The following is a 57671-nucleotide window of genomic DNA, read 5'->3' as shown; positions in this document are numbered from 1 at the left end:
AAACCTTTATCAAGCGCAGATACACGCATTAAAGTAAATACATCAGCCATTAAACTATCGAGATTGACATCGGCACAGGTTAATTCAAGCTTATCAGCAGCAATCTTAGAGAGATCCAATACATCATTCAATAAGCTTAGTAAGTGCTTACCATTGCGGTAAATAACACCAAGTTCATGGCCTGCGTTATCATTACACTCGCTTTGCATGAGTAACTCTGTGTAGCCCAAAATTGAAGATAATGGTGTACGGAGTTCATGGCTCAAATGAGCTAAAAACCGGTCTTTTGACCGGTTTTCAGCCTCGGCTTTGAGACGTTCGATTCGCTCATCTTCTATATCACGCCTAGCAAGCGCATAACGTATAGAGCGAGCAAATCGACTATTACTCATTTCATTTTTTACTAAATAATCCACAGCACCCGCATCAAGTGCTGCAGAATCAAGAGCCTCATTAGACTGACCTGTGAGCATTATGATTGGGCCTGTAAAACCGTTTTCAATAGCTTGCTTGAGCACCACAAGGCCGTCAGAGGCACCTAGTCGGTAGTCAAGTAAACATATATCATGCTGATTTGTACTTAGCACTTCAACTGCCTTTGCAGGCTCACTGATCCAATCTATGTCAAAGGTATGCGAACTAAGCTGTTCTAAGTAATCACATGTAAGAATATAGTCATCTTCATCATCTTCAACTAGTAACAATTTAGTCGCTTTATCTAACATTTCTTCTCCACTTTAATCGTTAAACGTACTTGGCAGTTCTACAAATTCTACCCAATATCTACCTAATGTTTTCATAAGATCCACCAAACCATCAAATGTAACGGGTTTGGTAATATATGAAGCTGCGCCCAAGTCATAGCCTTTAACCATATCTTCTTCTTGTTTTGATGTGGTTAAAATAACAACAGGAATACCTTTTAAGTTTGGATTAGCCTTAATCGCCTGTAGAGCCTCTCGCCCATCCATTCTTGGCATATTTAAATCTAACAAAATCAAACCAGGTCGTGGCGAGGCATCTTTATCCTCGTATTTTCCTTTTCGTTCAAGATACTCCAATAACTCAACGCCATCTTCAACGAAGTGTAAGTCATTTATGACACGGCTTTCAGCTAGTGCATCTTGTGCTAATAAACGATCATCTTCATCATCATCAGCCATCAAAATGGTGATAGGTTTTACTTTATTGAATGGCATTAAAGCCTCTCCTTACAATGTGAAAAGCTCAGCTTCCACAGGTAGTTTAATGATGAAGGTTGCACCCTCACCGTCTTGGCTTTGTGCCGTTATTGTGCCGCCGTGACGTTCAACAATGCGTCGGCAAACAGATAAACCTATCCCTGTGCCTTTGTATTGTGAGCGCCCGTGCAATCGCTGAAACGGTACAAAAATTTTATCCGCATATTCCTCAGAAAAGCCAATACCATTATCTTTAATAGTAATTATTTGCCACTCTACTTCAGTGTTTAGTTCATCACTAAACTCTTTTTTGTGCTCATAATCTACATTAATAATGGGCGCTACATTTTCTCTTCTAAATTTTATCGCATTTGAAAGAAGATTTAAAAACAGCTGCTGCATTTGACTAATATCGGCCTGAATCACAGGCATTTCACTGACATGAACTTGTGTATTTGACTCTTGAATAGCAATTTCTAAATCACTGATAATTTCATCTAATACAACTTTTAAATCAGTATCGCTAAAGTCTTTACCTCTTGTTGTCACACGTGAGAATTCAAGTAAATCATTGATCAAATTCGACATACGTTGCGCCGCATTTTTCATTCGAGCAATGTAGTCAATGCCTTTTTCGCCTAGTTCATCTTTGAACATGGTTTCTAATCGGTCACTAAACGCTTGTATTTTACGTAGCGGTTCTTGTAAATCATGGCTTGCAACAAATGCAAACTCTTCAAGTTCCCTGTTGCTTCGGCTAAGCTCATCAGAATATAAGGTTAACTCTTGTGTACGCTCAGTTACTTTTGAAGCAAGTGTTTCGTTTTGTCGCTCAAGCTCTAATCTATATTTAGCTGACTCTCGTAGATTAATTCGTGTCAGAACAAACATGCCAATAATTAATAAAGCACTCGTCACTGCAGTGATAGCAAACGTAATTTTTGCTTCTTTTTTAATTTGTCCTAGCTTTCTAAATTGCTCAAACTTAAAAGCCGACTCCGCACCTTGAATTTCATCGGTTAATACCCGAATCTCTCTATAGAGGTTTCGTCCTTGATGAGTTTCAAGTAAATAATGTGCTCGACGCTCTTTGTCAGCTAATGCAAGTTCCGCTGTACGCGTTAATACAGCAACTTTGTCATCCACTAAATGTAGTAAAGTTGCCACTTTTTCTGCCTGACCATCTATTTCAGAGCGTAGCCCTTTTACCAGTGCCGCTTGTGAATTTAATTGCTCAATTGCATCATAGTATGGTGCTAAGTAGTCATCTTCGCCAGTAAGTAAATAACCTCGTTGACCCGACTCAGCTTGAACAACCGACAAGTGTAATTTTTCGATCGCAGTGCTGAGCATGCCAGTATCATCCAAACGTTGCTGTGTTTGGGTTAAGCTTTGAATCGTATTTATAGCTAAAACAGCGTTACCAACTACAATACACAGCACCACAGCGATAAAACTTGCCCAAATAATATTCGTTTTACCCTGTTGCTTTTGCAGCTTCATTTAACTTCCTTTATCATCATATTTATTCAGTCGAGTCTAAATCTGAAATATTCTGTAAACTTTCACTACATTGCTGACAGTTAGTAATTATTTTGTCCAAAGCTGCTAATGCCTTATCTTTTGGCATATCATTTTCAAGTACTAATTTTATCAACTCTGCATTCATTGAAATTCGATTCAAAGGTGCTCGTGCATCATGAACCAGCGTTCTTAATGTGTCGTTATTACTCATGAATCTCCTTAATTTTACTAGCTATATTCACCTATGCCACCGTAGGCATTTAAGCGGTTGTACAATGTTTTTGTACTAATCCCAAGCATTTGTGCTGCCAAGGTCTTATTACCCTGTACTTTGTCTAACGTCGCGTGGATCAACTCTTTCTCGACTTCTTCTATAGTCTGACCAGCACTGACTTGATTAGCTTGCGTTTGCTTATTTACTCGTGAAAAAGGCGACTCTAAATTCTGCGGTAAAGTAATACTTTTACCTTTAGGGTCGCTCATGATAAAGGCGCGGTGTATCGCATGGCGAAGCTCACGTACATTGCCAGGCCAATCATAGCTTTCAAGCTCTTTTAATTGGTTTGCTTGCCATTTAAAATCGGTTCCATTCTCTTCGTTAAGCTGCTCTAAAAATGCTTTGGCTAACAGCGGAATATCTTCTTTTCGATCACGTAATGCAGGTATATCAATAGGGAAAACGGCTAAACGAAAATATATATCCTCACGGATAATGTTATTTTGGGCTAAATCGGTCAAAGAACGATTTGTTGCAGATATTACCCTACAGTTGACCGGTAACTCTTTATTACCACCCACACGGGTTACTTTTTTGCTCTCTAACACGCGTAATAAATTAGGTTGCATGTCGATAGGCATCTCAGTTACTTCATCTAAAAATAAAGTCCCTGTGGCTGCTTGCTCAAACACACCTTCTTTACGGGCAATAGCGCCTGTAAAAGCACCTTTCTCATGGCCGAATAATTCACTGCCAATTAATTCTTTTGATAACGCACCGCAGTTAGTCGCGACCAATGGTCCTTGGCACTGGCTCGCATTATGAATCGCTTGCGCCACGACCTCTTTACCCGCACCACTTTCACCCATTAACATCACGTTTGCGTTGGTATTCGCGACGCGTTCAATCATGGTGTACAGTTGCTGCATTACGGCTGACTCGCCAATTAATGTACCAAAATGCTTATCGATACTTGGTTTTAACTTTTTCTTTTCAGTGTTTTTCTTAGGATTTAAAACACGTTCAATGTCTTCACGTTGCAATGGCTTAACTAAGTGACCGACATTAGGTGCACACATTTCAGCTAATTTGCCTTTTACTGATGGGTGCCCTGAAATTAACGTGATTTTAGGCGTTTGCCCAATACTTTCTAAATGCTCAACTAAATGCAAACCACTGCCATCAGGCAGCATAAAATCTAAAAACACATGATCAAAAGTATTATTCACAAACCACTCTTGAGCTTCTGCAAGATTAGCTGCAGTGTCTATATTGTGGCCTAAGAATTCGACGATATGACATACAACATCACTAAACTCGCTGTCATCATCGACTAAAAGAATGTTTAACATGATAAATCCCTATGCTTTTTATTATCGACCAGCCTAACATATTAAATACATGCTTATTCTATGAAATCGATTATTAACTCAACATTTACGCAAGCAAAGTTAATTTAGATCATTTTTACGGTATAATTTTATAAATTTATTTTTGCTTGTAAAGATATGCGCCTTCTCAAAACCTATATTCACCCCAGTATTAACGCCGATAATCCGAGTCAATTTACACGAATTACGAGCCGCGCCATCGCTTTAAAAGGCGATAAACTGTTGCTTATGTATACACAGCGCTATGAAGACTATAGCCTCCCTGGTGGTGGGGTTGATGAAGGTGAAAGCATTGAGCAAGGTTTACTTCGTGAACTGCAAGAAGAAACCGGTGCGCAAAATATAAAAGTTACAGGTGAGTTTGGTCTTTATGAAGAATACCGCCCTTGGTATAAAGATGACTTTGCCGTTATTCACATCAAGTCATTCTGCTATTTTTGTGATATTGATGAACAGCTAGGTCAGGCACAATTAGAGCATTACGAACAGCAAAATGGTATGCAAGCCAAATGGGTAAACATACATGAAGCCATTGCTCATAATGAACGCACAATCGCTAATAGCGACAAACAAGGGCTATCCATCATTAGAGAAACTTACCTGCTAAAAGAAATAGCTAAGCAGCTTTAGTAAGGAATGGTTTATCACGATAAAATCGATATAAACCAACTATATTACTGGTTAAAAATAAGCATTCCATTACTACGGCTATCGGCGATACGACCATTATATTGTGCGCAATCCACATGCTCGTACCTACGAGCATCATGGAACGTAGTTTAAGATCTTGAGATTGAAATGACGCCACAGTTTGAATAAGTGTAGCGGCTAAAGCAATTCCACTTAACCAACTATGCCACGTTAACAGAACCGCAGTTACACTGAATAAAATAAAACACAACATCATCAAACGTTGTCTTGCAAAAACACAATATAAGTACCGTGTGGCTGCAATGAGCATTAGCCAACCAGCACTTTGTTGCCCCAATAAAAAAAAGTGCCAAGCAGTCAATAAAACCGAGCCAAACAAACACAGTAAAATTAATCGCCTAGATTTAAATTGAAATGACGCTAAATCTAGCAGCGTAGCGACACCGACCAAACATTGTGATAGTAAAAACATACTGACTCCTGAAAAACAGCAGTCTAATTTACTGAATCAAGTGTTGCCTTAACTTAAGTTAAGACGTTTACGAATTCGCGATAAAGAAATAGGTGAAACACCGATATACATCGCTACTTCAGTTAGGGTTAGCTGCGCCAGCCAATGTGGCTTTTGTGCCAACAAATAACGATAGCGCTGCTCAGGTGTATTTAATAGCAAAAATGCTTCTTTCGCTTCTTTAAATAATAATTGCTGTGATACCAATTGCAGCTTTAGCTCATACCAGTCAGGTTGTTCAATTTTAGTTAATGGCACAGCTATAAGCCGCGCAGACTTTATCACTTTAATTTGATATAGCGCAGGCGTTTTAGTGAGCCAGTTACCAAATAACAGTACGAATTCATCTTTAAAATAGAACTCTTTGCACTTTTTTTCGCCGTTATCTGAGTTATGAAATGCAGCTAACACCCCATCTAAGACTAAATAGCCAAACTGCTGTTTTTGACCTTGCTGAAGTAAAACCTCACCTCGTTCAAATGTGGTAACCGCAAACTGCTTGTTACACTGTGCAAGAATAGCCTTTGCCAAGGTGGTATAGCTATCGCCTAACTGAAGTTTAGATAAATCATGCATCGATTGCCATTAACTCCTTAGTAATGTTTTTTGCGCTAATTCCATCTCTTGCAATGTATTTTTGCCCGCACCATAACGGTGAAAAATCACTTTTCCCTAGCGCTTCAGAGCGTGTTCGTAAGGCCCCTAATGCAATACTCGCAAATGGAAATGCTGGGGCTTGAAGTGGTAAAGTACCCAGTTCACGCATAATACGGTTTTCAAATCCCCTCGCCGCTCGCCCTGAAAAAATAGTTGTGAGCGCGGTACTATTTACATTTTGATTTAAAATAGCCTGTCGATGCAGCGCTGAAGTTGTCGCCTCTTGGCATAATAAATACGCACTTCCCACTTGCACCGTTGCAGCGCCAAGAGCAAGTATTTGCTTAACATCTTCTGCCGTGGCAATTCCGCCCGCGGCGATCACCGGGATATCAAGCTTACCAACACATTGCTCAACAAGTAACGCTGTTGGCTGTTGCAACTTTAAATCCATTGATAAAAAGTGACCTCTATGGCCGCCCGCCTCAAGGCCTTGGGCAATAACTGCATCAGCACCGTTAGCTTCAAGCCATTTAGCCTCATTCACAGTGGTTGCACTGGAAATAACCTTACCACCCCAGCTTTTAATTTTTTCTACAATGTCAGCCGCTGGCAGACCAAAATGAAAACTTACCACTGGCGGCTTAAATGGTGCAATAAGCTCTACTATCTCAGTATTAATTGGCTGGCGTGTTGCCGTCATACCCAAGCTAGATTCGTCGATCCCTAGCTCTGTAAAATAAGGGGCGAGCAATGTATGCCATTGGCGCTTTTGTTGTTGAGTATAAGATGTTGGTTTATGGCAAAAAAAGTTTAAGTTGTAAGGTCTATCTGTGGCCTTAGATAGTTTTGTAATCTCACTTAGTAACTGCTCTTTTGCCAACATAGCGCAAGGTAATGAACCTAAACCCCCACTATTACTTACAGCCGCAGCTAAGCGATAGTCTTGTACTCCCGCCATGGGAGCTTGGATAAGTGATAACTCAGTATTAAAAAGTGTTTGCATGTGGGAGTCCTTGTAACTTTTTCATCCATTTGCATTAATTACTTGCACTAACCTAAAACCACAACGAGATTAACGCTATTTATTTTATATAAAATTCATATAAAGCAATATGTTAAAACCTAATTCATTGCTTAACTAAGAATTGGTGTTAGCCTTGCACACTCCTTACTTAATATTATTTGTAAGGAGATAAAGATGACAAACACAGTAACGACAATCAACCCTGCGACAGAGCAAGCTATCGAAGACTATACCTTGCTTGACTTAGAACAGGCAAAAAATGAGATAGATAAAAGCCATGAGGCTTTTTTGCAATGGCGTCACGTTTCATTGACTGAGCGAGCAAAACACTTGAACCAACTCGCTCATGTTTTTGAGCAACAAAAAAAATCCCTTGCTACTTTAATGACCCAAGAGATGGGTAAACTGTATGAACAAGGCCTGCAAGAAGTCGAACTGTGTGCTGCAATATGCCGTTACAGTGCCGAACATGGGCAGACACAACTCGCTGATGAAGAGCGTCCAATGCAAAATGGTCGAGCACTCATTAGTTATCAGCCTACGGGTGTACTACTGGGTATTCAACCTTGGAACTTTCCGCTTTATCAAGTTATACGTTATGCAGTGACCAATGTAATGGCAGGCAATACAGCTGTACTCAAACATGCCGGCAATGTATTTGGTATGGCTGAAAAAATAGAAGCAATGTTTATTGAAGCTGGCTTCCCAAGCCATGTGTTTAAAAACTTACTTATTGACGGCAAAACCGCCAGCGAGCTTATCAGCCATAAGGCAATTCGCGGTGTAACATTTACAGGTAGCGATGGCACAGGTAAAAAAGTGGCTGAAGCAGCTGGTAAGCATGTGAAAAAAACAGTACTTGAACTGGGTAGTAATGATGCTTACTTAGTACTCGATGATGCAGATTTAGAGCTTGCGATTAAAACATGTGTGCAAGGTCGTATGATTAATAACGGTCAAACATGTGTATCAGCAAAACGTTATGTTGTAGTCGACTCGCTATATGATGACTTTAAAGCAGGTATTGCCGAGCAGTTTAAAGGCTTAAAACTTGGTGATCCGATGGATGAAAACTCTGACCTAGGCCCAATGGCTCGAGAAGATTTAAGAGACAAAATACATCAGCAAGTTCAAGAGTCTGTTGATGCTGGCGCTAAAATAGTTCTTGGTGGCGAAATCCCTGATCAAACTGGTTTTTATTACCCTGCGACACTGCTTGAAAACTTATCACCAGGCATGCCTGCTTATGATGATGAGTTATTTGGCCCTGTGGCCTCATTGATAAAAGCGAAAGACAATGAAGATGCGATGCGCATCGCTAATGACTCTCGCTATGGCTTAGGTGGTGGTATTTTCTCAAAAGATGAGAAGAAAGCCATAGAGCTGGCAAAAAAACACTTTGATACCGGTATGGTAAATATCAATGGTTATGGCTTAGCGCAACCAAACTTACCTTTTGGTGGTGTAAAAGACAGTGGTTATGGACGTGAGCACGGTGGATTTGGTATTCGTGAATTTGTGAATATCAAAACAATTATGATCAACAGCTAATTTCATATCTTTTTAATAACCAAAGGGCCTTTATGGGCCCTTTTTGTTTTTGAAGGTCGGTACTTGTTGTTTATCGACTTCATCCATTTTTAGCTTTTCAGCAACCTCTAAAGTATTTTCATCTTTATCTAATTGCGATTCTTGCTCAGCATTTTGATATACCAACTCAGTTAATAGCGCAAAATGATCTGACCCATATTTAGCTAAGCGCTTAATGCGCTTCACGGTAAAGCCAGTACTGTGAAACAAATGATCCAGCGGCCAGCGCATAAAGAAATAATCAGCATGAAAAGTATTAAAAAAGCCCCTTCCTTTACGTGGGTCTAAAAAGCCGCTGAGCTTCATAAATAATTGTGTCGTGCGCGACCACGCAACATCATTTAAATCACCTGCCACAATCACCGGTCTTATGGGATCTTTAACGGCTTTAGCCACCATAATTAACTCACTATCGCGCGTGCGAGAAGTTTCTTTTTCCGTGGGGCTTGGCGGCTCAGGGTGAATAAAGTGACCCTGTATGATCAGGCCATCTGCATTTTCAAATAAAAGATGGATTGACGGAATATCAGGCGACACTAATTCACAGATTTTATGTTGAATGATCTTATATTTACTAAATATATGCATGCCATAACGATTGTCTTTTGGGCATGCAATACGGTAAGGGTAATCATCATGCAGCTCAGTTAATTGTTCTTGCCACCAGCTATCACTTTCTAACGTAACGAGTAAGTCAGGTTCGTGCTGTTTAACCAAAGCAACTAAATCTTCACTATTGTGGTTAGACATCAAAACATTTGCACTCATTATTCGCACACTATGAGCTACATCCTCATCACTACTTTTAACTTCTTTTTTAGCGAGCCAAGTATATGGAAATATCCACCATCCCTGCATTATTATGACGAGCGAACTCACCCCAACGACGGTAAAAAAAGTCGTTGGCATTTCGTTATAAATTATTGCAGTAATGCATGCGCACACAAGGCTAATGACAGCCCCGTAAAATACCTGCAATCGAATGAAATCAGCGCCTCTGACTGCAAAGTGCTGGCTATATGAAAGCGGCAAAATACTCGCAATGAATAACACAACCGTAATGACCGTTAATAATATGAACACACATCAATCCTTGTAGTTTTGTAAATTAAAAACAAACGCTTTTAGCATAGCAACTACAGATGAATCAGCAATGAAATCTTTTGATTGAAAATATTAACGCATTATTATTGCAAGTATTTCACGACTATCGTGCATTAGGTGATAGATTCGCTTGTCTATCTCAAGTACCACAATCCCATTGCGTTTATCGCGCTTTAACACCCTACCACGGCGGTACATTTCTTTGTTTAACTTATCACCTTTACGATACTTCTTCGGCTTTGCAGCTGGAGAGTGATGAGAGTACGTAACTTTTTTATATAAGCCCGAAGGTAACTTATAAAAGACATCAGTAGACTTATCATATTTTTTCGCTTTTTTATGCTTTATAAATTGATGCTTCTTGTCGTACTTGTGTTCATATTTGTCTCTGTCATGTTTATTACTTGCTTTAGTTTCAAGAGGTAGCAATACCAGCCCGAATGCCATCACGCAAAGTACAATTGTTTTTTTCATAATTTTAATCTCAGTGTTTTACTTTCTTTTAAGTTTAGTGAGTTAAGCTGAATAAAAAATTAACTCAAATGTAAAGAATGTAAGCACAGTGAGAGTAGTAAACACTCACATATTAAATCATTTGGCACTTTTTACTGGTTTTAGGGTCATATGAAATCATCTTATAAGGAACATTTATTGTGGCAAAATGGTGTTGGCCTCTCATAATTTCAGTGATTATCCATGCGGTTATCTTCACAGTATTAATAAACCGTAAAACAGCCACTATGCCTAGTGCCCAAAAGGCAGCAATGAAAGTCTATGTAGTCAGCATGCCCAGTCAGGTAGAACCAACTTCTAAACTGGCTGAAACCACAGTAAAAAAACAAAGCAGTCCGGCTATTGCAGCCTCAATACCAGCAAATAAACAACCTTTAAAAAATAAAGTAAAAGCAAAGGTTACCGCTACCAAGCACAAAACAATAACTCCTGCTAAAGAGTTCAAAAAAATAGACCTCAATAAAGGTTTAAAAAATATAAAAATGCAGTATCAAAGTTCGTATTCATCATCACATTTAACATCGCTAAACCCAGAAAACCCCGATAGAATCAGCGTTCCTGAAGATCACACTAAGCCTGGGCAACCTATTTTAAAAATTGAGCAACAAAACATGCAATTCATCACGTATCGTATTGGTGATAAGTGCTTTAAAAAAGTATTTATTGGTGGTGGCTCGATGCCAAAAAATGATTTGCCCGATAGTTACATCACGGGTAGCAAAGATTGCCCTAAAACTAAAATAACCCAAGCATATGATATCGCCATGGACAAATGGCTAAATAAAAAATAAGTGACAAACACTTTAAGGTTTGTTTAAAATAGCAGCACTTACTTAATGGAGTTTGCGCATTAATGAATAACTAACACCTGTTGAAATTCGTTTTTTTATTTGAATTTACAGGGTTAGTGGGCGCAAAATTCGTCATATTTCGACCTATCACAATATAATTATTATTGCTTTGCGCACCATGCCCTGCACACTCCAGAGGCATTATGCAGTCATTACACATTCATAATTTAAGCTATCAACACGCTGATGGCCATGTACAATTTGAACAGCTCAATTTTGCTGTCAGTGAAAAACTCACTGCAATTATCGGTGCTAACGGCACAGGTAAATCGTTGCTAGCACAAATACTCGCCAAACGACTTACAGCCACCACTGGCAATGTCGAATTTAACGGCTCTGTTCTACTCGTTTCGCAGCAACAATTAACTACACAACACCTTGAAGCATCGTCAGATTCTATAGCCCACCAGCTCGGGATTGCACAAAAACTCGCAGCACTTGCGCGCATAGAGCAAGGTAGTTGTCTTGAGGCTGATTTTAACCTTGTAAACGATGATTGGCTTTGCGCGCAATACTATCAACAACAACTATTAACCTTGGCTATTGATGTGCCATTGACTCAACGCGTGGGAAGCTTAAGTGGCGGTCAGCAACGGCGCTTAACACTTTACTGCGCTTTGCAAGCAGCGCCTGATTTGCTAATTCTAGATGAGCCCACAAATCATTTAGATCATGCAGCAAAGCAGTGGTTAATAGCACAGCTGCACGCATTTCAAGGGCATATTATTGTTGTTAGCCACGACCTCAAACTACTCAACCAGTGCAATGCAATCATTGAGCTAAACAACCAAGGTGTGACTTACGAAACCGGTAATTATCAGCATTACTGTGAGCAAAAAGCGTTACAACAAAATGCCCTAGCCAAAAGAATTAATCACCTAGCAAAGGAACAAAAAAAGCAGCAACTACAAATGCAACAAAACCGCGAAAAAGCTCAGCAACGGGCGGCACAAGGTAATAAAAACCGCAAAACCTGTAGCCAAGCCAAAGTGCTATTAGATTTTAACAAAAACAGTGCCCAAGTCAGCAAAGGCGCTAGCGAACGTTTAGCCTCAGCTAAGTTAGAGTCTTTAGCCAAAAAGCAACAAACCCTAAAACAGCAACTGCCAGATAATGTTGAACCCAAGTTAAAGTTCAGCCAACCCACCAGCAATAAACGCTTACTGTTTATTGATAAACTTTGCCTACCGTATGGTAGTAGTGAAAACCCCGTGACCTTACAAATTAACAGTGGCGATAAATTACATATTGCAGGGCCAAATGGCTCAGGTAAATCAACTCTACTAGGGATGATTAGTGAATCTACAAAATCACCTGTATCTGCGGCCATTCAATTAAATAGTAAGGTGCTCTATGTTGACCAACATTGCTCTTTTTTAACCGCCACTGACAGCTTAGTTAAGGCGCTAGAAGTGCACTGCGAGCTTAAACTGCAAACAATACGACACCTATTGGCGAATATTGGCTTTAAGGACGATGATATATATCGGCGAATCAACCAACTTAGCGGTGGACAAAAAATGCAATTAGCCATGCTTATTGCCGGGCATAATGCGGGGCAATACTTATTACTGCTGGACGAACCCGATAACCATTTAGATCTCGATAACAAGCAATTACTGGCACAAAGCTTCGCGCATTTTTCTGGCAGCTTTATATTAGTAAGCCACGATGAAGAATTTATCAAGCAAAGCCAAATTACTGATACATTCATCTTATCGTAATTGCTAGTTACTACTTAAGTTGTTATTTTATATTTGAATTAACAACTAAATCTTTAAGGAAAACAATGCGTTTATTTATTGTCACCACGGCCTTATTTACCTCAACTATAAGTATTGCTGCCGAGCAGAACGACATTGAACGCATTACCACAACAGCTTCTCGAGCAGAAGTAAGCGCCGATCCGCTACCTTTAGTAATAAGCAGTATTACCCAAGCACAGTTAGATTTAATCGCCCCAACCCATATTGAACAAGTTTTAAAGCAAATTGCGGGGGCTAATATCCAACACGGTAATGGCCAAGAGTACTTACCCGCACTGCGATCGCCTGTACTTTCAGGTGCGGGCGCATGCGGCGGTATTTTAACCGCAGAAGATGGTATACCACTACGCGCGGCCGGCTTTTGTAATATCAATGAGCTATTTGAAGCGCATACAGAAATGGCTCAGCGTGTTGAGGTGTTAAAAGGCCCAGGTTCAGCCCTATACGGCTCCAATGCCGTGCACGGGGTTATTAATGTGATCACCCCTGATACCACTTATGATGAGGGTTTACTTGGTGTTGATTTGGGCTCATTTGGCTATAGTCGATTTAAATTACGCAGCGGGAAAGACTTGGGCAATCAAGGCATTGGAATTAATGCCAGCGTGACGCGTGATACGGGTTATCGTGATGATGAAAGTGTCGACCAAGAAAAGTTAAACTTGCGTCACCGCTACACCAACGACGAACTATCAATTACAACAGGGCTAAGCTATACCAATCTTGATCAAAAAACCGCAGGGTTTATCGAAGGCTTTGAAAGCTATAAAGATGATGAAATAGCTCAACAAAACTTTGACCCAGATGCCTTTAGAGAAGCACGCTCATTTAGGTTGTGGTCAAAAGCTCAGTGGCAAAGCGAGCAAGACACTCTTACTATTACGCCTTATGTGCGCAACCAGAGTATGACCTTTTTTAAACACTTTTTACCCGGCACACCACTTGAAGAAAACAGCCAAAATGGTGTTGGTATACAATCACTTTGGCAACATGCTTACTCTAACACTTTTACCTTAAACCTAGGCTTTGACAGTGAATACACACGTGCTGACTTTTTGCAGTATCAAGATCAGCCAACACAAGGATCTGACTTTTTAATCGCCACAGTGCCGCAAGGTAAGCATTACGATTACGATGTTAGCAGCACTTTACTTGCACCATTTGTAAGCCTAGAGTGGCAATGGCAAGCCCTTAGTGTCAACCTTGGCGCTCGGTTTGAGCGACTCAATTACGACTATACCAATAATATGTTAGCTGGTCGCACTGACGAAAATGGTAATGAATGTGGATTTGGTGGCTGTCGTTATTCGCGCCCGCCAAGTGGCGAGAATACCTTTACCAACACCTCACCAAAGCTTGGCCTTAGTTATAAATTAAGTACTAATAATTATTTATATGCAAACTTATCCAAAGGTTACCGTGCACCGCAAGCAGCCGAGCTGTATCAGTTGCAACGCGAGCAGCAAGTGGCAGAACTGGAGTCAGAAACCGCCGATAACCTAGAGTTTGGCTTTAAAGGTCAATACCAACAACTACATTATGTGTTCTCGGCTTACGCGATGAACAAAGAAAATGTCATCTTTCGCGACAGTGACTTTTTTACCATTAATGACGGGCAAACTCAGCACAGAGGTATTGAACTGGAGCTGGATTATCAGCTTACTGAAGCACTACAACTCGCTTTTGCTGCAAGCCATGCCGAGCACACCTACGACTATGACCAAGTTTTATCTGGGGTAAACATTAACGGCAAGGATATAGACACTGCACCGCGTAATATCGCCAACTTCCAAGCTAACTGGCAAGTTACTAATAACACCTTAGTTGCCATTGAGTGGCATCATGTCAGTGATTATTTTACCGACCCTGAAAACCTGCACAGCTACGACGGTCATGATCTAATTAATTTACGTGGGGCTTGGCAGCTAACTGAGCAGCTAAAGCTAACCGCGCGAATTAACAATCTAACCGATGCCGCTTATGCCGAGCGCGCCGACTACACCAGCTTTACCGGCGACCGCTATTTTCCAGGGCGACCACGTAATATAATGTTCTCAGCAAGTTACGCTTGGTAGCAACCACGCTTAAGTAGGTTCGCCAAATAGCGAACATAAGTCGGTTATCTTTTACTGTAATAGCTGCGTATATTGCTCAGTTAAGTGCACCTTGAGTTCGGGGTGCGCTGCTAATAATTCACTAAGCAGTGCTTTAGCGGCTGTGGTATTGCCATCAGCAATGAGTGTATCTATGCGCTTAAATGTATTTGCCACCTCTGCAGTGATGATTTCAAGCTCAAGTAACAACGCACTTTTCGCTGCCATGCTTGGTACTGCAAATTGCTTTCCAGCCATTTCTTCACTGCGTTGGCGCTGTTGGTTTTGTTTTAATTGCATCATTTTAGCTTGCTCTTGCGCTTCGCTTTGCATCATTTCCAATGAGGCTACCGGTGCTGCAGTAGGTTGTTCATCAGCTAAAATTTGCAGCTCATTCACTGTCTCTGACGGCCTAAGATGCTGTGCGGTATTTTGCACATATAAAACCGCAACTAACACCAGTGATGCCGCAGTGGATAATTGCCCATACCAAGTTTGATAAAAGCGCTTAGGTTTGTGAATTGGGGTAACTTTATTAGCTGCAACCTCATCAGCTGCGCGTTTTAGTATTTGCTCATCAAGTTGTGAGCTTGGTTGCTCCGTTGCACCACGTTTATAAAGTGAAGCAATATCATGACGGGTTAACTTATCGCTCATTGTTACTCTCCACTTTATGCTTAATGCAATGCTTTAACTTGGCTTGCGCGTAACGGATACGGCTTTTAATGTTTTCACTGGTCTGGGTAACTAATTCAGCAATTTCTTTAAGGGTAAAATCAGCTTCGTGTTTAAGTAAAAACGCTTCTTTTTGCTCACGTGATAATTGCGCTAAGCAGGCTTTTAATTGCGCGGCTTGCTGATCTTGCAGCAGCTTTTCAGCATCCAAATGAGTGTTATGATCTGCAAAGTAGTCAATGTCGAGATCTTGATTATCAGTATCTAGCCACTTACTTTGCGTGCCAGTGCGGCGGTAATGATCAATCAATTCATTATACGCAATGCGATACAACCAAGTAGTAAACTTGGCGCTCACTTGGTACTGGGAGCGCGCTTTTATTAGTTTGTTCCATACTTCTTGATAGAGCTCTTCAGCCATTTGTGGATTGGCGCACTGGCGTAAAAAATAACGATATAGGCTATTTTTATGACGCAGGTACAGCTGCGTAAAAGCCTGTACATCGCCTTGCCCGTAGTTCAGCATCAATTGCTCATCAGCGATATCTGTCATAATGTCCTTTACTCAAATCACCGTGCCGCTACTTAAATCACAATGCCGCAGCATTATTCACCAATTGCACAAATTCACTACGATAGCCAAACGTGTCTGCGCCTTTGTTAGCACTTGCCAGTTTAGCGCAATCTTCATACTGCCAGTCTCCCGTGTATTTTGCACCTTTTAATAACTGGGCAAACCCAGCAACCGCTGCAGCAAATTTAAAGTCTTGGCTGGCCTGTGATAAAGGCTGAATTTTATCACTGCTAATGGCTTGCGTAAGCAACTGGCTTTGCTCAGCATCTGGCTGTTTATAGCGTACTTTTACAAAGGCAAGTTCATTACTAGTTGCTAGGTTTTTGTGTTCTTTAGACTGGTAACGCAACTCATCAATTTGTTTATGCTCGGCGTTCGATAACGTTATTTCATACAGTGCAGTGACTGTATGCCCTGCCCCCAACTCAGCTGCATCGACTTTATCGTTATTAAAATCATCAGCCGCAAGCATGCGGTTTTGATAGCCAATTAAACGATACTCTGCGACCTGTTGAGGGTTAAACTCCACTTGAATTTTTACGTCTTTGGCAATAATTTGCATGGTGCTGCTAATTTCATCAACCAGTACTTTACGTGCTTCGTTAATGTTATCAATATAAGCATGTTGGCCATTGCCAATATTAGCGAGTTGCTCCATTAAGCCATCATTATAATTACCTTGGCCAAAACCAAGCGTGGTAAGTGCAACACCGGTTTTGCGTTTTGCAGCCACCAGCTCTTTTAGTTTATCAACTGATTGCATGCCTACATTAAAATCACCATCAGTGGCTAAAATCACTCGATTGATGCCGCCCTTTTTAAAGTTTTGCTGTGCTATTTGATACGCAAGCTCTATACCTTGCTCGCCATTAGTTGAACCGCCCGCTGCCAGTTTATCTAACGCGCCACTGATTGCGTGTTGATCATTGCCTTTAGTTGCAGGCAATACCACGCCTGCCGCACCGGCATACACCACGATAGCGACTGAATCATTTTCATCTAATTGTTTAGTTAACATGGTTAAACTGGTTTTTAATAAGGGGAGTTTATTTGCTGCGTTCATCGACCCCGATACATCTAACAAAAACACTAAATTCGCCGCTTTTAAATCTGCCTTTTCTATCTCAAAACCTTTAATGCCAATCTTTACTAGTTGCCGGTGTTCACTCCAAGGAGCTGTTGCAACTTCAGTGTGGACCTTAAATGGCGAGGTCATACTCGCAGGCGCACTGTAGTCATAATCAAAATAGTTAATAAAGGCTTCCTCGCGCACCGCATCATTAGGCGGTAACTTACCCATATTCAACATCCTACGGGTATTACTGTAACTGCCCGTGTCTACATCAATCGAGAACGTCGATACCGGCTCAGTGGCTGTTTGTTTAACTGGGTTTTGTTGGGATTTTAAATAATTTTCACGATCGTGTTCCGCAATTAGTACAGCATCATCTGCAGTTGGGTGAGGCATCGGCGGCATTAAGCTAATGCTGGCGTTTGTGTGCATCATCCCTTGCGGCATTGCTTCGTAACTTACAGCATGTAGCCGCTGTGTTTTTTGCATCTGCTCTTGTGCAACTAACACCTGTTCACTGCGGGCTTTACTTTGCGTAACTTCAACTTCATCTGCTTGCTCTTTTACTGAGCTTTGTGGTGCTGGCTTACAACCAGTTAAAACAACTAAAACGGCAAGACTTAGCACCGTAAGACTCATTTTTTTGTTATTGCCATAATCATGTAAAACGTTATTCATAAGTCACCTTTTTAAATCAAATTTGGATTACTACAGCTATAAACGGATGACTTTAAAAAGTGGGGTTAATTATTTTTTAATGCGCTAGTTTCTATTTAAATTGTTAAGAATAAGTTATTCAAAATTAAAGGCTAATGAGTAGTCAATTTAATATCAACACTATTACCCTTCGGGTATAATTAAATCACTTTCCATCAATTTGGTGATTTAGTTTTGTATTCTACCCCAACTAAGCGGACTGCTTTTTCTTCTATTATTCTCATTCTCGGCGTTTTCTTTATTGCTGTTAATTTACGTGCGCCAGTGACTGGTATCGCTCCTGTACTCGAGGAGATTATTGCCTCTTTTAGCTTGTCACCTTCTCAGGCTGGAATGTTGACTACCTTACCTTTAATAGCTTTTGCATTAGCTTCACCGCTGGCTAATTTACTTGCTAAAAAGCTCGGACTTGAAGTCGCCCTTTTTATTGCCCTAATACTTATTGGTGCGGGGCTGGCTTCTCGACTCATCACCAGCGTGCCTTTGTTGTATTTAGGCACCGCTATTATTGGTGTGGGTATCGCTATAGGTAACGTCCTACTTCCGAGCTTAATAAAGCGCGACTTCCCGCATAAAATCGCTGTGATGACCTCTGCCTATGTATTGGCGATGGCTATTTTTGGCGGTGCTTACTCTGCTATCGTACTACCACTCAGTGAGTGGCATAATTTGGGCTGGCAGCTAGCACTTGCAAGTTATGGTTTATTTACTTTACTCAGTATTACTCTTTGGTTGCCACAACTTAAATACCACACAATGCCAGTGAAAGACTTAACCCCACCTCCCGTACAAGCTAATGTATGGAAACAATCTCTCGCATGGCAAATTACTCTGCTATTGGGGCTTAATTCATTTTTCACTTATATTATGGTCGCATGGCTACCCAGTATTTTAATTGAAGGTGGCGTATCGCCCGTTAAAGCAGGCGCTATGCAAGGGGCATTTCAGGCGGCCTCAGCAATCCCTGGCATTGTATTGATCCCGTTATTAGCGAGATTAAAAGATCAACGAGTTTTAACCAGCTCACTCGCCCTAATTGGCGCACTGTGTTCATTTGGTTTGCTATTTATGCCTGAGTTAGCTTTGTTTTGGTCAATTACCTTAGGTTTTTGCTCAGGTGCCTGTTTTATTTTAGGTTTGTCGTTTGTCAGTTTACGTACGCATAATAGCCGCCAAGCAGCATCGCTTTCAGCCATGGCGCAGTGTATTGGTTATTTAATTGCAGCAACAGGACCGATGCTAGCAGGTGCTTTGCATGCTTACTTTAATAGCTGGGCATCTACTTTATGGTTATGTGCCATAGCAAGTTTAGGTTGTGCGCTATTCGGCTATCTAGGCGGTCGCAATATTACTTTAAAAAAAGGTGCTTAAGCCGACTTAGTAAAGTCTGCTTTTGAGATTGTTGAGGCTGTTGCTTAGCAGCCCACCTCTTTTTAGCCTCCTCCCTCTCTTCAAGACGTGCCTGCGCTAAATTTGCTTTAGCAGCAAAACGTAAGCGCTGTTCTGCACTTAATTCATTATCGAATGTAAATTGTGACTTCTTAACAATGCGGTTTGACTTTACTGAGCTACACATTAGCTGCCTCCCAAAATATCTCTTTTAAGTAGACAGCAAAACGACTAATTTTCTTTCAATTATTTACTCGGTGGAACTGTATCAAAACCCGTAATTGTATCTAGCTCCTTTAACCAAGCGGGACTTGAACGACACCATATTTGCGCTTTAGGTATTAGCTGTTCACGCTGCTCAACTGCCCCCATACGTAGGCCATACACTTTATCCCCTTCACCTACTGAAGTTGCGTATAACGACGTACCACAGTTGCCACAAAAACCCTGCGCACGTTTATTGCCGCTCTGTGCAATTTTTATATATTCTTTAGGTGCAGCAGCGGTAAAAGTTACTCCATTAGGCTGCGACATCACGACTGTACGAAAAGGCGCACTAGCCATGACTTGGCAATCTGTACAATGACAGTTTATTACTTTATTTTCATCTACCTCTGCAGTGTAAGTGACTTCCCCACAATGACAACGCCCGGTGATCTGCATAATAATCCTTAAAATAATTTATTTTTCAATGTTTAAAACTCTACGTTAAAAATTGCCAAAAACACAGTAATACTGAGTTTTTGCAACAAATAAATTAGACCGGATTAACGATTTTTATATTGCGTCTTACAGTGACTCCGCGAAACGGCGGGATCACGTAATTTAAGATGCTTAGTTACTCGACCAACATGGCGTTTGCGCCAAACCTTAAATGAGCCAGCCGATACATTATCACGCATAAAATTAACTAACTGAGAGTAGTTTAAACCATAAAGTTGTTCAATGGCCTCAAAAGGAGTACGGTCTTCCCATGCCATTTCAATAATTCTTGATGTATCACCACTATTAAATTGCATAATTCACCCAAAATATTGCTATACGTAATGGTTGTTTATTTAGGTCATTGCACATCAAAGTTAATATCAACGCGCCATGGCGGGGTTAATCGATTTTCACCCGCCCAATACAACTTAATTTGATTTCCTGATGGGTCTGTCAGTTTAGCTTCATGCCATAAATAGCGCTGCTCATTAATCTCAGTATCAAATTCAATACCTTTGGCTTTTAGTGATTCAACCCACCGTTTTAAATCATCGCTTTCAAAATATATAACGGCACCATTAATAAACTCATCATCTGTAAGTAGCAATGAAAACGTAGCTTTATTTGCACACTCGAAACGTGAATAGTGAGGACTTTTAACAATTTGTGTAAAGCCTAAAGTCAGATAAAACTGATTGGCTTTTTCGATGTCAGTGACAGGAAGAGTGATTTGATTAAGGTTCATAGTCGCTACCTAAATAGTAAATTAGATAACGACTTTAAAACCTTAACCAAACTTGAGGTCAATTAATAATTTCACATAAATATTAAGAGGCTTGATAGCGGTTTGCTTGTTTAATGCTAGCAAAATCATTAAAGCGAACACCGTGCTTTTTCATCACCTCAAGTGCCTTTTTACTGATCATCTGGCGTAAATAAAATGGCTGGTTCGGCACAAAGTGATGAATTGTATGGGTATGACCAAAGTTAAAGCAAAACAAATTAAACGGCGCAAATAAACGACTGGTTATTACGTGGGTTTGCTCCAGCATATTATTCACGCCGCCGTAGTAATGCATTGATGAAGTAACAAAGTTCAGCGAGCTTGAGCGCACAATATTAGGCACAATTAACACCACCATTAAAAACTCAAACACTGCCATCACATCTAACAGTAAAACAGGTGAGTTAGCTTCAAGTGGCATAAATAAATTCACTAAATGAAATACAATAACGCTGTATAGAACGGCAAAATACGCAGTAGTTACTGGGAACCCAGCATTAAATACTTTAAAAAAGCTAAAGCCTTTAATTTCTTTACTAAAACGCTTTGTGTTAATAAGTAAACCAAGCAAACCATCAATAATCACTAATGCGCGTAAAAATGGATTTTTAATGCCGTTACCGACTAAACGCTCCTCAAGATCTTGTTCAGTGCCCGAGGTTTTATGATGATGTAAATGCATCTTGCGGCGATACCATGGGCTAATAGTGTTTGGTCGCATCAACCATACTGTGAGCATCATAAAGTTATGTAAAAAAGGCTGATTACTAAAATATTGTTTATGAATAAGGTCATGCTCTAGTTCATGAGAAATTGACGCAGCTATGGCCGCTAAAATAATACATAACCAAGCGGGAATAACAGCAAAGTAATAAAGCGCACCAACGCCAATTAACGCTGCAAGAGAAAGTAAAAGAATCGCCATTCCTAACGTATTTTGATGGGCTAACAGCGGATGTTTTTGACGAAGCCTCGCCTCTTCGGCTTTAATCGCCTTCACAATAGCTTGAATATTTTCTTTGGCACTTAACGTGTTCATAAATAGCAACTGATAATCAAAGTTGCGCAGATCATACCCGAATAAATAAAAAGCTGCTATAGCGAGATTAGCGGTCAGCGGTCAGCGGTCAGCGGAAAAATCTAAATAGTTATTTATTGTAGGTCAGGTCTTATTTTGGCTTTTATGGTAAAAGGCAAGGTGCAAGACCAGACTCTGTAGAGTTTCACAAACTAATTTAAGCCTTCGAGTTCATCCTCATTTACTTCTCATTCCCTTCTCTTTGTGCAAAAGATCTTTAATTGAATTAATCACAAAGAGGTTAAGAGAAGTAACTATAAAAGTAATGGCTAGGTGTTTAGGTCTATTCGCAGCTCGCAGCCCGTGGCGTTGATAATCAATACAATGGTAAAGGCAGTTTTTCTGTGGGTGATAACACCTATCAGTGCCATGTAAGTCTAATCGATTAACCAAGCCTATAAATATCGGTACTGCCCTTCCCTAGTACCGATAACCTCCATTAATAGCCTCTATATCTGACCCCTTCAAGCAGTAAGTTATTTGCGTTAGTTTTCGTTAACGTTTAAAACTAACAAGTGACAAAAGTGACTTCTAGTGGTCTCTATGTGTATTATAGTGAAAAATTCATTAACTCGAGTTTGCAAATAACCATAATAATTATGAATAGATTGCAAAGGATCCTGCCTACAAAATGAAAACCAGTAAGCTAAGTATCAGATTATTATGGTATATCACTCCTCTGGTGATTTTACCGCTATTATTTTTAGGTGGTTTTACGCTTACCAATGTAACAAGCTCTACTCAAAAACAGGCTGAATTAATTGTTAGCCGCTTTGTAGAACAACAACAACAAAAAGTATTTAATTACATTGATTCATTTCACTCTACTACCAAGCTTTTATCCACCTCGCCGGTATTAAGTGACTTTTTAGCAGACGATCTTCGTGATAGTGGAAATTATACTCGTCGACTTGGTGCTTTAATGGATGTATTTGCCAGTTACTCCGAAGCTTACCCAGATATTATTAGTGTCAACTTAGTCTCTCCAAGCGGCAGAAGCAATGCTTACTACTCGAGTAACTTAAACACTGCACCGACCGAATACCCTTTTTTTTCACGGGTATTGCAGAGTAACTTACGTCAGCAACAGTTTATGGTGCAAAAGAGTGACGGCACCACCAGCCTTTACTTTATACAACGAATTTATAGTGCTGATTATTATTTAAAGCGCCCACAGCAGCTTGGCTTTATTATATTGCATGTTGAGCCATCAATTTTAAACAGCAGTATTTTAGAGTCACCCTATAACAATACACTGAACCTCTTGTTAACCGAAGACGGTAAGATCTTATTTAGCTCAGATTACGATAAACGAGGCCAGTACATCAGCGAGTATGAGCTCAAGCAAATTCACAACTTAGCCGATTTAGGCAAACTATCAACCATTGAGCTATCTAGCATAGATAAGATAGAGCGGATGATTTATGCCATACAAATGAGTGGCGGTTATTATTATGTTTCAACTATTCCTAAAGCGTTATTGTATCAGTCAGGAAAAGCTATCAGTTTGATTACTGCGTTGATAGTTATCATTTCTGTGATCACCCTGCCGATGCTGATTTTTATTGTTGTGCGTAACTTATTATTGAACCCAATTGAACTTTTAGGTGCAGCGAGTCATCGCGTTGGCGATGGTGATTTATCGGTCTATTTACCGGCCCATAATAATGATGAAGTGGGCGTTTTATTTAATGACTTTAATCACATGGTGAACCAAATACGGCACTACCAAGATGAGTTAGAAGAATACAAGCATCACCTTGAAGATAAAGTAGAAAGCCGTACTAAAGCACTCGAAACCATGAATAGCCAGCTAGAGTCAGCTATTGCACAAGCTGAACAAGCAAATCAGTTAAAAAGCCGCTTTTTAGCGAATATGAGCCATGAAATTCGTACACCGCTTACTGCAATCATGGGATTTACTGAACAATTAATTCACAGTAAAAAAGCTGCTAGTGATGAGTTACACTTAACCACCATTTTACGTAACTCCAAGCACTTACTCGAGCTTATTAATAATATTTTAGATTTATCGAAAATCGAAGCTGAAAAGTTAGCCGTTGAAAAAGAGCCACTTGATATAGTGCAACTGGTGCATGATATTGATTCGATCATTCGCCCTTTATCACAAGAAAAAAATCTAAAATGCGATATTAACTTTCATTTACCGTTACCAAAAATAATCAACTCAGATGCGACTCGGTTAAAACAAATTCTCATTAATATTGCCAGTAATGCAGTTAAATTTACTGAGCGAGGTTTACTCTCGTTAGATATAACCTTTGATACTGAATCGCAACTCATGGAGTTTGCTATCCAAGATAGTGGCATTGGCATGTCTGAGCACGAGATTGAACGAGTCTTCAAACCATTTGAACAAGCCGATACAACAACCACCCGACGTTTTGGCGGTACAGGACTGGGGCTATGTATTTCAAAAAACTTGGCGCAATTACTTGGCGGTGATGTATACGTAAAAAGCGCCCCCGGTGAAGGTAGCTGCTTTAGGGTAAAAATAGCCTCTAACTTAGAGACTAAAAACAATGAACCCACTCTGATGCTTACCGAGTTAAGTCAGTTAACCCCAGTGAAAGACGAGCAACTTTCATTTGCAGCCAATAGTTTTGATGCCAATATCTTAGTTGCTGAAGATAACCCTGATAACCAAGTATTAATTACGTTACTACTACAAACATGGGGCCTTGAACCTGATATTGCCAATAACGGGGCTGAAGCGGTAGAAATGGCTTTAGTGAACGATTATCAGGTCATTATCATGGACATGCAAATGCCGGTTATGGGTGGCTTAGAGGCAACACAAATGCTGCGTCATGCTGCCTACGATGGCCCTATCATTGCACTTACTGCCAATGTTATGAAACATGATGTAGATACATACCTTAATGCAGGGTGTAACGAGGCCTTAGCTAAGCCTATAGATAAAGATGCCCTTGAAAACGTATTAGTAAGGTACCTACATATTGAAAAAGACAGCCAAAATAAGTGGGATACGCTGCTTAATAGTGAAAAGTTCCAGCAGATAAACGAAAACTATCGCTCCAAGTTACCTGAACACTTAACGCAAGTTAATGAGTTATTTCATGCTGGTGAGTGGGAAGAGTTAAGAGCACTGGCGCATAATTTAAAAGGTAGCGCAGGATGCTTTGGTTTTACTAACATTCATCTAGCAGCGGCGGCACTTGAAGATAATTTACGTGGCCGCACAAACGATAAAAACCGTCGAGATTACTTAGCCTTGAGCTTAATTGAAGCAATAAAATACACCCAAAGCCAAGAGCCATTACCCAAATAATAAAGTCATCCCCATCAAAATGGCGTCTTCAAAGCCATTTTTATTAGGGCTGTCACTGGGGTAGTAGTTCTTGCGTACTGACATTTCGCTAAAGCCAGCAAGCTCATACAGTTTAATTGCACGTACGTTGGTTTCACGTACTTCTAAAAAGAGGTTTTCTGCATTATGTTGTTCACCAAAGGCAATAAACCGAGCGAGTAACTGCTTTGCGATACCTTGCCCCTGAAAATCTGGCGCAACGCAAATATCCATTAACGTAAAGTCAGGGCCTGCTTTTTCACCAATATAAAACCCCACCATTTGCTCATCGTTAAATGCAGCCAGATTAAAATACCGTCCTGCCAAACAAGATTGCATTGTGTTAACTGTCCACGGATGACTGTGACAGGCGCTCTCAATCCCCATTAACGCGTCAATTGAAGACTCAGTAACAGTTTTAAAGGTTATCACGTGTTTTACTCATCAGCGCCCACAGTGCGCGTTTATGCTCAGGTTTAAGTTGCGCTGAGGGTAAGCTCAACGTGTCGTTATGCCAGCTTATAGCATCAGCTTGAATCACATGATTAATTGTATGTGGCGCAACGGCTCGGTTTAAATCGGCTAACAACACAGCGTTAAGTTCAAGCGTGTTATTTTGCGACTCTACAACAGTTTTTTTTTCGGTTGACTGTTCAAGATGAATATCCGCACTAGCATGTTGAGCAGTATCACTGCGAAAGTGCTGGTTTAGTTCGAGGTTTTCTATACCAAATATAGCTGCGTAACGTGGATGCATAACAACTCAGTAGATTTAAACACTGGAACAATATAAGAAGTAATAAAAACGATGTAAAGAAGAAATGGCAGGGGCGGAGAGATTCGAACTCCCAACCGTCGGTTTTGGAGACCGCTGTTCTACCAATTGGAACTACGCCCCTGCAATGACGACGAATTATAGAGACCTTTCGCTAAAGGTAAAGAAAAAAATCACTTTTTTAGTTTGTTTGCTTTTTAAATGAGCAAAACGGCGAATTAGCATGCTAATCCGCCGTTTTAGAGTTCGTTAAGAAAATCTCTTACAGGGTTATTCGCTTTCCAAAAAAAGTGAAAATATAGATATATAACAATTTCTTACGTAAATTTAAGCTGATATTACTCCATACAATTAATTATCTGATTGATATCATCATTAATAAGTACCTCTAGACTTGCAGAAAATAAACCTCTGGGATATAGTTGCTACTAACAACATATAATGGTGACTTACAGATGAACTCAGAACTCAAACGTGCAGAGACACTTTATGAAGCTGTTAACCAGCTGATCCGCGTGCATCAGTTTCGTGATCGTGAAAGCATATGCTGTCACAACGTGTCGGTCGCCCAATGCTACGCACTGGAAACACTTGTGAAACTTGGCCCTTTAAGGCTTAAAAGCTTAGCAGATGAAATGTGTCTCGATAAAAGCACTGCAAGCCGCGTAGTTGATGCATTACTTCGCAAAGGCTATGCGCTCAAGACGTTAGATCCACTTGATCAGCGTGCAGTTCAGCTTTCACTGACTTCTGAAGGCCATGAGTTATACGCAACCATACGTAAAACCTTGATCGACGAAGAAGCATCAATGATAGCTGATATCTCTCCTGAGGTTGTTGATGCAGCTCTTGTGCTTTTAGGCAAACTGACCGTCGCAGCGCGAGCTCGACTAGGAACGTAAGATTTTTTTTAATTTAATTGTTGTTAGTACCAACATTATGGAGGTTTATTTATGACATACAACGTTGAAAACTTGCCCATTGCCGTCATTGGTGCCGGCCCTATTGGTTTAAGTGTAGCAGTAAATTTGATAGACAGAGGGTTCACGCCTATTGTTTTTGAAGCTGGTGATTGTGTCGCTTCAAACCTAAAAAAATGGGGCCATGTGCGTATGTTTTCCCCTTGGTCATACAATATGGACCCTGTTGCAGTTTCTCTTCTTAAAAAAAAGGGCTGGATCGAGCCTGTTCTAACCGAGTTTCCAACCGGAAACGAATTACTTGAGCACTATGTACTCCCTTTGGCGTCCCACGAAGCAATTGCTCCACACCTGCATTTAAATACTCGCGTTGAAAACGTCAGCCGTCAATATCACGATATTCTTCGAAATGAAGGCCGGAAAAACGCGCCTTTCATAGTACGTACCTCCAACTCTGAAGGTCAAAGCGATATTCTTGTTCAAGCTGTAATCGATGCGTCTGGCACATATCAAACACCCAACTGGCTTGGTGCTCACGGTATTCCCGCTCTTGGTGAACTTGCGGCTTCGCAATCTATTATCTACGGTGTGCCTGATATTTTAGGCCTTACCCGTAAACAATACGCCGGCCGGACTGTACTTGTCATCGGTGGCGGCCATTCAGCATTTAATGCATTGCAGGATTTAGTCAAACTTTCTGAACAATCTGATGGTATGCGTGTTTTATGGGGGATACGTGGTTCTTCCGTCAACAACATCGTTCGTTCACCTGAAAATGATGAGTTACAAGAACGCAGGCGACTTGAAATGCACATTCAAAAGCTACTAGATGAGGGGAAGATCGAAGTATTTACCAATATTGCCATTGAAAGCATTAATTATGAAAACGGTAAATTAATCTTACAAAACCGTTCAGGTCAATTGCCCCCTGTGGATCAGATAATTGCCGCAACAGGGTTTCGACCTGATCTGGGTTTAATATCTGAGCTGCGTACCTCTTTTGATCCTGCGACACAGAGTCCGGCAGCCCTTGGGCCACTTATTGATCCAAATATTCATACTTGCGGCTCGGTCCCAGAACATGGCTCAGATGAACTTTCACACCCCGAGAATGGCCTATATATAGTGGGAATCAAAAGCTACGGGCGTGCCCCGACATTTCTATTAAAAACTGGCTATAAACAGGTTAAATCTGTCACATCTGCTCTTGCGAGAAAAACAGAAAGTGACGCTCCTCCTACAGCAGATAGAGCCACTTGTGGTCTATTGGCGGCCAACCAAAACTGCTCTCAATAACAAGCCTCCCCTCTGATCTTAATACTTTACTAAGAGTCGCTTTAGTCAGAGGGTATTTAATCAATTACGTTGAGAAGGTGGAGTGAAGTGCAAAATTTAATTCAGCGTCACCCTCTATTTATTATTGTGCTTGCACAACTATGCGGCACTTCACTTTGGTTCTCTATAAATGGGGCTGGCTTGGCGCTTATACAAGATATTGGATTAAGCGAATCTGACCTTGGGTGGTTGACTCTAACCGTTCAGGTGGGTTTTATCACTGGCACGTTAATTATTGCCACAACAGGTCTAGCAGATAAATTACCTGCCAACCATATTTTTGCGATTTCCTGTCTAGTTGGCGCGATGGCTAATGCTAGTTTTGTTCTAGTAGCTGCTTATCAGCCATACGCTTTACTCTTAAGGTTTCTCACAGGTTTGTGTCTAGCTGGTATATACCCGTTAGGTATGAAGCTAGTAATTGGCTGGATACCTAACTATGTAGGATCAGCTCTAGCCTGGCTAGTAGGTATGTTAACGATGGGCACTGCTCTGCCTCATTTGTTGCGTGGCGCGACGCTGGGATTTCCTTGGGAGTGGACAATTCTGAGCGCGTCTGGGTTAGCATTGCTGGGCGGCACAGCTATATTCATTTTAGGTGATGGACCGCACCTGCCGCCTTCAAGCGGCAAAGCAAAGCTACGTGACGGTTTTGCAGCCATACGTGAACGGCGCCTACGCGCAGTTGCATTCGGCTATTTTGGGCACAGTTGGGAGCTTTATGCGCTTTGGACACTTATTCCATTTATGGTGACCCGCGAAATAATGCGCCTAGATGCTCAGAGTTATTCTGTTCCCTTAATGTCATTTGCCATCGTCGCGCTTGGCTTGTTGGGTTGTATCGGTGGAGGAGCGCTTAGTCGACGCATAGGCAGTCTAGCAGTAGCGCGTTTGGCTCTGGCGTCCTCCGGACTGATCTGCCTAATCTATCCGTTGGTTGCCTTTTGGCCGCCCGAAGTTATGCTTTTATTACTTGCAATCTGGGGGGTTACTGTAATCGCAGATTCCCCTCAGTTATCAGCTCTAATTGCCGAAACAGCTCCAAAAGAGCGAGTCGGTTCAATATTGGCCATTATAAATAGCATAGGTTTTGCTTTGACTATTCCGTCAATTGCATTGACAACAACTTTATGGCATTCGCAAGGAGTTTGGGTAGCATGGTGGCTGCTTCCTGGACCTGTGTTAGGACTTTGGGCAATGCACAAGTTACGTAGGCAAGAATAACATTCAAACTTTACCCTAGCTCACAAACAAAAGCCCAGCGAGAACGCTGGGCTTTAAGGTTTAGACTGTTATTGAAAATACTACTAGGTATTAGCTATCAGCACCTATCATTCCCACTCAATCGTTGCCGGTGGTTTACCTGAAATATCGTAAACAACACGAGAAATACCGTCGATTTCATTAATGATACGGTTTGAAACCACACCTAAGAACTCATACGGTAAATGCGACCAACGTGCAGTCATAAAGTCGATAGTTTCAACACAACGAAGTGAAACAACCCAATCGTACTTACGCGCATCGCCCATTACTCCAACCGATTTAACCGGTAGGAAAACAGTGAACGCTTGGCTCACTTTATGATAAAGCTCAGCTTTGTGTAGTTCTTCAATGAAGATTGCATCAGCACGGCGAAGTAAATCACAGTACTCTTTTTTGATTTCACCTAGTACACGAACACCTAAACCAGGCCCAGGGAACGGGTGACGGTAAAGCATGTCGTACGGTAAACCTAACTCTAAACCAATTTTACGTACTTCATCTTTAAATAATTCACGTAGAGGTTCAACTAAGCCCATTTTCATGTCATCTGGTAAGCCACCCACATTGTGGTGAGACTTGATCACATGTGCTTTACCTGTCGCTGATGCCGCTGATTCAATTACATCTGGGTAGATAGTACCTTGACCTAACCACTTCGCATTTTTAAGCTTTTTAGATTGCTCATCAAATACATTAATAAATGTGTGACCAATTGCTTTACGCTTATCTTCAGGGTCAGATTTACCAGCAAGATCCGCTAAGAATTGATCTTCAGCATCAACTTTAACAATGTTAAGGCCAAACTTGTTACCAAACATGTCCATAACTTGCTGACCTTCGTTTAAACGAAGTAAACCGTTATCAACAAATACACACGTTAGGCGATCGCCAATTGCGCGGTGAATAAGCATAGCTACAACCGATGAATCAACACCGCCTGATAGGCCTAAGATGACTTCGTCATCGCCAACAGTTTCTTTGATACGCTCAATTGCGTCATCAATGATTTTTGCTGGCGTCCACAGTTTTTCACAGCCACAAATATCAATCGCAAAACGTTCTAATAAACGCTGACCTTGATGCGTGTGTGTTACTTCTGGGTGGAACTGAACGCCATAAAAACGCTTTTCTTCGTTAGACATTGCCGCATGTGGGCAAGTAGATGTTTTAGCTGTGGTGGTGAATGTATCTGGAATTTCCATTACTTTATCACCATGGCTCATCCAAACGTCGAGTACGCCATTACCGCCATCAGTAATATGATCTTCAATAGCATCAAATAATGCACAATCACCTACTTTTTCAACTTGGGCGTAGCCAAACTCTTTTTTGTCAGAGCTGTGTACACGACCACCCAGTTGTGTTGCCATGGTTTGCATACCGTAGCAAATACCTAGCACTGGCACACCAGCATTAAATACATACTCAGGAGCTCGCGGGCTGTTTTCTAGGGTTGTTGACTCAGGGCCACCAGAAAGAATAATACCTTGAGGGTTGAATTCACGGATTTGCTCTTCCGTTACATCCCATGCCCACAGTTCACAGTAAACACCAATTTCTCGCACACGGCGGGCGATCAATTGCGTGTATTGCGAACCAAAGTCTAAAATAAGAATTCGTGAATCGTGAATGTCTTTGCTCATTGAGGGTCTCGTTAGTCAAGAACTGGCATTCAGGTAACCTGAATGACTATAAATAAAGGCCAGCAAATGCTGGCCCAGTAATTTCAATACGTTAGTTAGATTAGCCTAAGCGGTAGTTAGGCGCTTCTTTAGTGATCTGCACATCATGAACGTGCGACTCACCCATACCCGCTGAAGTAACGCGTACAAACTGTGGTTTCGTGTTTAGCTCATTTATTGTGGCACAACCGGTTAATCCCATTGCACTGCGCAGGCCGCCCACTTGTTGGTGAATGATGGTTGCGATTGGGCCTTTATAAGCCACTCGACCTTCAATCCCTTCAGGAACTAGCTTGTCAGCTTGATTTGATTTTTGGAAGTAACGATCTGATGAACCTTCTTTTTGGTCCATCGCACCTAAGCTGCCCATACCACGGTATGATTTGTAGTAACGACCTTGGTAAAGTTCAACTTCACCAGGTGCTTCTTCAGTACCCGCAAGCATAGAGCCAACCATGACACATGATGCACCAGCGACTAATGCTTTTACGATATCGCCTGAGAAACGAATACCACCATCGGCAATAACTGGAATGTCGCGACCTTTAAGGCCTTCAACAGCATCAGAAATAGCCGTGATTTGTGGTACACCACAACCTGTTACGATACGTGTAGTACAGATTGAGCCTGGGCCGATACCTACTTTAACTGCATCAACACCGGCATCAGCAAGGGCGATTGCACCTTCTGCTGTAGCCACGTTACCAGCAACAATTTGTAAATCAGGGAATGCTTGGCGTGTTGCCGCTACGCGGTCGATAACACCTTGAGAGTGGCCGTGTGAAGTATCAATAAGTAATACATCTACGCCTGCTTCAACTAATGCAGCAATACGCTCATCAGTCCCCGCACCAACACCAACAGCAGCACCTACACGTAGACGGCCTTGCTCGTCTTTACATGCATCTGGCTTGTCTTGTGCTTTTTGGTAATCTTTAACTGTGATCATGCCTTTTAGTTTAAAAGCGTCATCAACAACAAGAATTTTTTCGATACGGTGTTCGTGCATTAAGCCTAAAATTTCTTCGCGTGCCGCGCCTTCTTTAACGGTAACAAGCTTGTCTTTTTTAGTCATAACAGTTGAAACTGGTTGCTCAAGTTTCGTTTCGAAACGCATATCACGGCTGGTTACGATACCAACAAGGACATTATCAGCATCCGTTACCGGAAAGCCTGAAAAGCCTTTTTCTTCAGAAAGTGCAACTGCATCCGCAATGGTTAAATCCGCTGTAACGGTAACAGGGTAAGAAACAATGCCCGCTTCGTACGTTTTAACTTTACGTACGTTTTTAGCTTGTTCTTCAATTGTCATGTTTTTGTGGATAAAACCTAAACCGCCCTCTTGCGCTAGCGCAATCGCTAAGCGAGCTTCTGTAACAGTATCCATAGATGCTGAAACTAGCGGCAAGTTAAGATTGATACCACGCGTTAAGCGAGTTGAAATATTTGCCGTGTGTGGCAAAACAGTAGAATGACCTGGTACTAAAAGTACGTCATCAAAGGTAAGAGCTTCTTTAGCAATTCTAAGCATTTTGGCAACTTCTCACATGTGGATCTTGTATAAGGAATTGCGGCCAAATTTTATCAGCGTTATTGGCATGAGTAAATAAGATTTAGCAAATATTTATGATAAAATACCTCTATCAACGTTTTTAAGAGTCGTTTTATGGCCATAACCTCCCAACAGCAAACGATTTATACCGTATCTAGGCTAAATCGAGAAATAAGAACAGTGCTCGAGCAAGGATTTGCGTCGTTAATTTTAACGGGGGAGATCTCAAATTTTATAACTCCCGCATCAGGTCATTGGTACTTCACCCTAAAAGATGATCGCGCTCAAGTTAAAGCGGCGATGTGGCGGGGTAATAATCGTGGTCAACGCTATCGGCCAGAAAATGGTGCACAAGTGACGGTACGAGCACGGGTCTCTTTGTACGAACCTCGTGGCGACTACCAATTAATTATTGAGCATATGGAGGCCGCTGGTGAGGGTCAATTAAAACAAGAATTTGATGAATTAAAAATGCGTCTTGCGGCGCAAGGGTTATTTAGCTCTGCACATAAAAAGCCTTTACCTAATGTTGTTCATCGAGTGGGAGTGGTCACCTCTGCCACAGGAGCTGCAATTAAAGATATATTAACGGTACTCAAGCGCCGCGCACCACAACTTGAAGTCGTTATTTACCCCGCCATGGTGCAAGGTAAAGACGCACATTTACAGCTAATTGATAAAATAACTCTGGCAAATATTCGTAATGAAGTCGATGTACTTATAGTTGGCCGTGGCGGCGGCTCATTAGAAGATTTATGGTGCTTTAATCACGAGCTGCTTGCTCACGCTATTTTTGAAAGCGAACTGCCAATCATTAGTGCTGTCGGCCATGAGATAGACACCACAATCAGTGATTACGTTGCCGATATACGTGCAGCAACACCCAGTGCAGCCGCAGAGCTTGTTAGCCCAAATAGTGCTGAGTTAACAAACCAAGTTCAGCAAATGCTTAATCGTTTAGCGAATGCATTTAAACACCAAGTGGCGGATAAACGAAGGCTCGCGGTACAGTTAGAGCATAAACTCACTCTTTGCCACCCTCGCAACCAACTGACTCAGCAGGCACAACGCTTAGATGAGCTTATTCTTGCACTGCAAAATGCCATGCAGCAACGCCTTTATCAGCAAGAGCGCCGGTTAGCTAACTTAAAGCCTCGTTTGTTACAGCGCTCTCCCGATAGAAAGCTTTCGCAAGCGGATCATCAATTGCAGCAGCTGCAAGCGCGATTACAACAAGCAATGCAACAATGCCTTGGTAGCGCGAAAAACAACCTTGCTATGCAAGCAGGCAGATTAGACTCGGTCAGCCCGCTAAATGTGCTCGCGCGCGGGTATAGCATTACTAAATCAAAACAAGGTAAGGTGATTAAATCAGTCTCGAGTGTTAAATCGGGTGATGTGCTAATTACTGAACTGGCCGATGGCAGCATCGAATCTAAGGTTAACTAATTACTGCTCAGTGCTAAGTAACAATTTAAAATCATCGTCACTCGATGTAGAGGCGCTGGTTTTAAATTGTTGCCAAAAATCTTGCTTTACTAACCTATCGTTTAACTCTCGCCATTGAGTATGGTCAAACGCGTCATTATCCTCTGGCGCTACCAATTCAAACTTACACACTGATGTTTTACACTGTGCGCTAACAAGCTCTGGCGCAACGGTTAAATCAGCGGTTAATAAGAAATCTTTTAAAGCTGTTTCTGTACGATAAGCCCACTCTTCATTACGTGTTTGTTCTTCAAACTTATCAAGCAGTACTTGCTCAAAATCAGAAGGGGCTCGAAGCTGCTTTTGATAGTTTTTCACTGTGGCTTTTTGCACTGCGAGCGCTTGCTTTAACTCTTTCACTTGTTGCTGTAACTGCTCTTTAGAGTGTTCTGAGCCAAGGTCGCTATCTACAGGCTGTTTTTCTACTTTCACGCTGGGTAAAACGTCTATTTGAGCTATCTCAACAGATTCTCTAGATAATTTAGGGGGTGTTTGAATGGGCTCTACGTCAGTGTGTTGTTGAGTAGGTCTCGGGGCAGTTAGAAAAAAATAGCCTGAGGCTAATGTTACGCCCGCTATAAAAGCGAGCAATAAAGACCATAGACTATTTTTTATCATTTCGTTGTCATTCCTTTACTACGCTTTATAACATGTCACTTTTACAGCATAGCACTGGTGTGCGATTCGTTTTCAGGCTCGGCCTCTAAAAAGTTTTGATTCATGCTTTCTGCCGGACAGGGACAGTTTGGTTTACCCACAATTTTAGCAGGTACGCCGACAGCTGTCGTATGTGGCGGTACCGGGCTGAGTACAACTGAACCGGCACCTATTCTAGCGCCCTCGCCGACTTCGATATTACCGAGTACTTTTGCACCTGCGCCAATCAGCACACCCGCGCGAATTTTAGGGTGGCGATCGCCTTTTTCATTACCTGTACCACCTAAGGTAACTGACTGCAAAATTGATACATTATCTTCGATTACTGCGGTTTCACCAATCACTATGCCAGTTGCATGGTCAAACATAATACCATGACCGACTTTACAAGCAGGATGGATATCAACGCCAAATACTTCTGAGGTACGGCTTTGAATAAATCGCGCGAGCTCTTTACGGTTTTGACGCCAAAGGCAATGGGCGAGTCTATGAGCTTGAATGGCATGAAAACCCTTTAAGTTTAATATCACTGTTAAGTATGTATCGGCAGCAGGGTCTCTATCTTTAACCGCTTTGATATCATGGGCAACATGGGTGAGCATTCTATCGCAATCAACAAAAGCTTGATCAAACAATTCACGAATTGTAAAAGCCGATACAACTGCATCTGATAATTTATTAGCAACAATAAAGCTTAATGCCGAACCTAAACACTCATGATTAAGCACACATGAATACACATGACTTGCTAAAAGAGGTTCGCGAGTTACAACTTCATTCGCTTCAGTGCGAAGCTGTTGCCAAATTTCATGACGCATAGGACGGCCTTAAGTTAATACAAAATATGCTTTGTGCCAGTTTAACGGATTTCACCATAGATGTGTTAACCCTGTGATTATTTGTTCTGGTTATTAGTTATAACTAATCGCAAATAAAAATGCCCCAATTAATGGGGCACTTTAATTAGCTTAATTTATATCGCTTTTATTGAAACACTTTATCTACTGCAAGTACTTCAATGTTTTTCGAAGGAATTGCTAGTTTGTAATCAGCAATGACCTTATCTTCAGCAACCAGTTCAGCTGGTTTTTCTGAGTTATATACCATTGGCGATGTTTGCTCTGACGCTAGGCGCTGTTGCATATCTTTGCCATCACCAGTTATAAATACATACTGGATATCATCTGTTTGTAAGTTTTCTTTTATAACACGATTTACGTCAGCAAGGCTTAACTTTTCAAGCTGGCTCGTTACATACTTTACAAACGTGTCAGTGTTATAAAACTCGCTATCTAGCGCATAGCCCAATTGGCGATTTTGACTAGCGACCATTTGCGGCACAAAGTTGATTAAGAAGTTACGCGTTGCGTCAAAGTCTTTTTCTGTCATGCCATTTTTGATCAACTTATCAAGTTCAAATAGAGCCGTACGTGTTGCAAAGTGCGCGTCATTATTTGAGCGCAGTGGGCGTAGCCATACTTGAAATATCTGCTCAGAACGACCAAGGTTTGCATCTGGTTTTGTTTGGAACATACCACGCGGGAAATACTCAATATAAGCATAATCACCATAGTTCATGCCACGTGTTTGACGAATACGATTATACAGATAAGCGTTAGAACTACGGTGCTCACCAAAGTATGAACGTACTAGCCAAAGTGCTGTCCAGTCCTCACTGCTGCGAATCGTATCAATCGGGAAGCCAAATGAGACAGCGGTAGATTGTGCCGACTTTTCAACAATGGTTGCATGATGCCCTTTAAGTTCTGGCGCGTCAGGAATTGATAAGCGACTTTTCTCACCTTTAGGTAAATCACTTAAGTCATTGAGCATAGTTGCTTTAAGTGATTGTGGCACCGCGCCAATTAAACCAAGAGTAAGCTTAGCTTGGGTAAACTCTTTAGCATAAAATGCTTTCACATCATCAAGTGTGAGCGCTTCAAGATCAGATAAATCACCATAGTTATAGCTTTCATAAGGGTGACCTTGATACAGCTTGTGATAAAGAACTTCTTTACCTAGCTCTTCATCATTAGATGCTTTAAGGCCCGATTTAATACCATCAATTACCTCTTTCTTTACTCGTTTAAAGTCATCTTCTCTGAAGCCTGGATTAAGTAACTGCTTACTAACTAGCGCATACCACTGAGCTGCATTATCTTTATGCACACGCCCTTGTAACGAGATCATTTCTTTATCTAACTGATAACCAAAGCTGCCCGCTAATGGATAAAGTGCTTTTTTGATATCATTGTAACTCTTAGATTCTGAGCCACCTTGAGCCAGCATTGCAGCTGTAAGTGCTGCTACGCCCTTTTGACCTTTAGGATCAGCGGCCGCACCGGTATGGAATAACCAATTAACATCAATCAGCGGTGAGCTATTAGTTTTATCTAGTATATTAAAATGACGCTCTTTGACCGTTTGTTTACTCGCAACAAGCGTATTTAAATCAACTTCTTGCTCAAAGCCTGCTACTTTATCAAGCGACGACATAGTCACCGTAGTACGACTGCTATCAACAAAATACTTATTAGCAATGTCTTGAATATCTTTTGCGGTGATGCTGTCTGCCGTGGCATATAATTGATTAACGACCTCAGGATCACGCTCAAAATGCATGTAGCTTGCAAGGGTTGAAGCAATTGCTTGGGATGAATCTAAGCCATTAATAAAGCTATACTTTAAGTTTGATTTTAAATCAGCTAATTTTTGACTATCCACAAGCTCCGTACGCGCTTTTGCATAAGTGCTATTGATTGCATCACGTGCTTTGGCTAAATCCTCTTCGTTTTCTACTTTTACAAATACATGAAGCAGGCCAGGATCTTTAGTGTCTGGGTTGTAGGTAAACATTTGGCTGGCAATTTGTTTATCAACCACTAGCTCTTGATACAACTCAGAGTTATTTGAAAAATAAAGCTGCGACAGCAAATCAAGCGCGGCACGGTCTTTTTTCTCAGGCTCCCAAGCTGCGCCCTTGTATGACACTAGCAACCAATGCCCTGGTAAGCCTTCATTTTGTTCATGCACGTACTTAGCAGCTTGTTGTTTTGGTTCTGTTGGAATGTCAGCAACATAGTTGCCTTTTTGCCACTTACCCCAATGCTTCTTAACCATAGCCATGGTTTCTTGTGGGTCAACATCACCTACAATCACAAGCGATACATATTCAGGCTTATAGAATTTGTCAAAAAACTCTTTGCCGTACGCCATTTGATCTGGCATAGCTTCAATGTCTTCAAAAAAGCCCATAGTGGTGTGTTTATATGTGTGCTTGTCAAAAGCTTCATTACGCACAGCTGAAAGTAACTTACGAATTGGGCTAGCATTATTTTTAAGGTATTCACCTTTTACTGTTAGCGCTTCAGTACGAAACTGCTCTTCTGAATACTTTAAGTTTTGAAAAATATCAGCTTCAATCTCAAGTACTTTATCAAGGTGTTGCTTGGAAAAATTTAAGTGATAATTAGTGTAGTCGTTAGTGGTATATGCGCGGTTATCTACCCCTGAGTTTTTCAAGATATCTGAATAGACATCCTGCGGGAACTTTTCTGAACCTTTAAACATCATGTGTTCAAAAAAATGAGCAAAGCCGGTTTTACCCTCTTCAACTTCATTTCTAGATCCAACAGATACTGGGATTTGCAATGAAACTACATCTGGGTAGTCGGTTTTAACCACCATTACACGTAAACCGTTATCAAGCTCCTCGAGTACATAGTCTTGTGAGAACACACGACTATCGGCGCTTGCTACAGAGTTTTGTTCTATTTCCACGTCTTTAATCGTGGTTGTACTTTTATTGCTAACACAGCCGCTCAATGCAAGCGTTACTGCGAGGCTTGTCGCTAATAGTTTAAATTTCATTGTTATCCCTTGTTAGTTGAATATTTTTTTAGTTATAAAATTTTTTACATTAATGATTATGCAATAAAACGAACCAATATAAGACCCCAAAGCCAATGATTTATGTAAACAGTTGTGTATTTTCCGTACCTAAAAACCAAATGAACATGAAGTAAATTCATATAGATTGAGAAAGTTTCAATAAAAAAATCTATCTAGACGTCTAAATGGCTGCTATATTACTAAGCATAGAACGTTAATTGGCTGGAATGAGGATTATGGCTTTATCATTACAAGAGAAAATTGAAGACACCAATCAGGGTGTTTACTTAATTGGCACCACACCACCGCGTATTGGTACCGATAAAGCCCAATTAGAAACCATTGCACAAAAGCTGTTAGGCCGCTTACACGAAATTGAATATGATGGCGTTGTAATCTACGACATCCAAGACGAAAGTAGCCGTACCGCCAAGCCTCGCCCTTTTCCATTTAAGCAAACCGTTGATCCTCGTGAATACAGCCGCTTGTTACGTCAATTATCACGCCAAGATGTAATCACCTATAAGAGTGTTGCCCAGCGCGGTGAAGCTGAATTTAACCAGTGGCTTGACGAAACTAAAAATGATTTTGATCTAAAAAACTTGGTACTCGTTGGTAGTCCCTCATCAGATGGCGATATCAAACTAAGCTTACCAAATGCATACAAAACGCTTGCTAAGCAAGCCGATGATTTCTTTTTAGGTGGCGTAACTATCGCTGAGCGCCATGCTAGCAAGCGTAACGAACATGAGCGTCTACTTGAGAAAACCGCACAGGGCTGTCAGTTTTTTATATCGCAAGCCGTTTACAATGCACAAGATACCATTGATTTGATCACCAGCTATGCGCGAAGCTGCAAAGCACAAGGCATTAAGCCTAATCGTATCATCTTAACGTTCACTCCGTGTGGCAGTGAAAAAACACTTGAGTTTATGCAGTGGCTAGGTATTTCAGTGCCTGAGGCAACCAAATGGCGCATGCTTGACTCTGAAAAGCCATTGAGCGAATCAGTGCGTATTTGCCGTGAAAACCTAGATCTTATTTTGCAAAGCTGCGCCCATTTAGATGTGCCTCTGGGTTTAAACATTGAAAGTTTAACCAACCGTAAAGAAGAGATTGATGCATCAATTAACCTTTATCGTTTATTAAAAGCGACAATGGAATTGAATCTAGCTGAGAAGCAAATAGCTTAAGTTCGGGCTTCGGGCTTCGGGCTTCGGGCTTCGGGCTTCGGGCTTCGGGCAATGATGATAAGCGACATAGAATAAGCCAGCTAAAGTATTTAGTTTCGTTTCCTTCTCTTTGTGCAACAAACTTAGTGAATTATTCACAAAGAGGTTAAGAAACGCTGCACTTAAGAGTAATACAGATTCTAATCCCGACTTGCTATAGCATGTGGTATCACCAGCCCCAAAGTTGCCGCTTGGAAGCAAGGGCCCTTGTAGAATTGATAGGAATGAATTTGTTTTGGCAGGATAAGTCAGGCTTGTAGTGGGCCATAACAGTTTACCGTGGGTGAATAATATCTATTAGATCACAGTCACCCAGTGGATTCAAGGTTAAAAAGCGAACAATCCAAATTAGGAAGTTAAGTCCCTAAAAAGGGTAACCCCACAGCCTCAACGCCTGTAGAACAGGACGTGCTTTAAGTTGATGGAGCGAAGCGGAAGCAGCTTAAAACCGTTCCTGTTACTATTTTTGTTAGGCATCTGTATCGCAACCAAGTACAGGCTTAGACCAAGTCATTGACTGTAACTCAACCGACACCCATGCAGTGTTATTTCTTTTTAACTTTGGAAAGCTATATTCATACTGTGCTGCGCCCCCCCTATCCGCAACCAAAACAACTGACTCTATAGTTTTGGATTGATTTTTAGGTACATCTTTTGAATCGAAGCTAAGAGTAAATTCTACTTCCGGCCAGACACCACCGCTAGGGTGAACAAACTCTACAAGAATATGTGTTGCACCACTGCCAGATTGTGTTAGCACTACATTTGGCGATGGAATCCAGTCTGGTCTTAATCCTGAAGAATACTCCTCCCTAACTTTACGCAACGAATATTCGCATCCCATATCAGCTTCAATTTCGCCGATACATCCCCAGCAATCGCCACCACAATCAGTAGACAGAGGATCGTTTTCACAATCCAAAATACGTCTACAAATATTACACGTCTCAGAGGGAGGATTCATGACTCGGTTTCCTAACGTCTTAGTATTTATACGTTACGTTGTTTGTATCGTATAAATACCTTGTTGAACGAAGCATGCTCCTCACTCAACGTTTTTATTGGTATGTTTAATGCTATAGGAATTCTCTTTTTTAGGGAAGTTGTCGATTGCAGTTTTATTGGACACCCTTTTACTACTAAACGGGTTAATTACTGTTTATTAATTATATTTCTACGTTCTTTTATATCGCTTCTGCCTGCTTATTGTCTTCTGTCATCCTTTTTATTTATTTTAGGCAACACCGCATCTAAGCTGATCCTCTGTCACACCAACTTAGTTAACGAGTTACTTTTAACGGTTCGACTTACTATTAACCACTATTCATTATTATGCCTCCCTTCGCTAGGCCGTCGATTTTTGCATCCTTTACACAGAGGCTTTTCATTATCAACTGCCCTTGCTTACATGATGGGCACGGCCAATTAACTCTCATCGCACCTGTTGTATCTGACTTTCCCTTATTTTAGTCTCATGCTTGTCTGTTTGTGCGCTGATAATACCCCGTTTTTTGCTCTACACGCACTGGCTAAAAACCCGTAGTGCCGTATTCGCATAAACCCACTTGGGAGCACATGCAGTAAATAGCACCTAATAAATTCTATGCCCGTTAATGTCATTCGCTTTATTTTGCTGTCTCGGTAGTCTTTATAACTAAACGTGACATCATCTTTTGTTACTTGCTTAAGCCGTCCTTCATGCAACATGCCTTTACGTGTGTAGCGTCCAAGGTATTTCAACACTGTTTCCGGTTCGGTCAAATTCACTTTGCTGTGTACACACCATGATTTTTTCATGAGCAATTCGCTTTGAGGTATCGTTAGTTTATGTGCCCTAATGGCTGCTAGCATTTTTGCTTTAAACACGGTTGCTAAGGCTTTTACTGCAAATAAATACGGCTTTTTAACACCGCGCCACTCACCTGACGATGTTAATACGCCACCTGGTATTAAACAGTGCAAATGAATATGTTGAGTAAGGCTTTGCCCCCATGTATGTAAGACCGCAGTCATTCCTAACGTGCCTTGTAGCTGTTTTTTACGCTGTGCAAACTGGCTAAGGGTTTGCCATACAGCACTAAATAAACAACTGTAAATTTCACGCGGGTATTGCTTTACTAACCCATTAAGCTCATGAGGAAGTGTAAATACCAGATGAAAATAAGGCGCATTGATAACGTCTTTACTTTGTTGTTCACTCCATTGCTCGCTAACATGCCCTTGGCACTGCGGACAGTGTCTATCTCTACATGCGCAGTACACTGTTTTATTATGCTCGCAGCGATCACACTGCCATTGCTGAGCGCCTAACTTTACGGTTCGACAGTCCTGTATATGCTGACACACTCGCTGTTGTTGATAGGTTAATGCATGGACTTTTTTATAGTGACTGAGGTGTTGCGCTAAGACATCCGCGACATGATGCATTGTTGCCATCTTAATCCTCCTCCCACGCAGCCATTAAATCATGGCTACTATGTGCCATCTCTGGCAACCAATGCAAATAACGCTCTGTCGTACGAATACTCGTATGTCCGAGCTGTTTTTGTAACTGATGAAGCGGCATACCAGCTTCAATTTGATGCGTAGCATAAGCATGGCGCAAGCTATGCGCGGATACATTTTTTGTAATTTCAGCACGCGTTACTGCACGTTTTAACCCACGACTAAACGTTTTTGCATCAATCGCTTTTTCTTTATCCCAGTTGGTACAAAACAGTATACTGCCAAGGGAAAAGCCTGCTATGTAAGCGTTTAACCGCCTTGCTGCACTTCTAGGTAATATGACACGACGGTCTTTATTGCCTTTTCCTGCTCTAACCCATAGGCAATCTTGGCTAAATTCAATATCAACAACCCGTAAATTCAGTAATTCACTTATTCTGAGCCCACACCCATAGCAAATACAAAGCATGACTTTTTGTTGTGCAGATACCGTATTCAAGAACAGACGATGAACCTCATCTCGTGTTAATAATATCGGTATTGTGTGTGCCTTTTTAGGCAATACGATATCAATGCTGAATGAGCGCTGTAGTACATATTTATATAAAAAATTAACGGCATTGAGTTTTACTGCAATCGTTGCACGCGACAAGTGCTGTGTTAGATTTACATATCTAAAATACGCCTCAAGCTCTTCCTTATTAATTAAGTCAGGCGATTTATCGTAGTAATTAGCTAACTGAGCAAGTGCATTTATATAAGATTCTTCAGTACGTGGTGAGTAGCCTCTTAAACGGATCTCGTCTATGACGCGTTGTCTTAATGGGGTCATTGGTTTTCTCCGGTGAATAGGGGGAAGTCCCAATGACAAGTGTGGCAATTATGCTGGAGGTTGCTAGCTCCGCGTAGCGGCTTTGTTCAACAGCTTATTGAACACCGTTTTGGTGGTTTATAACACACCAAAACGTTGTATATTACATACCCTGATAATTTCACCAATAATTACCTTTGTAAACAAGTAATTAAAACAGCTAGAAATTAAGCATGTTATTTTGCCCCAAAACGGCGTTTAATAATGTTATTGGACAAAATTAGTTTTCTACTCAAAACACAGGAATAAGTTTAATTTTTTCAGTGTCTGGTTATTGCTCTTAGCTGGCTGTCTGGTGAGGTCTTTAAGGTTTTTTGGCTACCTTAAACGCTTGTTTTACGCTATACATATCTTTATCTGCAGTATCTAGTAATGCTTCGAACGACTCTTTTTCTGAAGAGCTAAAACTACGTCCTATACTCAAGGTTAAATTTGGTAGGTTTTTATCTGCAAGCTCTGCGTGGTAAGCATTTATTATTTTATCTATTACATTATTAATTAATAACCTGTCAGAAATCTGAATCAACGCAACAAACTCATCCCCGCCTAAACGACCAATAATATCAGCATCACGCAAACGCGATTTTAGTGTTTTGGCGAGTGCCATTAAGGCTTGATCACCTATTTCATGGCCATAGTTGTCATTTAATCTTTTGAAATCATTTATATCAATGAATAAGCAACAGACATCAAAGCCTAATCGGCCTGATAAACTGAGCTTTTGCTGGGCAAGTAAGTTCAGAGCACGGCGATTATAAATATTAGTGAGTGGATCTAACATCGCGATTTCGCGCATTTGCACAAAACTGTTTATTAATGCTAAATCATCTTCAATCATGTCTCTGAGTTGTTTGATTAATTCCAAGTAATTGCGCTGATAATCCGTTTGTTCAAAGTCCATGACACAAAAAGTGCCAAACACTTCACCATCAGACCAATGTATCGGCAAACCTAGGTATGATTCAAACCCATCTTGCGTCACCTCTGGGTTGTCTAACCACATATCATCTTTACTTGCATGATTAACATATAAAGCTTGGTTGTCTTGCACCACTTTTTTACAAAAAATATTTGTATCAAGTGGCACGACCTCCCCTGCTTTATACGGGTTTTCTCGCTGTTCGCTGGCAACTACAATTCGGTAACCAGCGTCAGTGGCTTGAACAACGAATCCTGCTGGAGCTGAAAATAACTCAGTCATTAAATCGACTGTCTTTTGCCATTTCTGTAAAGATATTTGACTGTCTTTTCCTGAGAACACCCATTGATTAGTTTTAAACATACTACTTACTCAAGCTAGTTGCAGAGCTTTAAGTATAAGAAACTTATCGGCGTCGGTTTGAACTTTTTTTACCTAAAATTCGCTTTTTATCCCGATCTTTTCGCGATTTATTCGTATTTTTTCGATTATCTTTAGGCTTTTTGTTTGGATCAGGCTCATAGCCGGCCAACCACTGCGGAGTAAGGCGGGTATCTAATAATACTTCGATTTCTTCAAGTAACCATTGTTCATCCAAGCTCACGAGCGACATAGCAAGGCCTTGCTCGCCTGCACGGCCTGTACGACCAATGCGATGTACGTAATCTTCCGCTATATACGGCAACTCAAAGTTAATAACATATTTTAGCGATACAATATCTAAACCTCGTGCTGCCACATCCGTAGCCACTAATACTCGAGTTGTACCTTCTTTAAAGTTCTGTAATGCTCTATCTCGTGCGCCTTGAGATTTATCACCATGGATAGATTCTGTTTTCAGGCCATCTTTGCACATTTCTTTAGCGAGTTTGTCAGCCATTTGTTTAGTGCGTGTGAAAATAAGCACTTGGCGCCAATTTTTCATACCAATCATATGAGAAACGAGTTCACGTTTACGATCTTCATCAACGGCGTAAATCACTTGTTCGACTTCAACTGCGGCGGAATTACGCTTATCAACTTCTACCAGTTTCGGATCTTTAAGTAGCTTTTTACTAAGCTCAAACACGCTGTCATCAAAGGTGGCTGAAAATAGTAAGGTCTGACGCTCACTTGGCACATGGCGCAAAATACGTTTAATTTCATCGATAAAGCCCATGTCTAGCATACGATCTGCTTCATCAAATACCAATGAATCGACCGAGCTTAAAGTAATACTGCCTTTAATTATGTGATCAAGTAAGCGACCTGGTGTAGCAACCACTACTTGCGCATCTTTCATTGCTTTTACTTGAGGCCCAATACTGGCACCACCATAAGCAAGAGCGCCTTTAATATTTGAACCTTGAGCATATTTTTCAAAACTTGCAAACACTTGCTGAGCAAGCTCTCGAGTAGGCGTCAAAATGAGTACACGTGCAGTGCCTTGCTCGTCTTTTTTCTCGCTCGTTAATAGCTTGTGTAGTAAAGGCAGTACAAACGCTGCTGTTTTACCTGTGCCTGTTTGCGCACTACCCATAACATCGTCACCAGCTAAGATCAGTGGTATCGTTTGTAACTGAATTGCAGTGGGTGCGTGGTATTGATTTTGCTCAAGAGCAGTTAATAATACTGGATGAAGATTAAGTTCTTTAAAACTAGCAGCAGACATGGTGTTGACTTGAAATAACGAATAATAACGCTATTGTACGCACAAAACATGTAACAAAAAAGGCGCTTTCGCGCCTTCATTCAAACCTAAACCCTTTATTTATTAGGCTACAGGTTTAAGTGTTTCTTTACGCTGGTTATAAAACGTAATTAAGTCGTCGACAGTTTCTTGGCAATACTCACGAATACCAGACACTAGCATATGCTTTTCACCCGAGCCGACCTTCTTGCCATTCTCAAGTAAATTAAAACGTAAGGTGATTTTGCCGCGCTTACCCGTATACTCAAAATCGGGTTCAGCAAATTCAAGTGTTGGCGCAGTAATAGCAAGGTTATCTAAATTGATAAGCATTGACTCGTAAATCACCATAGGACGAGATGGATTAATCATTACATCTTGCTTGCCCATTAAAGGAATAATTACATGTGGGAAGGTAGTGCCTGAGAATTCAACGTAATTTTTAATTAGGCTGTCAGTCAATGTTTGGCAAGTACTGTTTTCACCTTCGCGCTTAACGCGAAGCATCACTTTCTCACCACTGGTTATAGCAAATTCTTCTCCGCCTTCTGGAAAATTTAGTTTGGTATTTTCATCGACCATGCCAGCAAAGGTAAATTCCATTTTTTTGCTGATGCCATATCGACTTAGGACCAATGCAAACAGCAAATCCCCTGGTACGCAAAACCTCTTTGCATCTTTATCATGAAGAGGGTTGTAATCATCGGCTACGCACTTTGCAAAGCGACACCCTTGTTCACGGGAAATAGAAATATGATCAGCATGCTGCTGATAAAAAGGACTTAACATAGTTTGTTCACTGCTTTAACTGCTTATAACCTGACTATTCTACCAGATTAAATAATAATAGAGGTCGAATCTGTTAACTTTTTGTTTATGAATAAATTGATGAGAGAGTATGTAACGCCCACATAACACACCAAAGAAATAAACTATACATTTTACTACACAGCCAAAACGATGCTTTTTATTATCGCGCGTAACCAAACTCACTCCATACGAAATTAGAGTGGCTGCACTTTTCTACAGGCTAAAAAAGCCCTTGCTAAAAAGCAAGGGCTATCAAAAGTGGTACCAGCGGGCGGGCTTTAACTCGTTGCTGTGCCACTCCAAGTGGCGCTCGAGTCCGCATTTCACTTTTCTACAAGCATAAAAAAGCCCCGACCAATTTGGTCAGGGCTATCAAAAGTGGTACCAGCGGGCGGGCTTTAACTCGTTACTGTGCCACTCCAAGTGGCGCTCGAGTCCGCATTTCACTTTTCTACAGGCATAAAAAAACCCTTGCTAAAAAGCAAGGGCTATCAAAAGTGGTACCAGCGGGCGGGCTTTAACTCGTTGCTGTGCCACTCCAAGTGGCGCTTGAGTCTGCATTTCACTTTTCTACAAGCATAAAAAAGCCCCGACTAATTTGGTCAGGGCTATCAAAAGTGGTACCAGCGGGCGGACTTTAACTCGTAGCTGTGCCACTCCAAGTGGCGCTCGAGTCCGCATTTCACTTTTCTGCAGGCATAAAAAAACCCTTGCTAAAAAGCAAGGGCTATCAAAAGTGGTACCAGCGGGCGGACTCGAACCGCCACTCCTTTCGGAAGGGGATTTTGAATCCCCCATGTCTACCAATTTCATCACGCTGGCATCATTTTTCTTTAACCTTCTAAACAAGAGAAGATAAAGAAAAACCACTTTAGAGCTAAGACTTATAAAGCTGCCTTCGTCTCTATGCCAAGCATTATACAAACAATAAGGTTAGCAGCAAGCTGTTTTTTACAATTCGATGATCAACAGCTTAACAATTGAGCAACCATTAACATTGTGTCGTTTTTCGATCCTAGTATTTGTCACTCTATTTGCTAAACTAGCGCGCATATTAACTTTATGAGTGTGTTTATGTCTGTTGAGTTTCCACGGGCGGGCTTTTGGCGTCGCTTTGCTTCTTTGATTTACGACTCTTTAGTCGTCATATCGCTATCTATGCTAACGGCTATTTTATACTTTGCTGCGATTCAAGCCTTAGTTGCACTCGGCGTTATAGTACAAACGCAAGGCCAGGACCCTGCTGGGTTTATAGACAACTCCCCTTTACTATACGGTATTCGTAGTGTTTTATTTGTTGGAGTGAACATTGTGTTTTTTGCTTACTTTTGGACTAAAAGTGGGCAAACAATTGGCATGCGCGCTTGGCGTTTAAAAGTACAAACACGTGAAGGTCACTTAATCAGTTGGCCTCAAGCTATAATTCGCTGTTTAGCTGCGTTGCTTGGCCTGGGTAATTTAGTGGTGCTAGTTGATTTTAAAAATAAGCGCGCTTTACAAGATTATATTTCTAAAACGGATGTCGTTGCACTGACTAAGGAAGAGAATAAGCGTATCTATCGCTCTTTAGATTAGGGGTTAAACTTGCTAGGAACAACTCAATTCCTAGCAAGTTTCAAAACAACTATATTCGTTTGTTCAGTAAGTAGGTAGCAAAACCTATAAACAAAATACTCGGCACAGTCGCCCCAATAACAGCTGGAATTTGATACACCATCACCACTGGACCAAATATTTCGTTGGTTAAGTGAAACACTATTCCGGTTACCACCCCCATTACTATGCGAGCTCCCATAGTCACCGTACGCAGCGGACCAAAGATAAACGACAACGCAACCAGTAACATAACGGCTATAGAGACTGGCTGCATAATTTTACGCCATAACGCCAGTTCATAAGTACTTGTGTCTTGCTCATTTTGCTTAAGGTAGCCTAAATATGACCACAATCCTGTGAATGACAACGCTTCGGGCTTAACTGAAACCACGCCAAGCTTTTCAGCAGTAAGTTGTGATTCATAGAGTTCTTCGTCTTGCTTTTGGGTGCTAATTTGCTCTTCGCTTAGCTGCACCTTGCTAACATCTCGAAGTAGCCAACCTTCGCTTCGACTCACAGCTTCACGTGCTTTTGTTATCTGTGTCAGCTGCAAAGATTTATCAAAATGATACATATTAACGCCATGCAAAACACCATTTTGATCAACATCTTCAATGTTTATAAAGTTACTACCGTCTTTTGCCCACACACCTTGTTGGGCGTTAAAAACATCTCCACCATAAATTGCTTGGTTTCGCATTTCTTTGGCTTTTTGTTGCGCTTCAGGTGCGCCCCACTCGCCAAGTGCCATCATACAAACAGCCATGAATATTGCGGTTTTCATTACCGATATAATAATCTGTAAACGCGACATACCTGCCGCCTGCATTACCACCAACTCACTGTTTGAAGCAAGCGCACCTAAACCTGTTAAGCCACCAATTAATGCAGCCATAGGAAAGAAAATAACTAAGTCGCCAGGCATGCTATACAGGGTATAAAGCAACGCAGTGGCAATATCATAACTACCACGACCAACCGACTTAAGCTGTTCGATAAATTTAATCAGGGTACTAATACCCACGAGGACCATTAAGGCAAAACCAGTTGTTTGTAAAATACTACGGCCTAAGTACCAGTCGAGAGTTTTCATCATGCGCTTATCTCCCGCTTAGTTACAATCGCCTTAAGCCACGCACCAACAGGTCGGCCTTTGATAATCAAAAAGCCACCTATAAATAATGCCGTAAAATGAATCCACCATAAGCCAATTGACGGTGGGATTTTGCCATCTTCAACGGCAAATTTAGCCGCGTTCAGTAAAATGAAATAACCTAAATATAAACTGATTGCAGGTACTAGCTTCGCAAACTTACCTTGTCGCGGATTAACCACACTCAAAGGCACAGCCAATAGTGTAAGGAGCGGAATAGATAATGGAATGGCTAAACGCCATTGCCACTGCGCTATGGCTTCAGACGAATTCATTGCCATTAAATCCATCGTGGGTACTGCTTCAAGTTTACGCCGTTGATGCTCTATTTCTTGCTCACGTATTTGTACGCTGTAGCCATCAAACTCAGTTAAATTAAGCGCAGGTGTTGTACCATCCGTTTCGTAACGTTTACCATCGCTTAGTACCAGTTGTTGTTCGCCATTATCCTGCTCAACCACCACACCGCGCTCGGCGTAAACCAAGCGCGCTAAATTATCTTTTTCGCTATCAGGAAGCTGCGCTACAAACACCCGATGTAATTCTTTGCCACCATTATCAATGTTATGTATAAACACCACAGCTTTTTCATTGCCTGTTTGTTGGAACCTACCAGCTCTTAATGCTGATAAACCGGCATCGGCTTTTGCTTTCTCTTTCAATTGGTATTCAAGTTCACTGGCCCAAGGGGCAACGTATAATGTTAAAAATCCAGCTAATATTGCTAGGCCGACACTGGATATTAAGGTCACTCTAACCACATACCATTCACTAACACCGCAGGCTTTAAGTACGGTCATTTCACTGTCAGCATATATTCGGCTATAGGCGAGAATAATCCCTAAGAAAATACTTAGCGGTAAAATTAAGGAGGCCAATTGTGGTAACTTCAGTGCAATCATCGACAGCACTAGCTTAGCAGGAATACCACCTTCGGACGCATCACCTAAAATAACCACAAATTTTTGCGACAAAAATATGGTCATCAAGGTTAGGAAAACGGCGACCTGAGATTTTAAAACTTCAGTGGTCAAATAACGGAAAATTAGCAATGCTTGCCCCTGTTGAACATCGTGTTTTACTAAAGTAGCGGGAAAATATAAGTAAACTTAGCGTTTTACTCAGTTTATTATATGTCATCAGTATTATACCCAAACCACCTCAAGATGCGAGCGTCGTTGGAATTAAAAGCGATTTAGGTAAGGCATTAATTGCAAGTAATAGTGGTTCTATTGTTAAAATCAATAACGCAGTATAAATCGCTTTTAAACCAACCCTTGGGCGTTTCACAGGCACTTACTCTCATCGTTGTTACTTTTTAAAAGGGACTGCCAATCTTGCAAAGTAACGCCTTGATATTAAGCACCTGTGAAACGCTGAGTTCTGCATCTTGAGGTGGCTTGGGTATATATATCCTACCTAACAACTCGATATATTGTCGCATTAGTGGTATTAATCGATACAAAAGTATAAAGTTCAAAAACACATAATGAGTTAACGTTTTTAGACTAAGATTAAAGATATTAAAGAACTTAGCACTAGAAATATATTTAAATACCCATATTAAGGGTTCTATGACTCAAAATTAGGAGTGACAATGGAATTTAGCGTAAAAAGTGGTAGTCCTGAAAAGCAACGTAGCGCATGTATTGTAGTTGGCGTTTATGAGCCACGTCGTTTATCCCCCATTGGTGAGCAACTCGATAAAATCAGTGATGGTTATATCTCTAATTTACTACGTCGTGGTGACCTTGAAGGTAAACCAGGGCAAGTGCTGTTATTACATCATGTACCAAATGTACTCAGTGAACGTATTTTACTTGTAGGTTGTGGTAAAGAACGTGAGCTTGATGACAAGCAATATAAACAAATCATTTCAAAAACCATCAATACCCTTAACGAAACAGGGTCGATGGAAGCTGTTTGTTTTTTAACTGAGCAACATGTAAAAAGCCGCGACACCTACTGGAAAGTTCGCCAAGCAGTTGAAACAACACAAGACTGTTTATACACGTTTAACCAATTGAAAAGTAAAAAGAGTGACCCACGTCGCCCACTACGTAAAATTGTGTTTAACGTACCAACACGTCGCGAATTAACGATTGGTGAAAGCGCCATTGAACATGGCTTAGCTATAGCCGCTGGTAGCAAACTATGTAAAGACGTGGCCAACATGCCACCTAACATTTGTAACCCTGCGTATTTAGGTGAGCAAGCACAAGAACTCGCAACCAATTTTGAAAACGTTAGCGTAAATATAATTGGCGAAGAGAAAATGGCAGAACTTGGTATGAATTCATACTTAGCTGTTGGTCGTGGTAGTGACAATGAATCAATCATGTCAGTTATCAACTACCAAGGTGGCGCAAAAGATCAAGCCCCGATCGTATTAGTTGGTAAAGGCCTAACCTTTGACTCTGGTGGTATTTCTATCAAGCCTGGCGAAGCCATGGATGAAATGAAATACGACATGGGCGGTGCAGCTGGTGTTATTGGTGCAATGCGTGCACTTGCGCAAATGCAGCTGCCAATAAACGTTATTGGCGTATTAGCGGGCTGTGAAAACATGCCTAGCTCAAATGCCTACCGCCCAGGCGATATTCTAACTACCATGTCAGGGCAAACTGTTGAAGTTCTCAATACTGATGCAGAAGGTCGTCTAGTATTATGTGATGCGCTTACGTATGTTGAACGCTTTGAACCAGAAACCGTGATTGATGTTGCCACTTTAACTGGTGCATGTATCGTCGCATTAGGTGCTCATGCCACTGGTTTGCTATCAAACCACAACCCACTTGCCCACGACTTATTAAAAGCATCAGAGCAAAGTGGCGACCGCGCATGGCAACTGCCACTGTGGGATGATTATCAAGATCAACTAGAAAGCCCATTTGCTGATTTTACTAACTTAGGTGGTCGTGCAGCAGGTACTATCACAGCAGCTTGTTTCTTATCTAAGTTTACTAAGAAGTATAACTGGGCGCATTTAGATGTAGCCGGTACAGCTTGGCGTAGTGGTAAAAACAAAGGTGCAACGGGCCGCCCAGTGCCTATGTTAACTCAGTACTTACTCAATCGCGCAGGTGTAAGCGACGCTGCACAAGACTAAGTATTCATACATAACGTTATTGAAAGGCGCTTTTTAGCGCCTTTTTTGTTACCTATTAATTAATGAGTAACGCAGCGTATTCATTGAAGCAAACCCTGTTTTATGGCAAAATCCTTGCTCTAATTTATGTGTGCTAAAAAGTCACATATGCAATGCAATGGGAAACCCCGATACAATGAGCATCAATGCCCAATTTTTTGTTCTAAAGCAACAAGATGAATCATTAGCGAAAGCAGATGATCACTTTGCCTTAGCTGCACAAATTGCTGCAGAACAGTATCGTCTTGGTCATCGTGTTTTCGTTTATGTTGATAACACAGACACCGCCCATGCCATTGATGAAACGATTTGGTCATTTGACCCAGACAGCTTTGTGCCCCATAACCTCCAAGGTGAAGGCCCAAAAGGCGGTGCACCTGTTGAAATAGGCATGACACCCCCCGTCAGCAATCGTAAAGTTTTAATAAACTTGGCCGCACAGTTGCCGGATTTTATTCGTCGCTTTAACCAAGTTTTTGATTTTGTGCCAGTCGAGGCCGCAGCCAAACAAGCTGCCCGTGAGCGCTTTAAAAAGCTCCGTCAACTCGGTGCCAACATCACCACACAAGATATTAATAGCTAGCCGCCCTAGGCAAACTGGCTAACCAACTCATTTAAGTACTTATTTAAGGTTCTGTGTAATGGATAAAACCTACAATCCGCAAGATATTGAACAGTCGCTATACCAAGACTGGGAAGAGAAAGGCTACTTTAAACCATCTGGCAAAGGCGACGCATATTCAATTATGATCCCGCCGCCAAATGTCACTGGTAGCTTACACATGGGCCACGCCTTCCAAGATACCATTATGGATACCTTAACCCGTTTTAAGCGTATGCAAGGCAATAATACACTATGGCAAGTAGGTACTGACCACGCAGGCATTGCAACTCAAATGCTGGTTGAGCGTAAGCTGTCTGCCGAAGAAGGTAAAACACGCCACGATTTAGGCCGTGACGCTTTTATTGAAAAAATTTGGGATTGGAAAAACCAATCAGGTGGCACAATCACCAAGCAACTTCGTCGTCTTGGTGCATCTGTTGATTGGGATCGTGAACGCTTTACTATGGATGACGGCTTATCTGAAGCCGTTAAAGAAGTCTTTGTTCGCCTGCATAAAGAAGACTTAATCTACCGCGGTAAACGCCTAGTAAACTGGGATCCAAAATTACACACCGCTATCTCAGACCTTGAAGTTGAAAACAAAGACAAACAAGGCCACATGTGGAATTTGCGCTACCCACTTGCTGATGGTGTTAAAACTCAAGATGGTAAAGACTACATCGTCGTTGCAACCACGCGCCCAGAAACTATGCTGGGTGACTCAGGTGTTGCTGTAAATCCAGATGACGAACGCTATCAAGATTTAATCGGTAAAGATATTTTACTGCCAATTGTTAATCGCCGTATCAAAATTGTTGCCGACGAACATGCCGATAAAGACAAAGGCACGGGCTGCGTAAAAATCACTCCTGCCCATGACTTTAACGATAACGAAGTTGGTAAACGTCATCAAATGCCAATGATCAACATCTTTGATAAAGATGCTGCGGTATTAAGCCAAGGTGAAACATACACCTTTGATGGCAAAGAGCTTGAATTTGATGCCCCTATTCCGGAGCGTTTACACGGTCTTGACCGTTTTGATGCGCGTAAAGCGATTATCGCTGAATTTGAAGAGCTTAGTTTACTTGAAAAAATCGAAGACCATGCGTTAACTGTACCTTACGGCGACCGCTCTGGTGTGGTTATTGAGCCACTCCTTACCGACCAATGGTATGTACGTGTTGCTCCGCTTGCTGAACCTGCAAAAGACGCGGTTAAAAATGGCGACATTCAGTTTGTGCCACAACAGTATGAAAACATGTACTTCTCGTGGATGAACGACGTACAAGATTGGTGTATTTCTCGCCAGCTTTGGTGGGGCCACCGTATTCCAGCTTGGTACGATAACGAAGGTAATGTTTTTGTTGGTCGTGATGAGGCAGAAGTACGCAGTGAAAATAACATCGCCGATGATGTTGCACTTAGCCAAGACGAAGACGTACTTGATACTTGGTTCTCATCTGCACTTTGGACCTTCTCAACCCAAGGCTGGCCTGAAAATACCGATGATCTAAAAACCTTCCACCCGTCTGACGTGTTGGTAACTGGTTTTGATATTATCTTCTTCTGGGTAGCACGCATGATCATGATGACCATGCACTTCATTAAAGACGAAAACGGCAAGCCACAAGTACCATTTAAAACAGTTTACGTTACCGGCCTTATTCGCGATGAAAATGGCGATAAGATGTCTAAGTCAAAAGGTAACGTACTTGACCCAATCGACATGATTGACGGCATCGACCTTGAGAGCTTAGTGACCAAGCGTACTGGCAACATGATGCAGCCGCAGCTTGCTAAAAAAATTGAAAAGAACACTCGTAAAACCTTTGATAACGGCATTGAAGCACACGGCACCGATGCCCTGCGCTTTACATTAGCAGCTATGGCGTCTACCGGTCGCGATATTAACTGGGATATGAATCGTCTTGAGGGTTACCGTAACTTCTGTAACAAACTATGGAACGCAAGCCGTTACGTACTAATGAATACCGAAGAGCAAGACTGTGGTTTTGCAAACGATGCTGAAAGAGATTACTCGCTAGCTGATCGCTGGATTTTAGGTCAGTACGAAGCGACTGTTAAAACGTATACTGAGCACTTAGACAACTACCGTTTTGACCTTGCCGCTAATACGCTTTATGAATTCACATGGAACCAGTTCTGCGATTGGTACCTAGAGCTTACTAAGCCGGTATTATTCAAAGGTAATGAAGCACAACAACGTGGTACACGCCATACACTTATTACAGTGCTTGAAAGCCTACTACGTTTAATGCACCCAATGATGCCATACATCACGGAAACCATTTGGCAGCGCGTGGCACCGCTTGCAGGTCTTAAAACAGAGAACACCAGTATAATGGTTCAAGCCTTCCCTGTTTATAATGCTGCAAGTGTTGATGCCAAAGCGATGGAAGATTTAGAATGGGTTAAGCAATTCATCGTCGCTATTCGTAACATTCGTGGCGAAATGGACATCAGCCCAAGCAAGCCACTGTCTGTGTTACTTGCTAATGCATCAGATGAAGACAAGCGCCGTATTACTGAAAATGAGAGCTTCTTAGCGTCACTTGCTAAGATTGAAGCATTCACATTACTTGATAATAAAGATGATGCACCAGCTTGTGCCACATCTTACATTGGCAACCTTGAGATCATGATCCCAATGGCGGGCTTGATTGATGTTGAAGCCGAACTTGCTCGTATCAGTAAGCAGCTTGAAAAAGCAGAGAAAGGACTAGCTCAAGTGCAAAATAAACTTGCTAACGAAAAGTTTGTTAATAACGCACCTGAAGCGGTACTTGCCAAAGAGCATGAAAAACTGGCGGAGTACTCAGATGCTAAAGCCAAACTGCTTGAGCAAAAAGCAAAGATTGAAAGCCTGTAAAAGGGCTCCTCCCCTGCTTACACTAGAATAACGAGAAGTGAGGCTCCCTCACTTCTCCACTTTATCTCTAAGCGTTCTAAATATTTGGCATGCAAGTATCTTCCGACCACCTTCTTACATTATAGATTACATCTCGTTCGAAGCCCCCTAAGCAATCAGTTCAGGCGCAAGAAGACTTTAAAAAATTTCCTTCGTAATATGATCATCACAATTCCAAGCCACGTATTACTTGTAGAGTCAATGTCTGGTTCCAAGATGAAGCGCGGTTTGGTCAACAAAATACCACATCTAAAATTTGGGCAAAGAAAGGCTTAAGGCTTCGAGTGGTCAAGCAGCAACAATTTCTATCAACTCATATTTTTGGTGCAGTTTGCCCTGCAACAGGCCAGACGGAGGCAATTATAGCGCCTTATTTGAGTAAAGGTATAATGAGGCAACACTTACAACTCATTTCGGATACGACGCCCTGTGGAGAGCACGCAGTGGCCATCGTTGATCGCGCAAGCTGGGATATGGGTAATGTTGCACAAGACATTAAAAATGTGTCGGTGATACCGCTTCCTCCCTACTCACCCGAACTGAACCCCATTGAACAAGCATGGGCATGGATGAGAAACAGAGCGCTATCAAATCCCACGTTTGCAAGTTATGACGATATTGTTGAACAAGTAAGTAGAGCGTGGAATGAAATTCGCTCAGACATTGATAAGGTTAAGCGTATCTGTTCGAGAGAATGTACAAATTTGATCACTTAATAAATAGCATTGGTATAAAGAATGCGAGTTTGCGAGTTTGCGAGTTTGCGAGTTTGCGAGTTTGCGAGTTTGCGAGTTTGCGAGTTTGCGAGTTTGCGAGTTTGCGAGTTTGCGAGATTAAAATACAGGCCATTAAAAGAGGCAAGATTTTTTAAAGGTGGTCGTAGCGTTCTTTTATCTGTGGGTATCAAATACTCAACCCACGCTACGGCGGTCAGGTTGACGCTGTGCAACTCGCTAGCTTTACCTTCGCTAGCTCGCTTGCTATTTCACTTTCCTGCAAACGTAAAAAAGCCCAACTCAATGAGTCGGGCTTTCTTGTATTTGGAGCCATGGTGCGCTACGCAGTAGGATGACCTCGTGCCTACAGCAGTAAAAAGCCACATAACAAATGCTATACTATCATCGGCCGGGGCGTTCTTTTATCTGTGGGTATCAAATACTCAACCCACGCTACGGCGGTCAGGTTGACGCTGTGCAACTCGCTAGCTTTACTCTCGCTAACTCGCTTGCTATTTCACTTTCCTGCAGACGTAAAAAAGCCCGACTCAATGAGTCGGGCTTTCTTGTATTTGGAGCCTGGCGATGACCTACTTTCACATAACAAATGCTACACTATCATCGGCGCTGTTTCGTTTCACTACTGAGTTCGGCATGGGGTCAGGTGGG

49 protein-coding genes, 2 tRNA genes, 1 rRNA gene and 1 pseudogene (1 of these 53 running past the window's edge) are annotated in these 57671 nt (G+C 41.4%); 17 read left to right on the top strand and 36 right to left on the bottom strand.

What is annotated here, in order from left to right; all coding sequences use genetic code 11:
* The 5 genes in view from AAEU30_RS18905 to AAEU30_RS18885 are tightly spaced (at most 22 nt apart) and all read right to left on the bottom strand, a layout consistent with a single transcriptional unit that may run on beyond the window.
* Window positions 1–725 carry the beginning of a response regulator gene (locus AAEU30_RS18905; RefSeq protein ID WP_421961877.1) on the bottom strand. Its footprint begins 1252 nt before the window's first position, so only the first 725 of its 1977 coding nucleotides appear in the window; it begins with the start codon at window positions 723–725; its stop codon lies beyond the left edge, outside the window.
* A gap of 12 nt (window positions 726–737) precedes the next feature.
* A complete protein-coding gene (locus AAEU30_RS18900) occupies window positions 738–1199 on the bottom strand; it encodes a response regulator (protein WP_421961876.1) in 462 nt (153 codons plus the stop codon).
* Between the two features lie 12 nt (window positions 1200–1211).
* A complete protein-coding gene (locus AAEU30_RS18895; RefSeq protein WP_421961875.1) occupies window positions 1212–2684 on the bottom strand; it encodes a sensor histidine kinase in 1473 nt (490 codons plus the stop codon).
* Window positions 2685–2706: 22 nt separating this feature from the next.
* A complete protein-coding gene (locus AAEU30_RS18890) occupies window positions 2707–2916 on the bottom strand; it encodes a histidine kinase dimerization/phospho-acceptor domain-containing protein (protein WP_421961874.1) in 210 nt (69 codons plus the stop codon).
* A 17-nt stretch (window positions 2917–2933) separates the two neighbouring features.
* Window positions 2934–4274 (bottom strand): sigma-54-dependent transcriptional regulator, encoded by a 1341-nt coding sequence (locus tag AAEU30_RS18885; RefSeq protein WP_421961873.1) that lies wholly within the window; start codon window positions 4272–4274, stop codon window positions 2934–2936.
* Between the two features lie 156 nt (window positions 4275–4430).
* Between AAEU30_RS18885 and AAEU30_RS18880 the strand changes: the two genes are divergently transcribed.
* The gene (locus tag AAEU30_RS18880; protein WP_421961872.1) at window positions 4431–4943 is read left to right on the top strand and encodes an NUDIX hydrolase; all 513 of its coding nucleotides are present in this window, start codon (window positions 4431–4433) and stop codon (window positions 4941–4943) included.
* Here AAEU30_RS18880 and AAEU30_RS18875 read toward each other — a convergent pair.
* From AAEU30_RS18875 to AAEU30_RS18865, 3 genes are read right to left on the bottom strand one after another with little or no spacing between them, the layout of a single operon-like run.
* Window positions 4930–5436, bottom strand: coding sequence for a YgjV family protein (locus AAEU30_RS18875; RefSeq protein ID WP_421961871.1), 507 nt, complete (start codon window positions 5434–5436; stop codon window positions 4930–4932). The two genes, AAEU30_RS18880 and AAEU30_RS18875, sit on opposite strands and share 14 nt — an antisense overlap.
* Window positions 5437–5484: 48 nt before the next feature.
* On the bottom strand, window positions 5485–6051 hold the full coding sequence (locus tag AAEU30_RS18870) for a Crp/Fnr family transcriptional regulator (RefSeq protein WP_421961870.1): 567 nt from the start codon (window positions 6049–6051) through the stop codon (window positions 5485–5487).
* Window positions 6044–7078, bottom strand: coding sequence for an NAD(P)H-dependent flavin oxidoreductase (locus tag AAEU30_RS18865; protein WP_421961869.1), 1035 nt, complete (start codon window positions 7076–7078; stop codon window positions 6044–6046). The genes AAEU30_RS18870 and AAEU30_RS18865 overlap by 8 nt, the downstream gene beginning before the upstream one ends.
* A gap of 195 nt (window positions 7079–7273) precedes the next feature.
* On the opposite strand from AAEU30_RS18865, the gene AAEU30_RS18860 reads away from it, so the two are divergent.
* Window positions 7274–8650 (top strand): NAD-dependent succinate-semialdehyde dehydrogenase, encoded by a 1377-nt coding sequence (locus AAEU30_RS18860; RefSeq protein ID WP_421961868.1) that lies wholly within the window; start codon window positions 7274–7276, stop codon window positions 8648–8650.
* 30 nt (window positions 8651–8680) lie between these two features.
* Here AAEU30_RS18860 and AAEU30_RS18855 read toward each other — a convergent pair whose 3' ends face one another.
* Both AAEU30_RS18855 and AAEU30_RS18850 read right to left on the bottom strand, forming a co-directional pair.
* Window positions 8681–9772 (bottom strand): endonuclease/exonuclease/phosphatase family protein, encoded by a 1092-nt coding sequence (locus tag AAEU30_RS18855; protein ID WP_421961867.1) that lies wholly within the window; start codon window positions 9770–9772, stop codon window positions 8681–8683.
* Between the two features lie 93 nt (window positions 9773–9865).
* On the bottom strand, window positions 9866–10267 hold the full coding sequence (locus AAEU30_RS18850) for a hypothetical protein (RefSeq protein WP_421961866.1): 402 nt from the start codon (window positions 10265–10267) through the stop codon (window positions 9866–9868).
* 179 nt (window positions 10268–10446) lie between these two features.
* On the opposite strand from AAEU30_RS18850, the gene AAEU30_RS18845 reads away from it, so the two are divergent.
* The 3 genes from AAEU30_RS18845 (at window position 10447) to AAEU30_RS18835 (ending at window position 14998) form a co-directional block, all read left to right on the top strand.
* Window positions 10447–11097 (top strand): hypothetical protein, encoded by a 651-nt coding sequence (locus tag AAEU30_RS18845; protein WP_421961865.1) that lies wholly within the window; start codon window positions 10447–10449, stop codon window positions 11095–11097.
* A gap of 203 nt (window positions 11098–11300) precedes the next feature.
* Window positions 11301–12881, top strand: coding sequence for an ATP-binding cassette domain-containing protein (locus tag AAEU30_RS18840; protein WP_421961864.1), 1581 nt, complete (start codon window positions 11301–11303; stop codon window positions 12879–12881).
* A 65-nt stretch (window positions 12882–12946) separates the two neighbouring features.
* Entirely contained in the window at window positions 12947–14998 is a 2052-nt protein-coding gene (locus tag AAEU30_RS18835; RefSeq protein ID WP_421961863.1) for a TonB-dependent receptor, read from the top strand.
* Between the two features lie 51 nt (window positions 14999–15049).
* Here the strand turns inward: AAEU30_RS18835 and AAEU30_RS18830 are convergent, their stop codons facing one another.
* Genes AAEU30_RS18830 through AAEU30_RS18820 form a run of 3 tightly spaced genes read right to left on the bottom strand, consistent with a single transcriptional unit; the run spans window position 15050 to window position 18015 of the window.
* Window positions 15050–15673, bottom strand: a complete 624-nt coding sequence (locus AAEU30_RS18830) for a hypothetical protein (protein ID WP_421961862.1) — start codon at window positions 15671–15673, stop codon at window positions 15050–15052.
* A complete protein-coding gene (locus tag AAEU30_RS18825) occupies window positions 15663–16244 on the bottom strand; it encodes a sigma-70 family RNA polymerase sigma factor (protein WP_421961861.1) in 582 nt (193 codons plus the stop codon). Before AAEU30_RS18825 ends, AAEU30_RS18830 begins: the two co-directional genes overlap by 11 nt.
* Window positions 16245–16281: 37 nt before the next feature.
* Window positions 16282–18015, bottom strand: coding sequence for a vWA domain-containing protein (locus AAEU30_RS18820; RefSeq protein WP_421961860.1), 1734 nt, complete (start codon window positions 18013–18015; stop codon window positions 16282–16284).
* A 213-nt stretch (window positions 18016–18228) separates the two neighbouring features.
* Between AAEU30_RS18820 and AAEU30_RS18815 the strand changes: the two genes are divergently transcribed.
* On the top strand, window positions 18229–19425 hold the full coding sequence (locus AAEU30_RS18815) for an MFS transporter (RefSeq protein ID WP_421961859.1): 1197 nt from the start codon (window positions 18229–18231) through the stop codon (window positions 19423–19425).
* Here the strand turns inward: AAEU30_RS18815 and AAEU30_RS18810 are convergent.
* The 5 genes from AAEU30_RS18810 to AAEU30_RS18790 form a co-directional block, all read right to left on the bottom strand.
* The gene (locus AAEU30_RS18810; RefSeq protein WP_421961858.1) at window positions 19403–19630 is read right to left on the bottom strand and encodes a hypothetical protein; all 228 of its coding nucleotides are present in this window, start codon (window positions 19628–19630) and stop codon (window positions 19403–19405) included. The genes AAEU30_RS18815 and AAEU30_RS18810 overlap by 23 nt on opposite strands.
* A gap of 59 nt (window positions 19631–19689) precedes the next feature.
* The gene (locus AAEU30_RS18805; protein ID WP_421961857.1) at window positions 19690–20106 is read right to left on the bottom strand and encodes a GFA family protein; all 417 of its coding nucleotides are present in this window, start codon (window positions 20104–20106) and stop codon (window positions 19690–19692) included.
* Window positions 20107–20210: 104 nt separating this feature from the next.
* Window positions 20211–20462: a TIGR03643 family protein gene (locus AAEU30_RS18800; RefSeq protein ID WP_421961856.1), complete on the bottom strand. Its 252-nt coding sequence runs from the start codon at window positions 20460–20462 to the stop codon at window positions 20211–20213.
* Window positions 20463–20506: 44 nt separating this feature from the next.
* The gene (locus AAEU30_RS18795; protein ID WP_421961855.1) at window positions 20507–20893 is read right to left on the bottom strand and encodes a VOC family protein; all 387 of its coding nucleotides are present in this window, start codon (window positions 20891–20893) and stop codon (window positions 20507–20509) included.
* Window positions 20894–20975: 82 nt separating this feature from the next.
* Window positions 20976–21971, bottom strand: a complete 996-nt coding sequence (locus AAEU30_RS18790; protein WP_421961854.1) for a fatty acid desaturase — start codon at window positions 21969–21971, stop codon at window positions 20976–20978.
* 670 nt (window positions 21972–22641) lie between these two features.
* On the opposite strand from AAEU30_RS18790, the gene AAEU30_RS18785 reads away from it, so the two are divergent.
* On the top strand, window positions 22642–25323 hold the full coding sequence (locus AAEU30_RS18785; RefSeq protein WP_421961853.1) for a hybrid sensor histidine kinase/response regulator: 2682 nt from the start codon (window positions 22642–22644) through the stop codon (window positions 25321–25323).
* Here the strand turns inward: AAEU30_RS18785 and rimI are convergent.
* From rimI to AAEU30_RS18770, 3 genes are all read right to left on the bottom strand, one after another.
* Window positions 25312–25773 (bottom strand): ribosomal protein S18-alanine N-acetyltransferase, encoded by a 462-nt coding sequence (rimI, locus tag AAEU30_RS18780; protein ID WP_421961852.1) that lies wholly within the window; start codon window positions 25771–25773, stop codon window positions 25312–25314. The genes AAEU30_RS18785 and rimI overlap by 12 nt on opposite strands.
* Complete coding sequence (locus tag AAEU30_RS18775; protein WP_421961851.1) at window positions 25760–26098, bottom strand: hypothetical protein; 339 nt, start codon at window positions 26096–26098, stop codon at window positions 25760–25762. The genes rimI and AAEU30_RS18775 overlap by 14 nt, the downstream gene beginning before the upstream one ends.
* 65 nt (window positions 26099–26163) lie before the next feature.
* Window positions 26164–26240 (bottom strand) — tRNA-Trp (locus AAEU30_RS18770).
* A 331-nt stretch (window positions 26241–26571) separates the two neighbouring features.
* On the opposite strand from AAEU30_RS18770, the gene AAEU30_RS18765 reads away from it, so the two are divergent.
* The 3 genes from AAEU30_RS18765 (at window position 26572) to AAEU30_RS18755 (ending at window position 29595) form a co-directional block, all read left to right on the top strand.
* Entirely contained in the window at window positions 26572–27018 is a 447-nt protein-coding gene (locus AAEU30_RS18765; RefSeq protein WP_421961850.1) for a MarR family winged helix-turn-helix transcriptional regulator, read from the top strand.
* A gap of 51 nt (window positions 27019–27069) precedes the next feature.
* Window positions 27070–28332, top strand: a complete 1263-nt coding sequence (locus AAEU30_RS18760) for an NAD(P)-binding domain-containing protein (RefSeq protein ID WP_421961849.1) — start codon at window positions 27070–27072, stop codon at window positions 28330–28332.
* Window positions 28333–28419: 87 nt separating this feature from the next.
* Entirely contained in the window at window positions 28420–29595 is a 1176-nt protein-coding gene (locus tag AAEU30_RS18755; protein WP_421961848.1) for an MFS transporter, read from the top strand.
* Window positions 29596–29702: 107 nt separating this feature from the next.
* Here the strand turns inward: AAEU30_RS18755 and guaA are convergent, their stop codons facing one another.
* Window positions 29703–31280 (bottom strand): glutamine-hydrolyzing GMP synthase, encoded by a 1578-nt coding sequence (gene guaA / locus AAEU30_RS18750; protein ID WP_394192344.1) that lies wholly within the window; start codon window positions 31278–31280, stop codon window positions 29703–29705.
* Window positions 31281–31380: 100 nt separating this feature from the next.
* Window positions 31381–32850, bottom strand: a complete 1470-nt coding sequence (gene guaB / locus AAEU30_RS18745) for an IMP dehydrogenase (protein WP_421961847.1) — start codon at window positions 32848–32850, stop codon at window positions 31381–31383.
* 135 nt (window positions 32851–32985) lie between these two features.
* Between guaB and xseA the strand changes: the two genes are divergently transcribed.
* Entirely contained in the window at window positions 32986–34320 is a 1335-nt protein-coding gene (gene xseA / locus AAEU30_RS18740) for an exodeoxyribonuclease VII large subunit (protein WP_421961846.1), read from the top strand.
* Here the strand turns inward: xseA and AAEU30_RS18735 are convergent, their stop codons facing one another.
* The 3 genes from AAEU30_RS18735 to AAEU30_RS18725 all read right to left on the bottom strand — a co-directional run bounded on the left by AAEU30_RS18735 (window position 34321) and on the right by AAEU30_RS18725 (window position 38886).
* Window positions 34321–34977, bottom strand: coding sequence for a hypothetical protein (locus tag AAEU30_RS18735; protein ID WP_421961845.1), 657 nt, complete (start codon window positions 34975–34977; stop codon window positions 34321–34323).
* Between the two features lie 41 nt (window positions 34978–35018).
* Window positions 35019–35834 carry a serine O-acetyltransferase gene (gene cysE / locus AAEU30_RS18730; protein WP_256828228.1) on the bottom strand — a complete coding sequence of 272 codons (816 nt, stop codon included), beginning with the start codon at window positions 35832–35834 and terminating at the stop codon, window positions 35019–35021.
* A 166-nt stretch (window positions 35835–36000) separates the two neighbouring features.
* Complete coding sequence (locus tag AAEU30_RS18725; RefSeq protein WP_421961844.1) at window positions 36001–38886, bottom strand: M16 family metallopeptidase; 2886 nt, start codon at window positions 38884–38886, stop codon at window positions 36001–36003.
* A gap of 257 nt (window positions 38887–39143) precedes the next feature.
* Here AAEU30_RS18725 and AAEU30_RS18720 point away from each other — a divergent pair, with 257 nt between their 5' ends.
* Window positions 39144–40100: a methylenetetrahydrofolate reductase gene (locus AAEU30_RS18720; protein WP_421961843.1), complete on the top strand. Its 957-nt coding sequence runs from the start codon at window positions 39144–39146 to the stop codon at window positions 40098–40100.
* A gap of 508 nt (window positions 40101–40608) precedes the next feature.
* On the opposite strand, the gene AAEU30_RS18715 is transcribed toward AAEU30_RS18720, so the two are convergent.
* The 7 genes and pseudogenes from AAEU30_RS18715 to AAEU30_RS18685 form a co-directional block, all read right to left on the bottom strand.
* Window positions 40609–41103, bottom strand: a complete 495-nt coding sequence (locus AAEU30_RS18715) for a hypothetical protein (protein ID WP_421961842.1) — start codon at window positions 41101–41103, stop codon at window positions 40609–40611.
* Window positions 41104–41452: 349 nt separating this feature from the next.
* Window positions 41453–42575, bottom strand: a pseudogene (locus tag AAEU30_RS18710) (IS91 family transposase).
* Between the two features lies 1 nt (window position 42576).
* A complete protein-coding gene (locus tag AAEU30_RS18705) occupies window positions 42577–43416 on the bottom strand; it encodes a tyrosine-type recombinase/integrase (RefSeq protein WP_421961841.1) in 840 nt (279 codons plus the stop codon).
* 343 nt (window positions 43417–43759) lie between these two features.
* Window positions 43760–44737 (bottom strand): sensor domain-containing diguanylate cyclase, encoded by a 978-nt coding sequence (locus AAEU30_RS18700; RefSeq protein ID WP_421961840.1) that lies wholly within the window; start codon window positions 44735–44737, stop codon window positions 43760–43762.
* A 43-nt stretch (window positions 44738–44780) separates the two neighbouring features.
* Window positions 44781–46025, bottom strand: a complete 1245-nt coding sequence (locus AAEU30_RS18695; protein WP_421961839.1) for a DEAD/DEAH box helicase — start codon at window positions 46023–46025, stop codon at window positions 44781–44783.
* 102 nt (window positions 46026–46127) lie between these two features.
* Window positions 46128–46832 (bottom strand): DUF3581 domain-containing protein, encoded by a 705-nt coding sequence (locus AAEU30_RS18690; RefSeq protein WP_421961838.1) that lies wholly within the window; start codon window positions 46830–46832, stop codon window positions 46128–46130.
* Between the two features lie 758 nt (window positions 46833–47590).
* Window positions 47591–47675: transfer RNA gene (locus AAEU30_RS18685), tRNA-Leu, on the bottom strand.
* A gap of 252 nt (window positions 47676–47927) precedes the next feature.
* Here AAEU30_RS18685 and AAEU30_RS18680 point away from each other — a divergent pair.
* Window positions 47928–48428: an RDD family protein gene (locus tag AAEU30_RS18680; protein ID WP_421961837.1), complete on the top strand. Its 501-nt coding sequence runs from the start codon at window positions 47928–47930 to the stop codon at window positions 48426–48428.
* A 49-nt stretch (window positions 48429–48477) separates the two neighbouring features.
* Here AAEU30_RS18680 and lptG read toward each other — a convergent pair whose 3' ends face one another.
* Together lptG and lptF are read right to left on the bottom strand one after the other, a co-directional pair.
* Window positions 48478–49545, bottom strand: coding sequence for an LPS export ABC transporter permease LptG (gene lptG / locus AAEU30_RS18675; protein WP_421961835.1), 1068 nt, complete (start codon window positions 49543–49545; stop codon window positions 48478–48480).
* Window positions 49542–50654: an LPS export ABC transporter permease LptF gene (lptF, locus tag AAEU30_RS18670; protein WP_421961834.1), complete on the bottom strand. Its 1113-nt coding sequence runs from the start codon at window positions 50652–50654 to the stop codon at window positions 49542–49544. Before lptF ends, lptG begins: the two co-directional genes overlap by 4 nt.
* Window positions 50655–51199: 545 nt before the next feature.
* Here lptF and pepA point away from each other — a divergent pair.
* From pepA to AAEU30_RS18650, 4 genes are all read left to right on the top strand, one after another.
* On the top strand, window positions 51200–52711 hold the full coding sequence (pepA, locus tag AAEU30_RS18665; RefSeq protein WP_421961833.1) for a leucyl aminopeptidase: 1512 nt from the start codon (window positions 51200–51202) through the stop codon (window positions 52709–52711).
* A 175-nt stretch (window positions 52712–52886) separates the two neighbouring features.
* Entirely contained in the window at window positions 52887–53333 is a 447-nt protein-coding gene (locus AAEU30_RS18660; RefSeq protein WP_421961914.1) for a DNA polymerase III subunit chi, read from the top strand.
* Window positions 53334–53391: 58 nt separating this feature from the next.
* Window positions 53392–56247 (top strand): valine--tRNA ligase, encoded by a 2856-nt coding sequence (locus tag AAEU30_RS18655; RefSeq protein ID WP_421961832.1) that lies wholly within the window; start codon window positions 53392–53394, stop codon window positions 56245–56247.
* Between the two features lie 224 nt (window positions 56248–56471).
* Window positions 56472–57002: an IS630 family transposase gene (locus AAEU30_RS18650; RefSeq protein WP_421961913.1), complete on the top strand. Its 531-nt coding sequence runs from the start codon at window positions 56472–56474 to the stop codon at window positions 57000–57002.
* A gap of 577 nt (window positions 57003–57579) precedes the next feature.
* On the opposite strand, the gene rrf is transcribed toward AAEU30_RS18650, so the two are convergent.
* Window positions 57580–57671: ribosomal RNA gene (rrf, locus tag AAEU30_RS18645) — 5S ribosomal RNA — on the bottom strand; the annotation flags it as partial.

It is taken from the genome of Pseudoalteromonas mucoides (assembly GCF_049257175.1).
Taxonomy (GTDB): Bacteria; Pseudomonadota; Gammaproteobacteria; order Enterobacterales; family Alteromonadaceae; genus Pseudoalteromonas.
This window is presented reverse-complemented; position numbering and strand designations above follow the sequence as displayed.

Coding starts and splice junctions, on each gene's coding strand:
- AAEU30_RS18900 (WP_421961876.1), bottom strand. CDS start 1,199: ATGCCATTCAATAAAGTAAAACCTATCACCATTTTGATGGCTGATGAT.
- AAEU30_RS18895 (WP_421961875.1), bottom strand. CDS start 2,684: ATGAAGCTGCAAAAGCAACAGGGTAAAACGAATATTATTTGGGCAAGT.
- AAEU30_RS18890 (WP_421961874.1), bottom strand. CDS start 2,916: ATGAGTAATAACGACACATTAAGAACGCTGGTTCATGATGCACGAGCA.
- AAEU30_RS18885 (WP_421961873.1), bottom strand. CDS start 4,274: ATGTTAAACATTCTTTTAGTCGATGATGACAGCGAGTTTAGTGATGTT.
- AAEU30_RS18880 (WP_421961872.1), top strand. CDS start 4,431: ATGCGCCTTCTCAAAACCTATATTCACCCCAGTATTAACGCCGATAAT.
- AAEU30_RS18875 (WP_421961871.1), bottom strand. CDS start 5,436: ATGTTTTTACTATCACAATGTTTGGTCGGTGTCGCTACGCTGCTAGAT.
- AAEU30_RS18870 (WP_421961870.1), bottom strand. CDS start 6,051: ATGCATGATTTATCTAAACTTCAGTTAGGCGATAGCTATACCACCTTG.
- AAEU30_RS18865 (WP_421961869.1), bottom strand. CDS start 7,078: ATGCAAACACTTTTTAATACTGAGTTATCACTTATCCAAGCTCCCATG.
- AAEU30_RS18860 (WP_421961868.1), top strand. CDS start 7,274: ATGACAAACACAGTAACGACAATCAACCCTGCGACAGAGCAAGCTATC.
- AAEU30_RS18850 (WP_421961866.1), bottom strand. CDS start 10,267: ATGAAAAAAACAATTGTACTTTGCGTGATGGCATTCGGGCTGGTATTG.
- AAEU30_RS18840 (WP_421961864.1), top strand. CDS start 11,301: ATGCAGTCATTACACATTCATAATTTAAGCTATCAACACGCTGATGGC.
- AAEU30_RS18835 (WP_421961863.1), top strand. CDS start 12,947: ATGCGTTTATTTATTGTCACCACGGCCTTATTTACCTCAACTATAAGT.
- AAEU30_RS18830 (WP_421961862.1), bottom strand. CDS start 15,673: ATGAGCGATAAGTTAACCCGTCATGATATTGCTTCACTTTATAAACGT.
- AAEU30_RS18825 (WP_421961861.1), bottom strand. CDS start 16,244: ATGACAGATATCGCTGATGAGCAATTGATGCTGAACTACGGGCAAGGC.
- AAEU30_RS18820 (WP_421961860.1), bottom strand. CDS start 18,015: ATGAATAACGTTTTACATGATTATGGCAATAACAAAAAAATGAGTCTT.
- AAEU30_RS18810 (WP_421961858.1), bottom strand. CDS start 19,630: ATGTGTAGCTCAGTAAAGTCAAACCGCATTGTTAAGAAGTCACAATTT.
- AAEU30_RS18805 (WP_421961857.1), bottom strand. CDS start 20,106: ATGCAGATCACCGGGCGTTGTCATTGTGGGGAAGTCACTTACACTGCA.
- AAEU30_RS18800 (WP_421961856.1), bottom strand. CDS start 20,462: ATGCAATTTAATAGTGGTGATACATCAAGAATTATTGAAATGGCATGG.
- AAEU30_RS18795 (WP_421961855.1), bottom strand. CDS start 20,893: ATGAACCTTAATCAAATCACTCTTCCTGTCACTGACATCGAAAAAGCC.
- AAEU30_RS18790 (WP_421961854.1), bottom strand. CDS start 21,971: ATGAACACGTTAAGTGCCAAAGAAAATATTCAAGCTATTGTGAAGGCG.
- AAEU30_RS18785 (WP_421961853.1), top strand. CDS start 22,642: ATGAAAACCAGTAAGCTAAGTATCAGATTATTATGGTATATCACTCCT.
- AAEU30_RS18775 (WP_421961851.1), bottom strand. CDS start 26,098: ATGCATCCACGTTACGCAGCTATATTTGGTATAGAAAACCTCGAACTA.
- AAEU30_RS18765 (WP_421961850.1), top strand. CDS start 26,572: ATGAACTCAGAACTCAAACGTGCAGAGACACTTTATGAAGCTGTTAAC.
- AAEU30_RS18760 (WP_421961849.1), top strand. CDS start 27,070: ATGACATACAACGTTGAAAACTTGCCCATTGCCGTCATTGGTGCCGGC.
- guaA (WP_394192344.1), bottom strand. CDS start 31,280: ATGAGCAAAGACATTCACGATTCACGAATTCTTATTTTAGACTTTGGT.
- guaB (WP_421961847.1), bottom strand. CDS start 32,850: ATGCTTAGAATTGCTAAAGAAGCTCTTACCTTTGATGACGTACTTTTA.
- xseA (WP_421961846.1), top strand. CDS start 32,986: ATGGCCATAACCTCCCAACAGCAAACGATTTATACCGTATCTAGGCTA.
- AAEU30_RS18735 (WP_421961845.1), bottom strand. CDS start 34,977: ATGATAAAAAATAGTCTATGGTCTTTATTGCTCGCTTTTATAGCGGGC.
- cysE (WP_256828228.1), bottom strand. CDS start 35,834: ATGCGTCATGAAATTTGGCAACAGCTTCGCACTGAAGCGAATGAAGTT.
- AAEU30_RS18725 (WP_421961844.1), bottom strand. CDS start 38,886: ATGAAATTTAAACTATTAGCGACAAGCCTCGCAGTAACGCTTGCATTG.
- AAEU30_RS18720 (WP_421961843.1), top strand. CDS start 39,144: ATGGCTTTATCATTACAAGAGAAAATTGAAGACACCAATCAGGGTGTT.
- AAEU30_RS18715 (WP_421961842.1), bottom strand. CDS start 41,103: ATGAATCCTCCCTCTGAGACGTGTAATATTTGTAGACGTATTTTGGAT.
- AAEU30_RS18705 (WP_421961841.1), bottom strand. CDS start 43,416: ATGACCCCATTAAGACAACGCGTCATAGACGAGATCCGTTTAAGAGGC.
- AAEU30_RS18700 (WP_421961840.1), bottom strand. CDS start 44,737: ATGTTTAAAACTAATCAATGGGTGTTCTCAGGAAAAGACAGTCAAATA.
- AAEU30_RS18695 (WP_421961839.1), bottom strand. CDS start 46,025: ATGTCTGCTGCTAGTTTTAAAGAACTTAATCTTCATCCAGTATTATTA.
- AAEU30_RS18690 (WP_421961838.1), bottom strand. CDS start 46,832: ATGTTAAGTCCTTTTTATCAGCAGCATGCTGATCATATTTCTATTTCC.
- AAEU30_RS18680 (WP_421961837.1), top strand. CDS start 47,928: ATGTCTGTTGAGTTTCCACGGGCGGGCTTTTGGCGTCGCTTTGCTTCT.
- lptG (WP_421961835.1), bottom strand. CDS start 49,545: ATGATGAAAACTCTCGACTGGTACTTAGGCCGTAGTATTTTACAAACA.
- pepA (WP_421961833.1), top strand. CDS start 51,200: ATGGAATTTAGCGTAAAAAGTGGTAGTCCTGAAAAGCAACGTAGCGCA.
- AAEU30_RS18660 (WP_421961914.1), top strand. CDS start 52,887: ATGAGCATCAATGCCCAATTTTTTGTTCTAAAGCAACAAGATGAATCA.
- AAEU30_RS18655 (WP_421961832.1), top strand. CDS start 53,392: ATGGATAAAACCTACAATCCGCAAGATATTGAACAGTCGCTATACCAA.